Annotated in this window: 56 protein-coding genes, 3 tRNA genes and 3 pseudogenes (2 of these 62 only partly in view); 21 read left to right on the forward strand and 41 right to left on the reverse strand. The window is 42.4% G+C overall.

From position 1 onward, the window contains the following. Window positions 1-101 carry the end of a hypothetical protein gene (locus XBJ1_RS02985; protein WP_012987279.1) on the forward strand. It extends 136 nt beyond the left edge of the window, so 101 of the gene's 237 nt are visible here — the last part of the coding sequence; its start codon lies beyond the left edge, outside the window; its stop codon occupies window positions 99-101. Here XBJ1_RS02985 and XBJ1_RS21710 read toward each other — a convergent pair. The 10 genes from XBJ1_RS21710 to XBJ1_RS03020 all read right to left on the reverse strand — a co-directional run bounded on the left by XBJ1_RS21710 (window position 76) and on the right by XBJ1_RS03020 (window position 5,946). Continuing rightward, window positions 76-234, reverse strand: a complete 159-nt coding sequence (locus XBJ1_RS21710; RefSeq protein ID WP_158304279.1) for a hypothetical protein — start codon at window positions 232-234, stop codon at window positions 76-78. The genes XBJ1_RS02985 and XBJ1_RS21710 overlap by 26 nt on opposite strands. A 134-nt stretch (window positions 235-368) precedes the next feature. Next, window positions 369-632 carry a hypothetical protein gene (locus XBJ1_RS02990; RefSeq protein ID WP_012987282.1) on the reverse strand — a complete coding sequence of 88 codons (264 nt, stop codon included), beginning with the start codon at window positions 630-632 and terminating at the stop codon, window positions 369-371. A 59-nt stretch (window positions 633-691) separates the two neighbouring features. Continuing rightward, window positions 692-767 (reverse strand) — tRNA-Phe (locus XBJ1_RS02995). 474 nt (window positions 768-1,241) lie between these two features. Beyond that, a complete protein-coding gene (locus XBJ1_RS03000; RefSeq protein ID WP_012987283.1) occupies window positions 1,242-2,021 on the reverse strand; it encodes an antitermination protein in 780 nt (259 codons plus the stop codon). Window positions 2,022-2,023: 2 nt separating this feature from the next. Further along, on the reverse strand, window positions 2,024-2,170 hold the full coding sequence (locus XBJ1_RS21715) for a hypothetical protein (protein ID WP_155270674.1): 147 nt from the start codon (window positions 2,168-2,170) through the stop codon (window positions 2,024-2,026). Between the two features lie 181 nt (window positions 2,171-2,351). Next, window positions 2,352-5,048 carry a TOPRIM and DUF927 domain-containing protein gene (locus XBJ1_RS03005; protein ID WP_012987285.1) on the reverse strand — a complete coding sequence of 899 codons (2,697 nt, stop codon included), beginning with the start codon at window positions 5,046-5,048 and terminating at the stop codon, window positions 2,352-2,354. Beyond that, window positions 5,042-5,347, reverse strand: a complete 306-nt coding sequence (locus XBJ1_RS03010) for a hypothetical protein (protein ID WP_012987286.1) — start codon at window positions 5,345-5,347, stop codon at window positions 5,042-5,044. The genes XBJ1_RS03005 and XBJ1_RS03010 overlap by 7 nt, the downstream gene beginning before the upstream one ends. A 2-nt stretch (window positions 5,348-5,349) precedes the next feature. Further along, window positions 5,350-5,520 carry a DUF4222 domain-containing protein gene (locus XBJ1_RS19355; protein WP_012987287.1) on the reverse strand — a complete coding sequence of 57 codons (171 nt, stop codon included), beginning with the start codon at window positions 5,518-5,520 and terminating at the stop codon, window positions 5,350-5,352. Then, the gene (locus tag XBJ1_RS03015) at window positions 5,513-5,761 is read right to left on the reverse strand and encodes a hypothetical protein (RefSeq protein WP_012987288.1); all 249 of its coding nucleotides are present in this window, start codon (window positions 5,759-5,761) and stop codon (window positions 5,513-5,515) included. Before XBJ1_RS03015 ends, XBJ1_RS19355 begins: the two co-directional genes overlap by 8 nt. Then, the gene (locus tag XBJ1_RS03020; RefSeq protein WP_038198345.1) at window positions 5,758-5,946 is read right to left on the reverse strand and encodes a hypothetical protein; all 189 of its coding nucleotides are present in this window, start codon (window positions 5,944-5,946) and stop codon (window positions 5,758-5,760) included. Before XBJ1_RS03020 ends, XBJ1_RS03015 begins: the two co-directional genes overlap by 4 nt. Window positions 5,947-6,136: 190 nt before the next feature. On the opposite strand from XBJ1_RS03020, the gene XBJ1_RS03025 reads away from it, so the two are divergent. Further along, on the forward strand, window positions 6,137-6,319 hold the full coding sequence (locus tag XBJ1_RS03025; protein WP_012987290.1) for a YlcI/YnfO family protein: 183 nt from the start codon (window positions 6,137-6,139) through the stop codon (window positions 6,317-6,319). 529 nt (window positions 6,320-6,848) lie between these two features. On the opposite strand, the gene XBJ1_RS03030 is transcribed toward XBJ1_RS03025, so the two are convergent. The 4 genes and pseudogenes from XBJ1_RS03030 to XBJ1_RS03045 all read right to left on the reverse strand — a co-directional run. After that, entirely contained in the window at window positions 6,849-7,655 is an 807-nt protein-coding gene (locus tag XBJ1_RS03030; protein ID WP_012987291.1) for a phage antirepressor Ant, read from the reverse strand. 17 nt (window positions 7,656-7,672) lie between these two features. After that, the gene (locus XBJ1_RS03035) at window positions 7,673-7,954 is read right to left on the reverse strand and encodes a helix-turn-helix transcriptional regulator (protein ID WP_012987292.1); all 282 of its coding nucleotides are present in this window, start codon (window positions 7,952-7,954) and stop codon (window positions 7,673-7,675) included. 187 nt (window positions 7,955-8,141) lie between these two features. Next, entirely contained in the window at window positions 8,142-8,978 is an 837-nt protein-coding gene (locus XBJ1_RS03040) for a hypothetical protein (RefSeq protein ID WP_012987293.1), read from the reverse strand. Then, a pseudogene (locus XBJ1_RS03045) lies at window positions 8,975-9,229 on the reverse strand (tyrosine-type recombinase/integrase); the annotation flags it as partial. The pseudogene XBJ1_RS03045 and the gene XBJ1_RS03040, both read right to left, overlap by 4 nt. A 59-nt stretch (window positions 9,230-9,288) precedes the next feature. Here XBJ1_RS03045 and XBJ1_RS20485 point away from each other — a divergent pair. Continuing rightward, a protein-coding gene (locus XBJ1_RS20485; protein WP_143827612.1) for an IS1 family transposase occupies window positions 9,289-9,983 on the forward strand; the annotation gives its coding sequence in 2 pieces (ribosomal slippage) (window positions 9,289-9,544 and window positions 9,544-9,983; 696 coding nt in all). Window positions 9,984-10,010: 27 nt separating this feature from the next. On the opposite strand, the pseudogene XBJ1_RS03055 reads toward XBJ1_RS20485, so the two are convergent. Continuing rightward, window positions 10,011-10,985: pseudogene (locus XBJ1_RS03055) on the reverse strand (tyrosine-type recombinase/integrase); the annotation flags it as partial. Between the two features lie 163 nt (window positions 10,986-11,148). Between XBJ1_RS03055 and XBJ1_RS03060 the strand changes: the two are divergent. Then, complete coding sequence (locus XBJ1_RS03060; RefSeq protein WP_012987296.1) at window positions 11,149-11,865, forward strand: LexA family protein; 717 nt, start codon at window positions 11,149-11,151, stop codon at window positions 11,863-11,865. 195 nt (window positions 11,866-12,060) lie between these two features. Further along, on the forward strand, window positions 12,061-12,267 hold the full coding sequence (locus XBJ1_RS21850) for a hypothetical protein (RefSeq protein WP_162467458.1): 207 nt from the start codon (window positions 12,061-12,063) through the stop codon (window positions 12,265-12,267). 25 nt (window positions 12,268-12,292) lie between these two features. Here the strand turns inward: XBJ1_RS21850 and XBJ1_RS03065 are convergent, their stop codons facing one another. Further along, on the reverse strand, window positions 12,293-13,297 hold the full coding sequence (locus XBJ1_RS03065) for an IS110 family transposase (RefSeq protein ID WP_012987226.1): 1,005 nt from the start codon (window positions 13,295-13,297) through the stop codon (window positions 12,293-12,295). Window positions 13,298-13,542: 245 nt separating this feature from the next. Between XBJ1_RS03065 and XBJ1_RS03070 the strand changes: the two genes are divergently transcribed. Continuing rightward, complete coding sequence (locus XBJ1_RS03070; protein WP_012987297.1) at window positions 13,543-14,499, forward strand: IS110 family transposase; 957 nt, start codon at window positions 13,543-13,545, stop codon at window positions 14,497-14,499. 321 nt (window positions 14,500-14,820) lie between these two features. Here XBJ1_RS03070 and cspE read toward each other — a convergent pair whose 3' ends face one another. Beyond that, complete coding sequence (gene cspE / locus XBJ1_RS03075; protein ID WP_012987298.1) at window positions 14,821-15,036, reverse strand: transcription antiterminator/RNA stability regulator CspE; 216 nt, start codon at window positions 15,034-15,036, stop codon at window positions 14,821-14,823. Between the two features lie 1,114 nt (window positions 15,037-16,150). Here cspE and XBJ1_RS03080 point away from each other — a divergent pair. Both XBJ1_RS03080 and XBJ1_RS03085 read left to right on the forward strand, forming a co-directional pair. After that, entirely contained in the window at window positions 16,151-16,744 is a 594-nt protein-coding gene (locus tag XBJ1_RS03080) for a lytic polysaccharide monooxygenase (RefSeq protein WP_012987300.1), read from the forward strand. A 138-nt stretch (window positions 16,745-16,882) separates the two neighbouring features. Beyond that, a complete protein-coding gene (locus XBJ1_RS03085) occupies window positions 16,883-17,278 on the forward strand; it encodes a VOC family protein (protein WP_012987301.1) in 396 nt (131 codons plus the stop codon). A gap of 1,020 nt (window positions 17,279-18,298) precedes the next feature. On the opposite strand, the gene XBJ1_RS03090 is transcribed toward XBJ1_RS03085, so the two are convergent. From XBJ1_RS03090 to ubiG, 5 genes are all read right to left on the reverse strand, one after another. After that, window positions 18,299-18,859 (reverse strand): Ail/Lom family outer membrane beta-barrel protein, encoded by a 561-nt coding sequence (locus tag XBJ1_RS03090; RefSeq protein WP_012987304.1) that lies wholly within the window; start codon window positions 18,857-18,859, stop codon window positions 18,299-18,301. A gap of 654 nt (window positions 18,860-19,513) precedes the next feature. Further along, window positions 19,514-19,780 carry a class I ribonucleotide reductase maintenance protein YfaE gene (yfaE, locus tag XBJ1_RS03095; RefSeq protein ID WP_012987308.1) on the reverse strand — a complete coding sequence of 89 codons (267 nt, stop codon included), beginning with the start codon at window positions 19,778-19,780 and terminating at the stop codon, window positions 19,514-19,516. 1 nt (window position 19,781) lies between these two features. Further along, window positions 19,782-20,912 (reverse strand): class Ia ribonucleoside-diphosphate reductase subunit beta, encoded by a 1,131-nt coding sequence (gene nrdB, locus XBJ1_RS03100; protein ID WP_012987309.1) that lies wholly within the window; start codon window positions 20,910-20,912, stop codon window positions 19,782-19,784. Window positions 20,913-20,924: 12 nt separating this feature from the next. Beyond that, window positions 20,925-23,216 (reverse strand): class 1a ribonucleoside-diphosphate reductase subunit alpha, encoded by a 2,292-nt coding sequence (gene nrdA, locus XBJ1_RS03105; protein WP_012987310.1) that lies wholly within the window; start codon window positions 23,214-23,216, stop codon window positions 20,925-20,927. Window positions 23,217-23,581: 365 nt separating this feature from the next. Next, window positions 23,582-24,316 carry a bifunctional 2-polyprenyl-6-hydroxyphenol methylase/3-demethylubiquinol 3-O-methyltransferase UbiG gene (gene ubiG / locus XBJ1_RS03110; protein ID WP_012987311.1) on the reverse strand — a complete coding sequence of 245 codons (735 nt, stop codon included), beginning with the start codon at window positions 24,314-24,316 and terminating at the stop codon, window positions 23,582-23,584. A 193-nt stretch (window positions 24,317-24,509) separates the two neighbouring features. On the opposite strand from ubiG, the gene gyrA reads away from it, so the two are divergent. Next, window positions 24,510-27,152 (forward strand): DNA topoisomerase (ATP-hydrolyzing) subunit A, encoded by a 2,643-nt coding sequence (gene gyrA, locus XBJ1_RS03115; RefSeq protein ID WP_012987312.1) that lies wholly within the window; start codon window positions 24,510-24,512, stop codon window positions 27,150-27,152. Between the two features lie 182 nt (window positions 27,153-27,334). Continuing rightward, a complete protein-coding gene (gene rcsC / locus XBJ1_RS03120; RefSeq protein WP_071822432.1) occupies window positions 27,335-30,169 on the forward strand; it encodes a two-component system sensor histidine kinase RcsC in 2,835 nt (944 codons plus the stop codon). Window positions 30,170-30,248: 79 nt separating this feature from the next. Here the strand turns inward: rcsC and rcsB are convergent, their stop codons facing one another. Continuing rightward, window positions 30,249-30,899, reverse strand: a complete 651-nt coding sequence (gene rcsB, locus XBJ1_RS03125) for a response regulator transcription factor RcsB (protein WP_012987314.1) — start codon at window positions 30,897-30,899, stop codon at window positions 30,249-30,251. Next, window positions 30,892-33,600 carry a phosphotransferase RcsD gene (rcsD, locus tag XBJ1_RS03130; protein ID WP_012987315.1) on the reverse strand — a complete coding sequence of 903 codons (2,709 nt, stop codon included), beginning with the start codon at window positions 33,598-33,600 and terminating at the stop codon, window positions 30,892-30,894. Before rcsD ends, rcsB begins: the two co-directional genes overlap by 8 nt. A 212-nt stretch (window positions 33,601-33,812) precedes the next feature. Here rcsD and XBJ1_RS03135 point away from each other — a divergent pair. The 3 genes from XBJ1_RS03135 to tyrP all read left to right on the forward strand — a co-directional run bounded on the left by XBJ1_RS03135 (window position 33,813) and on the right by tyrP (window position 35,538). After that, window positions 33,813-33,900: transfer RNA gene (locus XBJ1_RS03135), tRNA-Ser, on the forward strand. A 6-nt stretch (window positions 33,901-33,906) separates the two neighbouring features. Beyond that, window positions 33,907-33,982, forward strand: a tRNA-Thr gene (locus XBJ1_RS03140). Window positions 33,983-34,329: 347 nt separating this feature from the next. After that, window positions 34,330-35,538, forward strand: coding sequence for a tyrosine transporter TyrP (gene tyrP / locus XBJ1_RS03145; protein ID WP_012987316.1), 1,209 nt, complete (start codon window positions 34,330-34,332; stop codon window positions 35,536-35,538). Between the two features lie 112 nt (window positions 35,539-35,650). Here the strand turns inward: tyrP and XBJ1_RS03150 are convergent, their stop codons facing one another. The 12 genes and pseudogenes from XBJ1_RS03150 to XBJ1_RS03205 form a co-directional block, all read right to left on the reverse strand. After that, entirely contained in the window at window positions 35,651-36,193 is a 543-nt protein-coding gene (locus tag XBJ1_RS03150) for a YfaZ family outer membrane protein (RefSeq protein ID WP_012987317.1), read from the reverse strand. Between the two features lie 127 nt (window positions 36,194-36,320). Beyond that, window positions 36,321-37,745: an o-succinylbenzoate--CoA ligase gene (gene menE, locus XBJ1_RS03155; RefSeq protein ID WP_012987318.1), complete on the reverse strand. Its 1,425-nt coding sequence runs from the start codon at window positions 37,743-37,745 to the stop codon at window positions 36,321-36,323. After that, a complete protein-coding gene (gene menC / locus XBJ1_RS03160; protein ID WP_012987319.1) occupies window positions 37,736-38,731 on the reverse strand; it encodes an o-succinylbenzoate synthase in 996 nt (331 codons plus the stop codon). Before menC ends, menE begins: the two co-directional genes overlap by 10 nt. Continuing rightward, on the reverse strand, window positions 38,731-39,588 hold the full coding sequence (menB, locus tag XBJ1_RS03165; protein WP_012987320.1) for a 1,4-dihydroxy-2-naphthoyl-CoA synthase: 858 nt from the start codon (window positions 39,586-39,588) through the stop codon (window positions 38,731-38,733). Before menB ends, menC begins: the two co-directional genes overlap by 1 nt. Window positions 39,589-39,600: 12 nt before the next feature. After that, window positions 39,601-40,407 carry a 2-succinyl-6-hydroxy-2,4-cyclohexadiene-1-carboxylate synthase gene (gene menH, locus XBJ1_RS03170; protein WP_012987321.1) on the reverse strand — a complete coding sequence of 269 codons (807 nt, stop codon included), beginning with the start codon at window positions 40,405-40,407 and terminating at the stop codon, window positions 39,601-39,603. After that, on the reverse strand, window positions 40,368-42,056 hold the full coding sequence (menD, locus tag XBJ1_RS03175; RefSeq protein WP_012987322.1) for a 2-succinyl-5-enolpyruvyl-6-hydroxy-3-cyclohexene-1-carboxylic-acid synthase: 1,689 nt from the start codon (window positions 42,054-42,056) through the stop codon (window positions 40,368-40,370). The genes menH and menD overlap by 40 nt, the downstream gene beginning before the upstream one ends. A 277-nt stretch (window positions 42,057-42,333) precedes the next feature. Continuing rightward, window positions 42,334-43,218, reverse strand: a complete 885-nt coding sequence (locus XBJ1_RS18945) for a fimbrial protein (protein WP_012987323.1) — start codon at window positions 43,216-43,218, stop codon at window positions 42,334-42,336. A gap of 21 nt (window positions 43,219-43,239) precedes the next feature. Then, complete coding sequence (locus XBJ1_RS03185) at window positions 43,240-45,789, reverse strand: fimbria/pilus outer membrane usher protein (protein WP_012987324.1); 2,550 nt, start codon at window positions 45,787-45,789, stop codon at window positions 43,240-43,242. 40 nt (window positions 45,790-45,829) lie between these two features. Beyond that, window positions 45,830-46,513: a fimbrial biogenesis chaperone gene (locus tag XBJ1_RS03190; protein WP_143827620.1), complete on the reverse strand. Its 684-nt coding sequence runs from the start codon at window positions 46,511-46,513 to the stop codon at window positions 45,830-45,832. An 87-nt stretch (window positions 46,514-46,600) separates the two neighbouring features. Further along, on the reverse strand, window positions 46,601-47,122 hold the full coding sequence (locus XBJ1_RS03195) for a fimbrial protein (RefSeq protein WP_012987326.1): 522 nt from the start codon (window positions 47,120-47,122) through the stop codon (window positions 46,601-46,603). Window positions 47,123-47,579: 457 nt separating this feature from the next. Further along, window positions 47,580-48,279, reverse strand: a pseudogene (locus XBJ1_RS20490) (IS1 family transposase). A 141-nt stretch (window positions 48,280-48,420) separates the two neighbouring features. Further along, window positions 48,421-48,795, reverse strand: coding sequence for a LecA/PA-IL family lectin (locus tag XBJ1_RS03205; protein ID WP_012987329.1), 375 nt, complete (start codon window positions 48,793-48,795; stop codon window positions 48,421-48,423). Window positions 48,796-49,110: 315 nt separating this feature from the next. On the opposite strand from XBJ1_RS03205, the gene XBJ1_RS20495 reads away from it, so the two are divergent. From XBJ1_RS20495 to XBJ1_RS03220, 3 genes are all read left to right on the forward strand, one after another. Further along, a protein-coding gene (locus tag XBJ1_RS20495) for an IS1 family transposase (protein WP_143827612.1) occupies window positions 49,111-49,805 on the forward strand; the annotation gives its coding sequence in 2 pieces (ribosomal slippage) (window positions 49,111-49,366 and window positions 49,366-49,805; 696 coding nt in all). A 19-nt stretch (window positions 49,806-49,824) separates the two neighbouring features. Next, window positions 49,825-50,079, forward strand: coding sequence for a DUF6402 family protein (locus tag XBJ1_RS22270; RefSeq protein ID WP_232503317.1), 255 nt, complete (start codon window positions 49,825-49,827; stop codon window positions 50,077-50,079). Between the two features lie 132 nt (window positions 50,080-50,211). Then, window positions 50,212-51,216: an IS110 family transposase gene (locus XBJ1_RS03220; RefSeq protein WP_012987226.1), complete on the forward strand. Its 1,005-nt coding sequence runs from the start codon at window positions 50,212-50,214 to the stop codon at window positions 51,214-51,216. Window positions 51,217-51,241: 25 nt separating this feature from the next. Here XBJ1_RS03220 and XBJ1_RS21855 read toward each other — a convergent pair whose 3' ends face one another. Together XBJ1_RS21855 and XBJ1_RS03225 are read right to left on the reverse strand one after the other, a co-directional pair. Then, entirely contained in the window at window positions 51,242-51,448 is a 207-nt protein-coding gene (locus tag XBJ1_RS21855) for a hypothetical protein (protein WP_162467458.1), read from the reverse strand. Window positions 51,449-51,807: 359 nt separating this feature from the next. Beyond that, window positions 51,808-52,845 (reverse strand): IS630 family transposase, encoded by a 1,038-nt coding sequence (locus tag XBJ1_RS03225; protein ID WP_041573280.1) that lies wholly within the window; start codon window positions 52,843-52,845, stop codon window positions 51,808-51,810. A gap of 284 nt (window positions 52,846-53,129) precedes the next feature. Here XBJ1_RS03225 and XBJ1_RS03230 point away from each other — a divergent pair, with 284 nt between their 5' ends. The 4 genes from XBJ1_RS03230 to XBJ1_RS03235 are packed head-to-tail and all read left to right on the forward strand — an operon-like array spanning window position 53,130 to window position 54,783. After that, a complete protein-coding gene (locus tag XBJ1_RS03230; RefSeq protein WP_430515361.1) occupies window positions 53,130-53,552 on the forward strand; it encodes an Arm DNA-binding domain-containing protein in 423 nt (140 codons plus the stop codon). Window positions 53,553-53,557: 5 nt separating this feature from the next. Further along, window positions 53,558-53,734 (forward strand): hypothetical protein, encoded by a 177-nt coding sequence (locus XBJ1_RS22885; protein ID WP_419184841.1) that lies wholly within the window; start codon window positions 53,558-53,560, stop codon window positions 53,732-53,734. Beyond that, complete coding sequence (locus XBJ1_RS22275) at window positions 53,695-53,904, forward strand: hypothetical protein (RefSeq protein WP_012987332.1); 210 nt, start codon at window positions 53,695-53,697, stop codon at window positions 53,902-53,904. The genes XBJ1_RS22885 and XBJ1_RS22275 overlap by 40 nt, the downstream gene beginning before the upstream one ends. Window positions 53,905-53,946: 42 nt before the next feature. Then, window positions 53,947-54,783, forward strand: coding sequence for a phage tail tip fiber protein (locus tag XBJ1_RS03235; RefSeq protein WP_071822435.1), 837 nt, complete (start codon window positions 53,947-53,949; stop codon window positions 54,781-54,783). 98 nt (window positions 54,784-54,881) lie between these two features. Here XBJ1_RS03235 and XBJ1_RS03240 read toward each other — a convergent pair whose 3' ends face one another. Next, a complete protein-coding gene (locus XBJ1_RS03240) occupies window positions 54,882-55,112 on the reverse strand; it encodes a DUF6201 family protein (RefSeq protein ID WP_041573260.1) in 231 nt (76 codons plus the stop codon). Window positions 55,113-55,136: 24 nt separating this feature from the next. On the opposite strand from XBJ1_RS03240, the gene XBJ1_RS03245 reads away from it, so the two are divergent. Next, entirely contained in the window at window positions 55,137-56,174 is a 1,038-nt protein-coding gene (locus XBJ1_RS03245) for an IS630 family transposase (protein WP_041573280.1), read from the forward strand. On the opposite strand, the gene XBJ1_RS21205 is transcribed toward XBJ1_RS03245, so the two are convergent. After that, window positions 56,119-56,445 (reverse strand): hypothetical protein, encoded by a 327-nt coding sequence (locus tag XBJ1_RS21205; RefSeq protein ID WP_012987335.1) that lies wholly within the window; start codon window positions 56,443-56,445, stop codon window positions 56,119-56,121. The two genes, XBJ1_RS03245 and XBJ1_RS21205, sit on opposite strands and share 56 nt — an antisense overlap. A 143-nt stretch (window positions 56,446-56,588) precedes the next feature. Then, window positions 56,589-57,671 carry the 3' portion of a tyrosine-type recombinase/integrase gene (locus XBJ1_RS03250; protein ID WP_012987336.1) on the reverse strand. The gene runs 132 nt beyond the window's last position, so the window shows 1,083 of its 1,215 coding nt (coding positions 133-1,215); its start codon lies off the right edge, out of view; the stop codon is at window positions 56,589-56,591.

Raw genomic sequence — 57,671 nt, forward strand, 5'->3', positions numbered from 1 at the left:
AATTGTTCGATAAGGTTTTAGAAAACAATGAAGATGGAACAAGTCGAGAGTCAATAGCCTTAGTTGGACAAATAACTAAATTTTCCCTAAGCGAAAAATAATCCTTCCATCACATTTACGCAGAATAGCCATATCATTTTCAATTATACAGCTCGCAGATTTATTTTTTTCAACGAGCTGTTTTTCCAACCCAACAACCTTTCTTTCCAGTTCTTCAATACGATTTTCCATCATTCACCTCACGAGTGAGTTAATAGGATGCCGACCGCAATAGGAGATACGGAGGTACGGAGGTACTGGGAGTGATTGCGGCGGCAAATTAGATAATAAGCAATATCGAGCGCCCAAATATAGACGCTCTGTATTGGTTACTGTATGGAACCAGCTACAAGTCCACTTCGGCCTCGACAGACCGTGCGAACAGTGTCACCCGTCAGAGTGGTAATGTAGGCTTGGTCTGTTTTTTTGATGTCGTGATTAATCAGATTGCCGTTCTGGCTATGCTCGACACGGGCAATAACATTATCAGCGACATCTTTCGGGAAAAACTCCAGACGGTACATGTCTCCCAAGATCCATGACTCTTCTACTGAACGACCGTTTCTTTCTGTGATTAGCTTTAATGCGTACATGGTTAATTTCCTCATTGCGTAGGTAACAAAAAAGGCCACCTAAGTGACCTTCGATAATTTGGTGGAACCTCTCGGAATCGAACCGAGTCCTGATGCTCTTCAGGCATCCGCGCGAACCCTCTACGCCAAAGTTCCAGATATAGAAAAGGCCACGCCATGCGCAGCCTTGAATTTGAACTAGTTGGTTTCACCAACAGGTTGAGTTATCCATGGGGATCAAGGTGCTGCTCATATCACCCGAAATAATATTTAACCAATTGATTTTACAGTGATATAAGGTGCTGTCCGACCCCGATCGAGTTGTGGAGGCAGGTGCTGATCTCCTGCATCGGTTTCTAGATACTCTCAGGGGCTTAGCCTAATCCGCAGAGGCCGCCTCTAGATGGTGTGCGGTACATCCGATAGTCCATACACTGCCAATCAGCCTTGGCATTCTCCACAACGGTAAGATAACTCATTCAAAAGCAACCTTACCGTTGCAGAAAGCAAAAAACCCCGCACTGGGCGAGGTTTAAAATTCGTAGTGAGTATAGTTACAAGTTCCCACTATTTGGAGATATTAAGCCATCTTTATGCAAAATGCAAATACTGTTGATGACATAAAACAGTTTATTTTGTTACCTTGCTAAACATAGCTTCCGCACTGCTTTCTTCGGCGTAACACTTACCTACCAGCTTTTCATAAAAGGGCTTCCAGTTACGAGACCATGATGATTGAGTCAATGCAGGAACAAGCGCCTTGATAGCCGTGTAAGCTACTGATGATGGCACCCGGCTGTAACCCCGGCCTGAGCATCGGGGGCAGATTTTATCAACCGGTACGCCCTGCAAGGCGGTCTTTTCCTCATCAACGACTACACCCCGCCCCTTGCAGCGACAACGACTTGACAGCGTGCCTTTACCATTACACTTCTGGCAAAGTTCACCCACCTGCTCTTTTTCAATCCACGGCGCCATAATCACTTCACCGTCCGCACGAATAATGCCGGGATGTTTTTCAACTTCTTTTATGCCGTAGATAAGCCCTTTCCCGCGACATTCCGAACACTGACAAGTAGACGCCGCTGAACGGGCATAATCTTCAAACGCCATCTTCGATAAGATAACCAGACAGGGCCCCAGTTTATTCCCTGCTGCTTTGGATATCAGCTTAGGAACAGTTCGCCTTGCGTATCGGGTCAGTTCTTCTACCGTGCTGAACCTGTCTTCTTCACTGACCTCGTTCTTGGCGAAAAATGCCGCCATGCCGAACTTGGCTTGTGATCCCGCCATCCCCAAAGCTGCTGCGGTATCCATTCCTTTCATTCTGTCCGGTGCGGTACTGGTTGACGCATCACTGAACGTCGGTGTTTTCGGGTGAAAGTGTTTTAATGCTGATTCGAGTTTCATTATTACGCTGTCTCCCCCACCAGATTCAGGATAATCCTGTCGGTCAGCTCACGATCATGGAACCGCTCCTCGGATTGAGTACAAGATCCCGGCAGAATACCCGCGAAAACATTGATTTTCTGACGGTATAATTTACGTAATTTTCTCATAATGCCTCCAATGGCCTGCCAAAAAGACAATTTTTACCCGTTCGATGTTGTCTCAAAACCCCTGTTTGTTGTCTCATGTTGTCTCAATTTAAAAACTAAAATAATTACAATTCATACAGTTAATAAAAATGAGACAACCGAGACAACTGAGACAACAGATTTTAGCCCTCACATGAGGAGATCAGTCTTCTTCGTCTGATTCAGGCACCAGCACCATGATGTAAGCCCGTTGCTGAATACCCCCCAGATGCTTAAGACGGGGTGTCTTGCCCTGATAGCTCCTGCCACTGGCCGGCTTTTTGAGTATGTCGCTTTTCACTAACGTGTCTGCGAACATATCCACGTTAAAACCCCGGGCGATCTCCTGCTTAAAAGTCGCGGGTAAGGTATAGAAAATCATCGGATCATTATCATGAAGGCCTTTCTTTTCCCGATACCCAGCCAAATCCCGAATCGGTAAGTCCCGTTCATCATAGGGCAGAGGGGCATAGCGGCTCATGCCATGGGCGTTAAGAAAGGAAACGGCCTGCTCGACAATCTGTTCACCTTCTTTGTTGCCGGTCCCAAACTCCGCCACCCAGACATTAAAGATATATTGCAGCACATCGCGGCAATCCTGCGCCTTCCAGCCCGTAATGACCCGCCCCAGCATTAAAGCCGCCTCCAGCACCGCAAAGCGATCACTGACCCGTTGTACCTGCTCACCATAACTTTCCGGTATCAGCTTGCCCCACCGTGATTGCGCCGCGATATACGCCTGTCTGGCCTCCTCATGGTGTGACGATAGATAACCGATCCATTCCCGCCCTGCCGCACCATGATGTTCACGACAGCCCCGCTTTAACGCATCCGCATGCGCCTTGCCATTTTCTGAACCGTGCAAGGTCTTGGCCCTTTCCATCGGAATATTCAGCAATCGGACTAATTGCCCGGCATTAATTTTAATCCCGGCCTCCATCAAGAACGTGGGGATATCTTTCTCACCGGTACTGATCGCCACGGTTCGCCAGCTTGCCAAAGGACGGTTACCGCCTTCTTTCGCCCCCTGTATTTTCCCCTTGCCATTAAACAGGGTATAGGCTGAGGTGTGGACATGCTTAGGGTTCGCACCCTGTCCGACCTCATCGAGTGACAACAGGCCGTCATTGTGTGCCAATGCTTCGTTAGCAATACCCAGCGCAGTGCCATACCACGTCAGCCGTTGCTCATCCGGTTTACCGTATAGGCTGGTTGCAATGTCAGCCGTCGTGGTTTTCCCGGCAGTAGATTGCGCATACAGATGGACACCAAACCCGTCCGCCCCCACAATTCCTATCATCGGGGCCGCTAACGCCGTCGCAATGCCCAGCATCATAAAGGGGTTATTATTCGCCAGCCGTGCCACCTCTTCACGCCAGCTGTCAGTTGTCCCTGAAACGGTATAGGCATTCGCCGCGGCACTGCCCCCGTTAAACAAAACAGGCTGCTGAGGTACGCCAATCACCGAACCGTCCGGCATGATATACGCCCCTTTATGCCAGCCTGATTTTGCCGTCATACTCCAGATTTCTTTTGTGTGGCTTCGTATCAGCCAGTCAGCCAGGATCGCCCTGAGATTACTTTTTGTTGTGACTTGCACACCGCCCGCTTTGAGCATTCGCCAGCCTTCGCGTTCTCCAATGTCGGCCGACGCTACCCCTTTAATGACCGGGTCTTTACTGCCCTTCGCTTTCCAACGGACTATCAGGTATTGCTCGTCATTTTCATCAATGCCCGTGCCGATGACATCAATCGGTGAACACAGCCATTGTTCCGGTTTGATGATTTCCCCGGTTTCTTTGTCTAATTTCGGGGTCACGTAAAAAACCCCGGTGTGGCGCACATCAATAAACGGTATCAGGGGATCACGTTCTTTCTCACGATGGTCATCTAAATTAATCACCACTGACTTTAACACTGACGCTTTCTCCCCTGCCTGATGCAATCCTTGGCTGAATGCCTGCTTTGCCGCTTCGATGCCGTGACACTGGCGGTAATCGTCCCAGTCCGCTTTATCTTCCGTGGGCGGCCATGTGACCCAGCCCCTGACAGATTTGGCCGCTTTTTCTGCTGAAATTTTCCCCACATTCTTATGACCGGACTTCATATCGTTGTCAGCCGCCAGAATGATTTTCGCATCAGGCCACCGTTCCCTGACGTGTCCGGCAACAGCGAATAGATTCCCTTCATCAATCGCAGCCAGCACCACGCCATCATGCAACTGGCTGACGGTTAACGCGGTTGCATAACCCTCAGTAATGATGATCGTGTCCGGTGTTTCGGTTACCCCGGATAAGGGGATAAAACTCCCCTTTTTCTGTGAGCCTGAGACAAGGCGCTTTTCACCGTTTGGCTTGATCGTCTGTGCGCCTGTTACGGTTCCGTCTAACGCTTGCATGACCAGTAACAAAGAGCCGTCTTTCAATAGCTTCTGATGGGGGCATTGCAGCCCCTTGTTAGTCAGATAGTCGGATTGCCCGATCGTGGTTTGAGCCACCAGCTTTTTAATTCTTTCGGCTATCAGGGGAGCTCCTGATTTGGGAGCTTCCTTTCTGGCAGGCTCAGGCAGTGGCAGCGATAACGCCTGAGAAACCTCTTTAGCCGCCTCAATAATCGTGATCCCCTTCGCCCTGACCAGCAAATCCAGCCCATCACCGTGATTCGGCTCATCACACTGGCGACAATGCCAGTCACCGTTCCCATGATCGTCCATGAAGTGAAAACGGTCAGTGCCACCGCATATCGGGCAAGCTCCATGCTTCCCCTTTGCCGGAACATCCACCCCACAGGCAGCCAGCAAACCCTGCCAGTGATCCTTAGCCGCCATTTTCACTGAACGGATATCAATATGACTTACCATTTGGGGAACCTCTCGCGGTGATGAATTTCAAAATCCGCGTGCTGTGCTGTGTCATTCAGGGCTTCGGCAATTCGGGGCAGGTACATCAGGGCTTCACCGATACGGCGTAAATCGTCCCTTGCCTGACAATCTGCATAGTTCTCATTATCGGCAGACCAGAAAGCCAGTTCCCCCATCGCTGACATTGCCGCCATCACTGCGCTATGTGCTCCATCTGAATGCTTACGCAGATCTTTAATTTCCTCAGTGCTCATGGTGCTAAAGTTGTTGCGTACTAAGTGGTTATAGATATCAGACATAATCAGGCTCTCCCTGCGTAGGTGTATTCTTTAGTGAAACGGCTTACTGGCATGATGCACGGGGTGTTATAGCCATCACGGACAAACGTCACGCGGTTAAAGGCGACCGACAGCACCTGAACGGTTTCCCCGTTCTGATGGGTGTAGTAGTCATGGGGTGCGGGGTCACGCATGGCTCCCCCCCTGAACGGTAGACATATCTCTATAGTTGGAAGTGTTATCAATAGCTTCCTCACCTGCGATTACTTCAATCAGAAATACAGCAATATCGCCGGATAGCTTTGCCATCAGAGAAGAAATAACAGATATTTCACTGCCCTGTATTTGGTGAGGGTATGACTCAATAAGCTGATTAATAAATTCGAGTTGCTGGGCCTTTTCAGCGGCTTGATGAATAGTGATAGGCTTGCTCATGCGGCCACCCCTTGACGGGAAACAAATACCAGAGAGGAAATACCGACCAGTAAACGGGCTTCACCTTCACTGTCCGCCAACACAGTAATGAGACGTACAGGGTGAATATCCACCAGACGTTGAGTGCCCGATGCAATTAGGAATGTAAATTTAAGGCGAGTTTGGTTATGCTGTTGTATAGCCATAGCGTTAATCTCCGTAACGTAGTGGTCAGAGGCTCCGCTTGGACTGCAATCCGACGGAGCCTTGTTCTTATTGAATGCTGCAACATTCAACTGGCACCCAGTATAAATACAAACTGGCACCCACATCAATACTTTTTTTATAATTATTTTTGTGTATACTGGCACCCATAAACAAATGTGGAGAGCAGTAATGACACGTGATAATGTTAATAACAAATCACAAAAGATGAGCGCACGAGTGCCACACGAAATAGCCGATAATGTAGAATCATTAAAGGAACCTGGGGAAAGTACGGCACAGTTTATCGTCACCGCATTACAGGGTGAGATCAAACGCCGCCAACGCAAAACCAAAGCATCACCTGAGCAATAACTAACCGAGTGAACATTATTCACTTGGTTAACTCCCCCTCTTAAAGATGGTAAGTTGATTGAGCAATAACTAACCAACCCGATGTTATCGGGGAGCCTAACCAAACCTCTTAAAGAGGTGAGCCTCTTAAGCTGTTGTAATTCGTCGTAAACCAGAATTGGATTACGGATAAATGATTGATTTATCTTGTAAAGAAAATGTGCTTTACGCCAAAGGGTAGCATTCGCCGTGCTATCCTTTTCTGTTTGCACTCCACTTAATGAGGATCGCAAATTAACCGCGTCGCTAAATGATATGCGCATATTATAAGCAAACGCCAAATCTGGCGTTTGAATAGATATCAATGAGTTATCACTAAAATGGGCATTCCCACTTAGATGGGCTTTTAAATCCCAATTGGCGCAATATTTCACTGATGGGTGTCCGAAAATATTCGCATACCCATCGGCCAAAGTGAGGACTTCGACAGTAGGACTCCTCAAACTCAAGGAGTCACCAGAAATAATTGGATAACTTAAAGTTACAGAATTCATTGCTTCGCTTCCATACGCTGCGCTAACCAACGTTGAGCCAGTTCCATTAATTGGGCTTTTCGCTTCTCAGTCGGTGCGTCCAAATCAAGAAATGCACAATTGCGTGATTCCAAATACGTCAGTAGCTGTAATTGCTCTGCGGTCATGTTGTCTCTGACTTCTTTGGATTTAATGCCCTTATTTTTAGCCCATTTGACAGGATCTATACCCAGCACCAATTTATTAATAAATCGAGATTCATTGCTGTAAGCAAAGCCCTTTTGAGTGTCTCCGGTGCGTTCCATATATCCTTTCATCGCATCAGTCATGCTTTTATGATCTTCACAGGCAGCGACACGATTTTTACGCCAGTTCATCAGCGCAGCTTGGTGTTCTTCTGGTGCAACACGGCGCAGACGTTTTTCACAGTCGATAAAGTACTGGCGAGCCTCTTTACCTTCTTCGGTGCGTTCCACCATAGAAAGCTCTTTCGCCATATCAGAGCTAACACGGTATTCAGTTCTCGGACGACCTTTTTTGGAATTTTCCAAATAAGTCTCGTAATCCTCATTTTCAATAAAACCGTATTGATCAATGCGCTGTTTTATCCAGCTAGCAAACAGTTCCTTATTGCCAAGAAACTTATGCAGGTTTCTGGCATCAGTAACCATTGCTGCCTTTCCATTAATAGTTCCCGCTGTTAACGGGATCATTTCGGCATAATTCTTTTTTAGGTTCTCTTTGCGCTGAACTAAAATAGGCTCTTGATTGTTTTCAGCGTGAGCAAGTCCCTGACCAGTTAAGGCCGCATTTTTAGATTTCATATTTTACCCTGTCTTAATTAATTTGATTTTCGGCTGTAGGGGTTATTGACGTTCTCTACTGTTGGCGGGTTGCGTACCCAATGCAGTAAGTCACTGAGTAACCAAGCACAGGAATTGCGGCCTAGTGGTTTGCGGGCAGGGAAGCGGCCTTCGTTCTCCAGTTTCCACGCTGATGTTCTGGAAATAGAAGTGATGTGATGGCGTTCCTTTTCACGGATAAGACGATCGTAAGGTTCGCCATACTCGGAAAGGATAGAGCGGCGTTCTTCTGGTGTAGGAGTGTTATATCGAATGGTCATGTTACCCTCACTGTTTAATTGTTTTTGTGAGGGTATTCTTAATCAAAAATAAAAATAAAAAAATTGGCGTAAAACCTATGAAATTTAGTTAGTTATAGCCATTGGTGTTATACCCATTCATTTATTCTTTTTTAAGCCATTGGCGTAAATCTGGCATTTTAATGTTGTTTTACGCCAATGTGTTATGTTATCTGATCATGGATCTGACTTCCTCTATCGTTATATCTTCATCAAGAAAAACACTACTAATTGTCGCTGTAATATTATGAAGTGGGGTACCAAAATTATCGGAAAAAAATGCTGATATTTTTCTAACAAAAAAAGTTCTTTTTATTTGATTTTTTCTTTTTAAGATGGATTCACATTTAAATGAATTAGCCTGCTCATTTAAATCTTGCAAAAAAGAACTTATTGATGGTGATGTAACACCAACGCTATTCCATGCCCACCCTATAGCACCTTCATGCCCATATTTAGGAAGAAAATGTGAATTTTTATAAAAACAATACTTCTCTAAATGGTGATCAAGCATATTATTTGATTTTTCACTATTGTGCATTCTTTTGAAACGTTGAAAATAAGATTCATGGCTTGCATAGTTCATTATTGAAACATCTAATGGGGTATTGGATATTTCTTTATTTAGCTCAAATGACAATTTTTTTATTTTTTCTGTTTTTTCTTCTTTTTGTTTTTGCGTTAATAGATCCCAATCGCTAGGCCCTTTGATTGCGGAAATAATTTCATCCGTAAGAGATTGATAGAACATATAAGGATTGCGGCACTCATTCGCTCTATTAGATAATGCTGACCAAATGAAAATCATTTTTTCATCAAATATTAATTTATAAGCGACATCTTTCTCCGATAGAGTTGGAGTCCATTCATTAGAATCAATAAAACACCCCACTTTATCAAGTTCTTCTTTTTTTGCATCAGGGATAGGAATTGTAAAATCCAAAATCACTTCTGATTCATACCACTCAATCAAACAATAATCTACATACTCTGGGTATTCTGTCATTGCTGCCCCGCCTTTAATATAACCACATTTTCATAATTACCCGCCAATACATCCAGACGCTCACACCATTTGTTTAAAGCATCTAGCTTCTCTGGTAGGTATTGACTCTTATTGTATATAGCCATAATGCCCGGCAAAGCATGACCCAGAAGCTGTTCAACCACATGTGGCGCCACACCTAATTCATTGAGTTTAGTTGAAAAAGTTCTTCTTAAATCATGCAAACTCCACTCTTCATTGTGCTCTAATTTTGGTCATGTATTAAATGGTTAGTTGCTGTGATATGCTTCCGGCTTTTTAAGGATGAAGTATGGCCAAAGTTGATGTCTATTGCCGTTATTGCCACAAATCAGAACAGGTCAAAGGACATGGGAAAGGAAATGGCGGACATCCTCGTTATCGCTGTTATAGCTGCTGTAAGGTCTTTCAGTTGGCGTATACCTATCAGGCCTGCAAACCCGGCGTTAAAGAACAGATTGTCGATATCGCGATGAATAACGGGGGAATTCGTGACACCGCTCGGATCCTGAAAGTCGCCACCGCCACCGTCATGAAAACATTAAAAACCTCAGACCCCGAAACGTAACGACACTTCCCCTTGCGGAATGTGGCATCCAGATTGTCTGTGAAATCGACGAGCAATGGTCGTTTGTCGGCAATAAGAAAAACCAACGCTGGCTTTGGTATGCTTGGGAACCCCGCCTGAAGCGAATAGTGGCTCATGTTTTTGGCGATCGCAGTCGAAAAACGTTAGACAAGCTGCTTACCCTCTTATCTTCCTTTACTATTCGGTTTTACTGCACGGATGACTATGTTGTTTATGACCCACTTCCCGAGGAAGAGCACTTGACTGGAAAGGCGTTTACTCAGCGTATAGAGAGAACGAATTTAACGCATCGTACCCGAATCAAAAGGCTGAATAGAAAAACCATTGGGTATTCAAAATCGGAAGAAATGCACGATAAAGTGATAGGAACCTTTATTGAACGTGAACATTATTTTTAATACCTAATCTAATCATTTAATACATGACCCTAATTTTTTCCATATATTTCCACCATATTGTGATACTGATCCTGACCTTTTAATTTCCCCCAGAAGATAACCACTTTTATGATTTTGATAAATGAGTTTTTCTAAAAACGGTTTTAAGCATTCAGGTATTGGTCGAATGATTTTCTCACCTGATTTGCTATTTTCTTTTGGAACCGTCCATAACATAGAATCAAAATCCCATTCTGATAATTTAGATAATCTAACTTCTTGCGAGCGACAACCAAATACAATTAAAACTCTCAAAAAATTACTATAGTAAGGTAAATTCACATTTGTATTTAGAGACTGCCACAGTTGTCCGAGCTCATTATCTTTCAAATATCTTTGGCCTTTATTTTGCTTTTTTCCAACATCAAGAATAGTTAAATCATCCAGTGCATTACTTATTGCATACCTTCTTACTCGACAGAATTTGATGGCTTGCCTACATAGCTGGAATATAATTCCAGATGTCATAGGGGCTGCCTGTTTAATTCTATCAAAACATTGGAGCCAATAATGGGTTTCACAATCGGATAATGCCATATTTCCAATATAAGGATATATGTGTTTCTGCAATTGAGAAATGTGTTTATCAATATTTACCCTGTTATCTTTTCCGTAGTTTTCAATCCAGTATTCAATAGCTTTTTTTACTGTGACTGGATTTAGTGATTCCTGCATTGTTAAGTTAAATTGGAGCTTTGGATCTTTACCCGATACGAGCCAATTACGGCACTTGGTTCGTATTTCTCGAGCCTGCTTGAGACTCATATCAGGATAGCGCCCAATGGTAAGTCGGTTTAATTTTTTACCATCAAGTCGATATGTAAAAACCCAGCTAATACCACCAACTTTGGACACCTTAGCGCTCAGGCTTGCTCCATCAGCAAAAAATTCGATCTTGTCATTTTTTCTTCCATGTAAGATCTTAAGTTTTTTGTCACTGAGTTTGTTTAGTTCGGCAGTCATGATTACTCAAAATATTTATACAAATGTTTATACACAGTCTGACGCAAGAGTGGAAAAACGTCAATAAGCACTAGAACAATACACAGCATAACATCATAATATATTTTTGATTTATAATATATTTATAAAATAACAGCAAAACACAGGAACATAAAATAATTTTATGAAAAAGAAACTCACAACAGAACAACTTGCAGATGCCAAACGTTTGAAGCGCATATTTGTGTTAAGGCAAAAGCAGCTCGGTATCTCTTCTCAAGATGCATTCGCGGACGAATTTGGCATGACTCAAAGCGCCGTTTCACACTATCTTAATGGTGTAAACGCCCTTAATTTGGAGAGAGCGGCCGATTTCGCCAATAAATTGGGCGTTAGCATTGCAGATTTCAGTCCATCATTAGATCAACAGGCAAGGAAACTCCTGAAAGCGGTCTATGGTGATGATCCTACTTTTGCCACCCATCAGCATCCTCAAAAACAATATCCACTGCTGAACTGGGCAAATGCAGGTAATTGGTGTGAAGAACCTGCACCGCTATATCCTGAAAACGATATTGAACAATGGCATGAAACTTCTATTGAATGTTCACCCCATGCTTTCTGGCTAGAAGTCAAAGGTGATTCAATGGCATCATCGAATGAATTAAACATACAGCAAGGTATGATCATTTTGATTGACCCTGATGTTAAGCCTATGGCTAATAACTTGGTGGTGGCAAAACTTGAGGGAGAAAAAGAGCTGACTTTTAAGCAATTAATTACCGAAGGGTACGATGCCTATTTAAAACCTCTAAATCCTCAATACAATATGATACCTCTCAATGAAAAAGTGCATATTGTTGGTGTTGTCATAGAGGCCAAGATAGCTAAGTTGCCCTAACAGTGGCAATAAGTTATAGGGATGGGGGTGTTTATAAACAAGGTGATCGCCATTTTATTATATCCAACGCACCTCTGAGCAGGCTTAATATGCAGGCAAACATTGTTCCGTCTTAACCGTTTGTTAATTCAGATTGAGTACATAGGCATAAAAATCTATGGTCCCCACCTTTTTTGCAACACTGATTTTTGATTGATGTTGGCTTGCTTAAATCTATCCGGCGTCACTATGGGCAGGGATGCCCGCGCCTCGATGAGTTCCGCACCTGATAAGCCTAAAAAACCGCACGGCTTCAGAGAGCCATTTTTTATGTCAGGATTCCATCAGGTCGATAAGCCGTTCATGTCATCAATAATCAGTCTTCGCAAAACCAGATTGGGAACTGCTTTAATTAACGATTAACCTGCCAGTCAGACTGGCGTCGTCGTTACCTTTCGAACACAGTTTGCCGTGTTGTGATTGCCCAGGCTATCCGGGCTAATTTGTTGGCCAGCGCACAGGCCACAACATTTGAGTGTTTTCGCTCAAGCTGAGCCTTTACCCATTCAGCCAGCCTTCCTGACTGATAATCGATTCTCTGGATAAAGACTCTGGCGCACTGGACAAGTAACCGTCGCAGATTTTTGTCTCCGCGTTTACTTATCCCTAAAAGCGTATTTTTGCCACCCGTGCTGTACTGGCGTGGTACCAGACCGGTTGAAGCAGCAAAATCCCGGCTACAGCCATACTGCTTACCATCGCCCAGCTGCGATGATAAGACGCTGGCAGTTATCGGACCCACGCCCGGTATTGTCTGAAGACGCTGTCCTGTTTCATCACGTCTCAGCTCCTGCTCCAGTGCCGTCTCAAGCTCGGTGAGCTGTTCGACAAGATAAAGATAATGGGCATGTAAGCGCATCAGCAACTGTGCCAGATAGGGAGGAAGTTCGTTCTCTGCCAAGACGGTTGAAAGTCTTTTTATCACGGCGGTTCCGATCGGCATACTGATGCCAAATTCCAGTAAAAAAGCGTGCATCTGATTAGTGGTTTTAACCCTGTCTCTGACCAGTGATTCTCTGACCCGATGCAGGGCGCGCATAGCTTGTTGCGCCTCTGTTCGTGGTTGCACAAATCGCATGGAGGGACGAGATGCAGCTTCGCATATGGCTTCAGCATCCACAAAATCGTTCTTGTTGCTCTTTACAAAAGGACGAACAAATTGTGGAGAAATCAGCTTCGCTTCGTGACCAAAAGCAGCGATCCGGCGAGCCATAAAGTGAGCACCGGCGCAGGCTTCCATTACAACAGTCGCTGATGGCGATCCCGCTAAAAACTCCATCAGTCTGGCGCGGGTAAATTTTTTACGCAGCAGGGCCTTTCCTGATTTGTCCTGACAGTGAACGTGGAAAGAATGTTTGCCGAGATCAATACCAATAAGCGTAACGTTTTGCATGATGGTCTTCTCCTGAAAGAAACACCCTGCCAGCATACCGCTCACAGGGTGGTGGGGACCATCTTGTATCTTTAATCTGGTTTATTATGGTTAAGTTAGATTGGTAACAATCATGCAGTCAGATAACCATCAAGGGATTAAGCCCGTTAATGAGCTTTCGACGCATGATTGTGACTTTTCTTCGAGAAACCCGAACAGTTGCTTGAAACACAATTCGTATTTGCAAGAATGGGAGCCGAAGAACCATGACTAAAACGATTTGTATCGGTATTGATGTTGCCAAAGCTTCACTTGAAATTGCACTTGGTGCTCAGGGAACCGTAATGACATATCCAAATACCCCTGAAGGTCATGATGAACTAGCGGCTACACTGACCAACTATGAGATTGATTTAGTTGTATTAGAAGCAACAGGGGGTTATGAGGTATCCGTTGCTTGTGTTTTACAGACCATAGGGCTGGCTGTTGCTATCGTCAATCCCCGACAAGCCCGTGACTTTGCTAAGGCAATGGGTAACTTAGCCAAAACCGATAAAATAGATGCTCAGGTGCTGGCACAGTTAGCCCTGGTTTTATCTCAACGAACAGACCGGGATAAAATAGTCAGGATATTGCCCTCTGCTCAGCAACGAGTCTTGCAAGCCATGATCGCACGTCGTCGCCAATTGGTCGTACTTTCCATCTCAGAACGCCAAAGGTTGGGGAATTGCCATCCAGACATTCGAGAAAGCATCACTTTAATGATCAGCTTTATACAGGAACAGCTTAAGGTCATTGAATCTGCCTTGTCTAAACACATTAAAACCTATCATCGTTCCAAACTCGATTTATTATCTACAGTAAAAGGCGTTGGGCCTGCCACAATAGCCACTTTGATCGCTGATGTACCGGAGTTGGGTAAGTTAACACGCCGGGAAATTAGTGCCTTGATTGGTGTTGCACCGTTTAATCGAGATTCTGGATTTTTCCGGGGGAAACGAACAATCTTTGGAGGAAGAGCAATGGTGCGTCGAATGCTATATATGGCCACGTTAACGGCAATTAGATTTAACCCCGTTCTCTGCGCTTTCTACAAGAGATTGACCGAAGCAGGCAAGCCAAACAAAGTCGCCATCGTTGCGTGTATGCGTAAATTACTGGTCATTCTCAATGCAATGATAAAAACAAATAGACCGTGGGACGAATCATTCCACACGGTGTAAAGTGAAAGACAGTTGCTCATTAACCACCCAATGCGTAACTTTCAGCAGGTGTTATCCTATAGAATTTTACTTGAAGAGACAGTTGGCACCCTAAAATAAAAAAGACCACGCCGGAGCGGAGCCTAGAATATTTTCCTGAGTCTTTCAGTATATAGAACTACAGTAAATTTTGCTGGGGTCGAGTTGCAAATTCTCAGTCTACGACTGATAGATACGAAAAAGCCTCGCATTTCTGCGAGGCTTTTATAATAACCTTATGTGCTCTGGTCTACACCTTCATCGCTATCATAAGGCTATCGTCTTATTCTGTTCAGCAGTGATTTAAGATAAAGCAATCACGTTAGTTGCTGATGGGCCTTTAGCGCCACTTTCTACTGAGAAAGAAACTTCCTGGCCTTCATCTAAAGTTTTATAATCATTGCTCTGAATTGCAGAGAAATGAACAAAAACATCTTTGCTTCCATCTTTTGGAGAGATAAAGCCAAAACCTTTATCGCTGTTGAACCATTTAACTGTACCAGTCATTGTATTAGACATGTTGAATTCCTTTAATTTTTTAAGTTGCCATAAGGCGTTGTAAGGTTTGTTTTCTGTTTTACTTATGGGCACTAAGTAGAAGAAATTCGCAATGAAGTGGTATCGAAGATAGCGCTAAAAGGTGAACTACTTTAAACTTGCTTTACATAAATAGGTCTGTACTTCCAAACCGATGACGCTATTAAGCACTACTTTTATTTACTTAGCAAGCTTTAATTTTATTTTTTTACACTACCGCCAATTACTGTACATATAAACAGGCACTTTCGGCCAACAAAAACAGTAAATCATCCATGCCACTCCCTCTACTTTATAGTTATCCCATAGAGCCTCCACCCAGCGCAATTCCTTAGTGATAGACTCCGACCACACAAAACATCGACATTATTATAGCGTCTAGTAAGCCACGACCATCAGATAGCTTGAAATCTTTTCCTGACGTCTCGGCTTGTCGAGCTGTTAGCTCCATATTTCAAACATCTTCTCCGACAGGGATACATTGCAATAATTAGCCGAATCCGCGTTTGATTGTAATAAATTTATGATATCATTTTTTCACGTTTTAACTTATGCCCCCACCAATACAGGGCATACTCAGAACCTATCCCATTAAGCTATTTTATTTGCCATTTTGAACCTGAGCAGTGTTCAAACTGACATCAACAATGAATACCTACTGGGATACGCTCTTGGCTTTAAGATTTGTTTAATGTCTGTTTATTGAATATTTTGCCATTTGAGTCTATTTTATTTGTGTGTACTTAAATGTATTATTTTTTTGTACACCCTCATTTGCTTCTCATTTCGCTCTTGTCCTCCCTATTATAGGGAGGTTTTTTTATATTTAATTATCCTATAAAAATAGGATTTCTCCTATCCAAAAATTTGTTTCAAAGTTATCAGAAACAAACTTCCTGAATATATTAATTAACATATTTTTCTGGCATACCTCTATCATAAATTAAGTATTTATAACTTACTACGTTTGTTATAAACATTTATATGCACCACAATAAGAAGCTAATTAATACTCTTATACGCAAGATTAAGATAATAAATATAGATAAATTTATGTATTTAACAATCAAATACGGAACAACATAGGAAATTCATCATGAACATTAAAAAGTCATTACTTTTGGTGGGATTGACTACTTTTGGTGCAATCCCATTTTATAGTACTGCTGACCCCGTGTCTCGCCATGGATATGTAGATTCTCCACCCAGTAGAGCTTTTTTATGTTATCAGCGTACCAACAAAGACTGCGGCAATATCATGTATGAACCGCAATCTGTAGAAGGGCCTAAAGGTTTCCCGGAATCAGGGCCACCTGATGGTCAAATTGCCAGCGGGGGCGTTGGCCAGTTCAGTCCTCTAAACGAACAAAGCGCTCAGCGCTGGCATCACGTCACAGTCAACAAAGGTCAAAACAACTTTAAGTGGACGCTAACCGCCAGACATAGTACAACCTCATGGCAATTTTTTATTACTAAATCTGGTTGGGACCCTAACAAACCACTCACTCGGGCGCAATTTGATCTAAAACCGTTTTGTGAACGTGATGATCATGGGAAACTTCCGGTTCAAAATGTCTCAATTACATGTGAGGTTCCAGAGCGTTCTGGATACCATGTCATTCTCGGTGTTTGGACAATTTCAGATACTGATAATGCTTTTTATCAAGTCATTGATGCTGATATAAAATAATATTTTAGGTTTAATATTATTTTCTCAATAAAATTAAGTTGATAAAAAATAAGTGCTAGCTGCTTGCTAGCACATTTAGCTAAATCAATTTAAAATATTAACTGATAATATTCAGTTTTAAATAAAACCCTATAAAAAATGAAAACAACGCCTGTCCTTAGAATTGCCAGAGCAACAGACAATTTGTCTGCAATCAAAGATATGTATTGCAAAGGATTGCAATTTACTCTATTAGGTGAATTCAGAGATCATGATAATTTTGATGGTGTAATGTTAGGGCACCCCAATCATTCTTGGCATCTCGAATTTACTCATCACCACAATACATCTGTTGGTAAGGCGCCGACACAAGATAATTTATTGGTTTTTTATATCGAAGATGTGTCTGAATGGCAGAAACAAAGCCAATTGATGCAAGAAGCCGGTTTTTCTCTCGTCCCCTCTTATAATCCTTATTGGGATCGAACTGGAAAAACATTCGAAGATATTGATGGCTATCGTGTCGTATTACAAAATACACCACCACATATTTAATCCATATTTTTTTCAGGCTTATCAAGCCCAAATTTGATGAGTCTTAACATGATAATTATCTTACGTATGAACACCTTTATTCGTGCAACGCAAGTCGTATATAATCGATTGGTTAATAAAGGAAAGGTAAAAATGTTGGCTTTAGGCACTGCGATGCGCAATTGACCATCAAGCCAGTAGTTTATTAGCCAAATCCAGCAATTAATATTTTTTGCATCCCGTAATAAGGTTTTATCAATATCGTGTTATGACATGAACATTTTCTGCTTTAGTTCATCGTTAAGTTAAATTTTTCAATGAGTTACACATAAACATAAAAATATTTTAAATTTTAAAAAATATTTTTATAAATACCTTGACTCTTTTTATTTTGCGCATAAAATCTCCTTCAGAATTTATATTTTCGTGAAATGCGTCACAATTTATAACCCTAAAGGAAATCATCATGAAATCTGTAAAATCTTTCCTCTCAAACGTACATAACGTCGTTATCCGCCTGTCAACAACTCGCTTTATGTAAGTGTTATGCAAGTGCAGAGATTGCCGGTTCAAAAGCAAGAGCTGGCTTTTTTATAAACTATTTTTCATCGCATTATCCATCCCCCTCAGATTGACTACAATTCAACCAAAACACCAGAAAATCCTCCCCATAAATATCACCGTGATAACTACATATCTAAATATAGATATATTCAGTACATAAAAAATGAATAAAGGTTAATTTTGAGCATCATTCAAGTAATAAGAATAAGACAAATCATTAATATTAAATATATTTTCAGAATCACTTCCAATATATTCATGAAAAACAGGATAATTATATGAACTTAATAAATATTTATAATTTAAAGTTAAAATCAGAGTTAAATATATTTTATGGTTGAGAATTATAATAATTACATTAAGATTTGGAGCTTTATATAAAAAATCCTGAACCCTATGATTTAAAGAGTTCAGGCTGCAATCATTTTATTAAATGATATTTAATAAATACAATAACTAATATAAATTAACAATAAGTTAGAAACGATATCCTATACCCAGCACCCATGTTCCAACTTTGATATCACTAAATTTTGAATATTGGTACGATGCATCAACTGCAATGTTTTCAATAGGATTGAATTGTAAACCGGCACCATAAGCGAGTGATGTCTTGCTTATATCAAACTCACTATCATCTTGTATCTTAATTTTATTGTGGGCTGCACCAATCATTCCATATGCGCTAATATAATCATTAAAACGATATGATGGCCCAGCTAATAAGGAGTAACTATCCGACTTAAATTTGGTAACGTTTCCAACGTGATCATTTTCAAACCTATTGAGCGTATAGGTCAATGAGCCAACCACACCAAGGTGGTCATCTAACTCATAACGATATTTTAAATTCAATCCATGTTGTTTTGTATTCCATTCAGTACCTTCACTCTTAAATACTTTAATACCATTGGCACTGTTCTGAGTCTGAGCATACCCCAAAGAAATAGTACTTTTACCACTATTACTGGCATTAGCACCGAAAGCAAAAATAGATAAGCCTGCTGCAATAGCGGCTGTTAATAACGTTTTTTTCATAAATTAAAATTCTCATTCTTCCAAAAAAATAAATCCTGCCAAATATACAAGAGACATATTATAAATTCAACAATAAAATAAAAACATCAACACCCGTCCAAAAAATTAAATTTTCTTTTAAATTCAAATAAATATATGATATCAGCCCTATTAAAACATTCACTGAACTGCCCAATCCATTCGACTATATATAACGAAATTAACTTTAACTTATTGTTTGTAAAGAAAATATCTAATTATTATTTTATTTGTGATTTTAAGAAATATCTTAATATTAAAAAAGTAGATAAGGGACAAATAGGAAAGATTATTATTCTTTCTGTAACACATTATTATATTAATTTTTTATCATTATAAATATAATGATAATTAAAACAAATAAATCAAGTAAGTATCTATATTAATAGCTTAACCTAATCAATAATATTAACTAAACTATCCTATCAAAAATATGAGATCTCGCCCTGTTTAACAATACAATATAATCTTGTTCTCGTTTTTGTAATTCAGGATTTGATAAATCCACTGTTGGAATAAGATAATCAAATTCATCTGCCACAGAATTATCACTACTATTTAATAAAAAAGATAATATCCTATCGGAAAGGTTAACAATTATTCATCGGCTGATAGATACCGCCAATTAAAGGAAGATTACGGTTCGATTTCAATATCAGTGAGTGGATGGCAACTACAAGGTAAGATCTCACCCTCATTAACAAATGCCAGTGGCTTGCAGGAATAGCCTACCTTGCCTTTCACCAAACGAACCCGACAGGAACCACAATATCCCTGACGACATTGGTATTCAAGTTGTACTTTGCCTTGTTCCAGTGCTTCCAGTAGGTTACGGTGGAAACCAGAAGAATAATAGACGGATAAACCCTGCCGTGACGGCAGGGTAATTTTGTAATCAGCCATATCAGAGTTCGAAACCGCTGAGATCCTCAGCATTGACTTCCGAGTCAATCTGACCGACTAAGTAAGAGCTGACTTCAACTTCCTGTGGAGCCACCTGAACATTATCAGAAACCAGCCATGCATTGATCCATGGGATTGGGTTAGAGCGAGCTTCAAATGGTAGCTTCAAACCCACCGCCTGCATGCGAATATTGGTGATGTATTCGACATACTGACACAGAATATCTTTATTCAGGCCAATCATAGAACCATCTTTGAATAAATAATCTGCCCACTCTTTTTCTTGTTCAGCCGCCTGTACAAACAGATCGTAACACTGCTGCTCACATTCTCTGGCAATTTCCGCCATTTCAGGGTCATCCTGACCAGAGCGCAGCAAGTTCAGCATATGCTGGGTTCCCGTTAAATGCAGAGCTTCATCACGCGCGATCAGTTTGATGATTTTGGCATTTCCTTCCATCAATTCGCGTTCTGCGAAAGCGAATGAACACGCAAAACTGACGTAGAAACGAATAGCTTCCAGAGCGTTAACACTCATCAAACACAGGTAAAGCTGTTTTTTCAATGCGCGCAGGCTAACTGTAATGTTTTTACCCGCCACATTGTATGTACCTTCGCCCAGCTGATGATAGTAGTTAGTCATTTCGATCAGAACGTCGTAATACCCCGAAATATCTTTGGCGCGCTTTAAAATCTGCTCGTTGGCTACGATATCATCAAACACAATGGCAGGATCATTGACGATATTACGGATAATATGCGTATAGGAGCGCGAATGAATCGTTTCTGAAAACGACCATGTTTCAATCCAGGTTTCTAATTCTGGAATGGAAATCAGCGGCAGGAATGCCACATTCGGACTACGGCCCTGAATGGAATCCAACAGCGTTTGATATTTCAGATTACTAATGAAAATGTGTTTTTCATGATCCGGCAATGCATTGTAGTCAATGCGATCACGGGAAACATCAACTTCTTCAGGACGCCAGAAGAACGAAAGCTGTTTTTCAATCAGTTTCTCAAAAATAGGATATTTCTGCTGATCATAACGCGCTACGTTCACAGGCTGGCCGAAAAACATCGGTTCCTGTAGTTGATTATTTTTTACTTGTGAAAAAGTGGTATAAGACATAACTTCCTCAAATCAAATTTTACACGCGCCGCCGTCACAATCGGAATCAGCAGACTCAACGACCTCTTCCAGATCACCCTGAACATCTTCCGCTCCATCGCGGGTGTTGTGGTAATACAGTGTTTTCACGCCATATTTGTAAGCGAGCAGTAAATCTTTCAGCAACTGATTCATCGGAACTTTGCCGTTCGGGAAACGAGCAGGATCATAGTTAGTATTGGCAGAAATCGATTGGTCAATGAATTTCTGCATGATCCCCACCAGCTGTAGGTAGCCATCGGTACCCGGCATTTGCCACAGCAACTCATAAGCCCCTTTCAGACGGTTATATTCCGGTACAACCTGACGCAAGATGCCATCTTTTGATGCCTTGATACTGATATAGCCGCGTGGTGGCTCAATACCGTTGGTCGCATTGGAGATCTGCGAAGAAGTCTCTGACGGCATCAATGCTGACAATGTTGAGTTACGCAGGCCATGCTGCCGGATGTCATTACGCAGGGTTTCCCAATCCATATGCAGAGGTTCGCGGGTCAGTGTATCCAGTGTTTTTTTGTAAGTATCAATTGGCAGAATACCCTGTGCATAAGTGGTTTCACCAAACCACGGGCAAGCACCCTTCTCTTTCGCCAGCCCATTCGAGGCTTTCAGCAGGTAATACTGAATGGCTTCAAATGTTTTGTGTGTCAGGTTATTGGCACTACCATCAGAATAACGGACACCGTTTTTCGCCAGATAATAAGCGAAGTTAATCACACCAATGCCCAGCGTACGGCGTCCCATTGACCCCTGTTTAGCCGCGATGATTGGATAATCTTGATAATCCAGCAAAGAATCCAGTGCTCGAACGGCCAATTCTGCTAATTCTTCCAGTTCCGTCAGATTATTAATGGCACCCAGGTTGAAAGCAGACAGTGTACACAGGGCAATCTCACCATTTTCATCATTGATATTATTCATTGGCTTGGTTGGCAGTGCAATTTCCAAACATAAGTTTGACTGACGCACAGGTGCAACCGCCGGATCAAATGGGCTGTGTGTATTACAATGGTCAACGTTCTGGATGTAAATACGGCCGGTTGAAGCACGCTCCTGCATCATCAGTGAGAACAGCTCCACGGCTTTAATGCGCTCTTTACGGATAGTTACGTCACTTTCGTACTGAGTGTACAGACGCTCAAATTCATCTTGATCCGCAAAGAAAGCATCATACAGCCCCGGGACATCAGATGGGCTGAACAGAGTAATGTCTTCCCCTTTGATCAGGCGTTCATACATCAATTTATTGAGCTGCACACCATAATCCATATGGCGCACGCGGTTACCTTCAACACCACGGTTGTTTTTCAGTACCAGCAGGCTTTCTACTTCCAAATGCCACAGCGGGTAGAACAAAGTCGCAGCACCACCACGGACTCCCCCCTGCGAACAGGATTTCACAGCTGTTTGAAAATGTTTATAGAATGGAATACAGCCCGTATGGAAAGCTTCACCATCACGGATAGGGCTACCCAAAGCACGGATGCGGCCTGCATTCACGCCAATGCCTGCTCGCTGGGAAACGTATTTTACAATCGCACTGGATGTTGCATTGATAGAGTCAAGGCTGTCACCACACTCAATCAGAACGCAGGAACTGAACTGGCGAGTTGGTGTGCGAACCCCCGCCATGATTGGCGTTGGCAGCGAAATTTTAAACGTCGAAACTGCATCGTAAAAACGACGGATGTAGCTCAGGCGCGTTTCTTTTGGATAAGTTGAAAATAGGCACGCTGCAACCAGAATGTAGAGAAATTGAGCACTTTCATAAATTTCACCGGTAACACGGTTCTGTACCAGATATTTCCCTTCAAGCTGCTTAACTGCTGCATAGGAGAAGTCCATATCACGCAAATGGTTAATAAAACTGTCCATTTGCTCGAATTCTTCTTTGGAATAGTCTTCCAGCAAATGCTTGTCGTATTTGCCTAAATTCACCATCCGTACAACATGATCATGCAGAGCAGGTGGTTCGAACTGACCGTAAGCCTTTTTGCGCAGATGGAAGATGGCCAAACGAGCCGCCAGATACTGATAATCAGGCGCATCGCCAGAAATCAAATCAGCCGCTGCCTTGATCATGGTTTCATGAATATCGGCTGTTTTGATGCCATCGTAAAATTGAATTTGAGAACGCAGTTCTACTTGTGACACTGAGACATTTTTCAGACCTTCGGCAGCCCAGGCAACGACCCTGTGGATCTTATCCAGATCAATTTGTTCTTTATGTCCATCACGCTTGGTTACTAGCAGACTCTGGTTCATGGGGAAATACACCTTCTCTTTATCGTATCTCGCCTTTATCGCCTTTCTTGACATTGACATATTGACAGCACGATGTACCCGAAATGGCTAAAGGCCAATCGGGAACTAGTAGCAACGGAACGTCGAGAAACACAATATATAGGGGGTAATTAAAACGGTAATAACAAGATAATGTTAAATCCGCATTTTTTCAAGTGCACAAAACAGGGAAGTTTTGTGGATAACTTGAGGATTAATTTTGCCAAAAAGCCGATAACCTGCGTAGTTACTTGATGTTACTTTCACAAAACTATCGGCGAAACGGGGGAAATAAAATCTTAAAAATAATATCTAGTTGCCGTTTTATTAATCCCTAACTGTCACGTTTAAACCGATTGAGTATGAAGCATATAGTTCACGTCTACATTGTGTCCAAGTCGAAATTTATCTGTCAACGGGTTGTAATGTAATCCAATAATATGTTGATCTTTCAGAGGAGTCTTATCTATCCAGCCAATCAGTTCAGAAGGGCGAATAAATTTTTTCGCATCATGCGTCCCTTTCGGCACCATGTTCAAAATATATTCAGCACCAATGACAGCCATTAGCCAGGCTTTACGATTACGATTAATCGTTGAGAAGAAAACATGGCCACCCGGTTTGACTAATTTGGCACAGGCGCGAATCACGGATTCAGGATCTGGAACGTGTTCGAGCATCTCCATGCATGTCACAACATCATAAGAATGCAAATGCTGTTCAGCATGACTTTCTACCGTTTCCTGCACATAAGTGACTGGAGTATCGGATTCCAGTGCATGCAATCGGGCAACCTGCAAAGGTTCAAACCCCATGTCCAGCCCCGTCACATCCGCACCTTCACGCGCCATGCTTTCTGACAGAATCCCACCACCACACCCAACATCCAGCACTTTTTTGCCGAAAAGACCTCCGGCACGTTGCAGGATATAATTCAAACGCAATGGGTTAATCCGGTGCAATGGCTTGAACTCTCCTTCAAGATCCCACCAGCGGGAAGCAACCGCTTCAAATTTTTCGATTTCCTGTTGATCCACATTGGGATGAGACGGGATGTGTGAATCGGGGGTTTTGACGTTCATCAGCGATATCGCTCCTAAGAACTGCTTCACAGAAAGCTGCTCCACAGAAAATGTAACAGTATTATGGGGATGTGTGATAAGAGGGTATTATACATGCCTTAATCTTGAAATACCCGCATCTGGTTTTTATAAAACTGTCAATTTGTGGTATAATTTAAACCTTTGAATTCGGAGTATGAGGGATAGTGGCTCCATGAGCGACATTGCCAGAGAAATCACACCGGTCAATATCGAAGAAGAGCTGAAAAGCTCATATCTGGATTATGCGATGTCCGTTATTGTTGGACGCGCACTGCCGGATGTTCGAGATGGACTGAAGCCAGTACATCGCCGCGTACTTTTTGCGATGAATGTATTAGGAAATGATTGGAATAAATCCTATAAAAAATCAGCCCGTGTTGTTGGGGATGTGATAGGTAAATATCACCCACATGGCGACAGCGCTGTTTATGACACGATTGTACGTCTGGCACAACCCTTCTCCATGCGTTATATGCTGGTTGACGGTCAGGGCAACTTCGGGTCAGTGGACGGCGATTCTGCGGCTGCGATGCGTTATACCGAAGTACGCATGGCGAAAATTGCCCATGAACTGCTGGCAGACTTGGAAAAAGAAACTGTCAATTTTGTGCCTAACTATGATGGTACAGAACAGATCCCCGATGTGATGCCAACCCGTATCCCTAATTTGCTGGTGAATGGCTCATCAGGAATTGCGGTTGGTATGGCAACCAACATTCCACCTCATAACTTATCTGAGGTGGTTGATGGCTGTCTGGCTTATATTGATGATGAAAATATCAGTATAGAAGGCCTGATGGAATACATCCCAGGGCCTGATTTTCCTACAGCGGCTATTATCAATGGACGCCGTGGCATTCAGGAAGCCTATCGTACCGGTCGCGGTAAAATTTATATTCGCGCCCGCGCAAAAATTGAAACTGACGAAAAAAATGGCCGCGAAACCATTATCGTCAATGAAATTCCCTATCAAATAAACAAGGCCCGGCTGATCGAAAAAATTGCCGAGCTGGTGAAAGATAAGCGCATTGAAGGAATCAGTGCACTGCGTGATGAATCCGATAAAGATGGCATGCGTATTGTTATCGAAGTGAAGCGCGATGCCGTGGCTGAGGTTGTCCTGAATAACCTGTATTCACTCACGCAGTTGCAGGTTTCATTCGGTATCAACATGGTTGCTCTGCATCAGGGGCAGCCTAAACTGCTTAACCTGAAAGATATTCTTTCCGCGTTTATCAACCATCGCCGCGAAGTCGTTACACGCCGGACTATCTTTGAACTGCGCAAAGCCCGCGAACGTGCACATATCCTTGAAGCACTGGCTGTCGCACTGGTCAATATCGATTCTGCCATCGAGCTGATTCGTCGGGCATCAACCCCTGCCGAAGCCAAAGCAAACCTGATTGCCCAAGCGTGGGAATTGGGTAATGTTTCAGCAATGCTGGAACAGGCTGGTGATGATGCTGCACGCCCTGAATGGCTGGAGCCGGAATATGGCATTCATGACGGCAAATATTACCTGACCGAACAGCAGGCACAGGCCATTTTGGATCTGCGCTTGCAGAAACTGACTGGTCTGGAACATGAAAAACTGCTCGATGAATATCGTGAACTGCTGAAATTAATCGGTGAACTGCTTTTCATTCTGGAAAACCCAGAACGTTTGAGAGAAGTCATTCGTGAAGAACTACTGGCCATCAAAGATCAATATAACGATGCCCGCCGTACTGAACTCACTGAAAACTCAGCGGATATCAATATTGAAGACCTGATCAATCAGGAAGATGTTGTGGTAACGCTGTCTCATCAGGGATATGTGAAATATCAGCCATTGTCCGATTACGAGGCTCAGCGTCGTGGCGGTAAAGGCAAATCAGCAGCACGTATCAAAGAAGAAGACTTCCTTGAGCGTTTGCTGGTCGCCAATACACACGATACCATCCTCTGTTTTTCAAACAAAGGTAAAATGTACTGGATGAAAGTCTACCAGTTGCCGGAAGCAAGCCGTGGCGCGCGTGGACGTCCGATTGTCAACCTATTGCCACTGGAGCAAGAAGAACGCATTACAGCCATTCTGCCAGTACGTGAATATGAAGATGGGCTGAATATCTTCATGGCAACCGCAAGTGGGACTGTTAAGAAAACTAAACTCAGTGAATTCAGTCGTCCACGTAGTGCCGGTATTATCGCGGTAAAACTAAGTGACGGTGATGAATTGATCGGTGTTGACCTGACTGATGGCAGCAACGAAGTCATGCTGTTCTCTGCGAAGGGTAAAGTCGTTCGTTTCCTCGAAGAAGATGAAGAGACTCTGGAAGACGGTACTATCCGTGTGAAAGGTGTACGTGCAATGGGACGTACAGCGGCGGGGGTTCGTGGTATCAAACTGAGTGCAGGCGATAAAGTCGTCTCCCTGATCATCCCTCGTGGAGAAGGCGAAATTCTGACTGTCACCGAAAATGGCTACGGTAAACGTACTGCTCAGAGCGAATATCCGACTAAATCCCGTGCGACTCAAGGTGTCATTTCTATCAAGGTCAGCGAACGCAACGGTGATGTTATCGGTGCAATTCAGGTTGAAACCACTGATCAGATCATGATGATCACCGATGCGGGGACACTAGTACGTACCCGTGTTTCTGAAGTCAGCGTTGTTGGCCGTAACACACAGGGTGTTACTTTGATCCGTACAACAGAAGATGAAAAGGTCGTTGGTTTGCAACGTGTTGCTGAACCTGACGATGATGAAGACGAAGAAAATAATATAACGTCTCCTTCTGATGAAGGGAATAGCGAATCAGAAGATCAGGTATAACATATACCTTTCCTTGACTATTCTATAAAACTATTAAAAAAGCAGGCATTTTAATGCCTGCTTTTTTTGTGCAATTTTTTTACAAAGAACTTACAGGAACCAAATGCTGCTTTGTATTCCCTGCTACACTAGTATATGCTGTTAATAGTTATTATTAATCATTTTCTTCATCAGGCGATCTTTTGAGATATCTATCTTCTTTTCGAACGTCATTAAAGATATCCCGTTACCTTTTTCGGGTGCTTGGCTTTATGCTGTGGGTATTAGGCGCCTTATTAACCAGTTTTTATCTGGTAAATATTTTTAATGAAGTCAAATCAGACATTCGTCAAGAATATAATACTAACTACGATACAATGTTCTCTTATATTCGGCATACTACCAACACCTTGCGGGATATCCAATATATGACGGAGAAACATTTATCACAAAAGAATGAAAAAGATCTAACTATTACTCTGCCGTATAATAACCCTGCTTTCTCATATACTCCTCTGAATATGAATTCAGATTGTGATCTCTTACGTAAAAGCACACATAGTTATTTGGACTCATTAAATAATCTGATTTTATTTTGGAAAGATAATATTGCCGCTCCGCGAGGCCTGAATCAGATCTTTCTGGTTGGTACACAAAGTATGTGTATGGTGAGCTTTTCAGTTCGCAGTACCATAACAGAACCTGAAACACTGAAGAAAATGGTCTACGAAAATTTCCGTAAACTAATCATTTTGAAAGAACAAGGAAAAGAACGGAATGTCTTTTGGGTCATGCCTAACACAAGAGCTGACAGCGGTACTTTTTATATCCTTGCGCCGATCTATACCAATGGGCAAATGACAGCAGTGATAGGTATTGAACAAGCTATCAGGTTAGACTCATTTCTACCAACAAGAAATCGACCTATTTCTATTACAATGCTAAACCACTATAATCAGCCTGAATTATATTACCCAGTAAAAAATGATAATAAATTTCGTTATGCTGACTATAATATACAGACCCCTTATTTTGGTTATGATGAAGGTTTTTCCAATTTATTATTAAAACGACGCTTAGCACCATCTTCATTCAACGTTGTTTTTTCATTACCATTAAAATATATCTATAGTGAATTAAAGGTAACAATCATTAACAGTATCGTATTGAATCTTATCTTTACGATCCTGATTATTTTTTTTGTCTGGTTATTTGAACGTAAAATATTTTCTCCTGCTGAAGAAAATGCTATTCGTCTTGAAGAGCATGAGCAATTTAACCATAAAATTGTTGCCTCTGCACCAGTTGGCATCAGTATTTTACGGATTAATGATGGTGCCAATATTCTCAGTAATGAACTGGCACATAATTACACCAGAATGCTAACGTATGAAGATCAAAAACGTATCGTCGATATTATCTGTGATAAAACCAGCAGCTATATTGATGTTGTCACCAGTAACAACAATCACCTGCAAATTAGCTTTGTACATTCACGTTATCGAAATGAAGAAGTAGCAATCTGTGTACTAGTAGATATCAGTACACGGGTAAAAATGGAACAATCATTACAGGAAATGGCGTCAGCAGCAGAACAGGCTAATCAGGCAAAATCCATGTTTCTGGCAACAGTCAGCCATGAATTGAGAACACCACTGTATGGCATTATTGGCAATCTGGAACTGCTGCAATCTCATACATTGCCATCAGAATCTGCACGGCTACTATCAGCAATGAATAACGCATCATCATTGTTACTAAAAATCATCAGCGATATTCTCGATTTTTCCAAAATAGAATCTAAGCAGCTCAAAATTGATTCCAAGAAATTCTCTTGTAAAGAAATTGTATTGCATGTGATCTCAAATTATCTTCCCCTCATTGTGAAAAAAGAGTTGGGATTATACTGCTATATTGAACCGGACATTCCCGATATTATCAATAATGATCCCGTAAGGTTGCAGCAAATTATCTCCAATCTGCTGAATAATGCAATTAAATTCACAGAAACTGGCAGTGTTGTCATTACCATTTCTATAAAGCATAGTTACCTGTATATCAGTATCAAAGATACCGGGGTTGGAATCGAAGATAAATTACAAACTCAGTTGTTTGAACCATTTTTTCAAATCAACGCCAATAAACAAACCTTCTCGCAAGGTACTGGATTGGGATTAGCTATTTGCGAAAAATTGATCAATTTGATGGATGGTGATATTGAATTTATTTCACAACAGTATATTGGTAGTATCTTTTCTATCCGCCTTCCATTGTATGGAGCAAAGTATCATACCAAAGCGTATTCCAAAAACCGCACTCAACAAAAAATTGTACTGGCTGTTCGCAATGATTATCTAGAGAAATATCTACAGAATTTTCTTACGAAGAACTATTTTCAGATTGCCTTATATGACAAAAGTAAAATAGATGGCACAGAATTGGTGATCCTTGACCAGCCTGATGTACTAGACATTGCTGTACGTTACTACATAGAGATATCAGAAAAACATATTGGGCCGCCAAAACAAATTCGAGAACATTACTGGTTGCATAACACTTATCAACTCATCGAGCTTGACAGTGTGATCGATAAACTGCTATCAAAAAATAATCATATCTCCCCTGCCACTATATCAATGTCAACATCAATTCGGGCAGATAGCCGCTTGAGTACCATTAAGATCTTGGTTGTTGATGATCATCCTTTAAACCGACACTTATTGATCGAACAATTAAATACAATAGGATTCAGAACAGCCTCGGCGAATGATGGTATTGATGCCATCGAGCACCTGAAAAATAATTCAACGGATATTATTCTGACAGACGTGAATATGCCAAATATGGACGGATATGAGCTCACGAAATACCTGAGGGATAAAGGATATACCAGCCCCATCATTGGCATCACTGCTAATGCCCTGGCAGAAGAAAAACAACGTTGTGCGGATGCAGGAATGGATTATTGTCTATCAAAACCCGTCTCATTGGCAACATTAAGAGATACATTAATAGAATACAGTGATATTCAATCTTAAATTCATTTGCCCATTGGATAATAAAAAAATCGGTAACAACAATTACCGATTTTTTTATTATAAAAAGATAACATATTTATTATCTACCGATATCTTTTTCAATAGTGACAGATGATAAATAATTAAGCAGCGCAATATCGTTATCTACACCCAGTTTCAGCATAGCTGATTTTTTCTGGCTGCTAATGGTCTTAATACTGCGATTAAGTTTTTTAGCGATATCAGTAACAAGAAGACCATCCGCAAATAAACGCAGTACTTCACTCTCTTTCGGAGATAATGGTTTATCTCCATAACCATTAGCATTGACTTTTTCCAGCAATTTAGAAACACTTTCAGGTGTAAATTTTTTACCCTTTTGCAAAGCAGAAAGTGCTCTGGGCAAATCAGTAGGTGCTCCCTGCTTTAATACAATTCCCTCAATATCAAGTTCAAGCACAGCGCTTAAAATAGCTGGGTTATTGTTCATAGTAAGAACAATGATAGCCAGTGTTGGGTAATGCCGTTTAATATATTTTATCAGGGTAATGCCATCACCGTATTTGTCGCCTGGCATTGACAGATCTGTTATGAGAACATCCGCTTCTATGTGCGGTAAATTGTTAATGAGTGTCGTTGAATTTTCAAACTCAGCGACAACATTAATCCACTCAATTTGTTCGAGTGATTTACGGATGCCAAACAAAACAATGGGATGGTCATCGGCAATAATGACATTAAGGTTATTCATATTCTTGGTTACCTTGCTGCAACAGCTTCGTGACAAAAGAATCAATACGGCTGATGCTATTTTCGATTTCTATTTCATTATTGTCTGCTATGTGTTGTTCCAACGCCTCACATGATAATTTGAGCAATTTTAAATCTAACATAGCAAACGCACCCTTAAGGCGGTGTACCGTTTGCGAAAGTAATGTCAAATCATGTCGTTCCATATCAGTATACAGTTTAGTAATATCCATCGGTACTGTCTCTATAAATAATTTCCTATAATCACTATCTGCCAACTGTGTTTGGTAGCCCTTGAGAATATTGTCAACACTACTGACAACATTGCATTCTGATTTAGGGGTTTCAAGAGCATAGCAAGATTCATCTAGACTGAAATTTTCTTCAACCAGTAACGATATTGCATTGATAACCGCATCAACAAAATTATAATTACACTTAACCAGATTAGGTTTTATCTGCTTGAAATCAGCCAAACCATCAACTAATAATATAGTTGGTTTTTCTACTTTGCACTGCATATCCGTAAAGATAATATCGTATTCTTCTGTAACATTCCCTTTGATTTTATCGAAGTATGACGCACCATAATTATTCAAGTAATTGTGGATTATTTTACTGATTTCAGGATTACTGATATCAATTAAGGCTGTCACACCCTGCAAAAGCTGAGGCGTTTCGCCATTGTTATCACTATGCTGCGAAAGAGGCAGGTTAATGACATAATGTGTACCCAAACCCAACTTACTTTTAATTTCAAAATTCCCTCCCATCTTTTTGCACAACTGATTACATAGATAAAAAGTTAGCCCAGAGTTCGTATAATACTTATCTTCTGCTGATTTGTTCAAGAAGGGATAATTCAAACTGATTAAATCTTTTTCGCTAAGACCTGAACCGGTATCAATGAGATCAATTTGAATGCAATTGTCATATTCGCCAGAGCTATTAATGGACAGTGATATTTTTCCATAACTGGTTGTCGTTATTGCGTAATTAAATAACAGCGAGACGATTTTAGTTATTGCCACACCATCACCAATGAACAAAGATTCATGATGAAAATTAAAATGGTAATAAATTTTCAATCCCTTGGCATTTAATGTCGACAGAGAAGCTTTCAGAATATGCTCCAACCGTGAAGACAAAGAAAATATTTCAGTAGCAGACTGCCAGTCACCAGACTCCAGCTCATTGAGTAATGAAATGTTTTCAACCCATTTGGTAATATATTCCGATTTAACCAATAACTTATCCAGCAAGTTCTGCATGTTTTCATCTTGTGATATCTGTTTCAACTGGGCAGCAATCTCATTTAAGCTCTGAATCGGTATTTTTATTTCATTATTAATATTTGATAGCATTGAACGTCTGGCCTGAACAGTTTTATCATATTCTCGATTGGCAAGCTGGAGCCGTCTATTTATCATAACCTCCTGATCTCTATCTTGCAGCAGAAAGAGATATGTTTCGGGTAATAGATTGCTATTATACATCTTGACTTCATAATTCGCGTCATCAATAGATGTTTGAATGACGCCATGATGTTGTTGTGCCATAGCCTTAACTTTATTCAAATCAAGATAAGGTATTAACTGTTCTGCAATTTTATTGCTAGTGATTAACCGATTTGATGAAAAATCGTAGATCAACAAACCGATAGGAATATTGGAGATGATATCATTACCTAAAGAGTCCTTAATTTTCAGCTCATGATCCATCGAAGCATTAGGTGTAATATATCTACGGCGGATATAGAACAAACCACTCAATGAGAACATTGCGAAAAGTAATATTGAGAACAAGAGCCACATATTCCTGATCAGTAAATCTATAACCAGGGCTTTCAGTGGAACTTGATAAACCAATTCATATGGCATGGCATTGAGATTCTGGGAGAACTCTAGCCAAAAACCGTTCAGTGAAACCTCAACTTTATTGGAACCCTCAGCATCATGCAAGTTGGTCAAATTCAAGCGAAAGTTTGCCGGTGACATATCAATCGGCAAAAGGTTATTAATGGGCAGTTCAAAGGCGATAACGGTAGTTAATTGCCCAGGCAAATTGAATGCAGCTTTATAAGTATAGAAATAAATATTCTCCCCACGCAGCACATTGATGGCTGAAATGCTTTCTTTTTCATCCAGCGCTATCGATTGAGCCAACATTTCAGTTCGTTTGGCCTCAGACGTCAGGGTCAGATAACTCTCCTTAAACCTGATTTCTGGTTTTAAAATAGGATGAGTTGTTACCAAAAGTAAATTGTTATCCTTACCATTGAGATAATACATAGATTCGTATTCATTACGGGAACCCCAGAGAATTTCCAGATAGTTAGATAACCGCTGAGCTAGTTGAATACTTGAATGATTGTACTGACCAAAAATAATTGCATCGACTGTCTTATAACGACTTTCCAGCCAATGGACATCGGGACGCAATTTAAACAATGATGTTGCCTCCTGAGAGGAGGCAGAGAGCGGAATATTAGATTGTTCAAAGATATGATTGGCATGATAACGATAATTTTCGATTTGCAATCTCATCTTAACTGTTACACTGCTAATAGCATATTTTTTATCTGTGAGCCAACTATCAAAATAGTTATACCCGAATAAAAATAGAGACGTAAAAAGCAAAATAATAAATAGTGCGTAAAAACGGGGAATAGTAGATGGCTTGATAGATGCTTGTTTATACATTCTTTGAATAATTGCCTTTAGTGTGAATATATTTTTTGGTTGATTCTACATCAACCCGTAATCAAATAAGCCGTTGTATTATGCTAATACTAGCAGGTTAGAGAATAAAAAGACCATTACAGATCGAAGATTGAGCAAACAGTAAAAAAATACGTTTTTTTTCCTTCAGGGACTAGACACATCAGAACGATATAGGCATAATCTCGCGCCATGGAAGGATGGCCGAGCGGTCGAAGGCAGCGGTCTTGAAAACCGCCGATGGGAAACCATCCTAGAGTTCGAATCTCTATCCTTCCGCCAAATTTCGCCGGCTTAGCTCAGTTGGTAGAGCAACTGACTTGTAATCAGTAGGTCACCAGTTCGACTCCGGTAGCCGGCACCATCTAAAAACCCGTTATCTTCCAGATAACGGGTTTTTTTTCGGCATTTACGCTACCTGTACTTTCATACCATAGCCCCTGCTTGTTATGTGTCTCCCAAGTTCCAGCTTCCCTCTTCCACTAAATCCTGAAAAACAGACTGTCCACTCACACTTTTAATAATCAATGCAACGTGTTTTGAGACACCGAATTTGTATCACCTATCACGAGCAGTCTCTTCATCCAACCGCATTTAAGCATGTAATTAATTATTTACACTTGATGTAATCTGAATTTGACAGTTATAAATCAATCCTTTAACCTGCCAATCTTATAACTATTTTTCAACATATTCAGAAGCGAGGATCGCGTGAAAAATCGCACTATTGGTAGTATTTTTATCGTCGCTGGAACGACAATTGGTGCGGGGATGCTGGCAATGCCACTGGCTTCGGCAGGTGTGGGTTTTGGAACAACACTGGTCATGTTAGTCGCCCTGTGGGCATTGATGAGTTATACAGCTCTCCTGCTAGTAGAAGTCTATCAATACAATGAGCCCGATTCTGGGCTGGGAACCATTGCAAAACACTATCTTGGTTTGAAAGGGCAATTATTGACCGGGTTCAGTATGCTGTTTCTGATGTATGCCTTAACATCCGCTTATATTAGTGGCGCGGGTGAATTACTAACCAGTAGCATTAATGAATGGACAGGTTCTTCATTCTCATTATCAACGGGCGTGATTTTATTCACTTTAATTGCCGGAGCCGTTGTCTGCATTGGAACCAGTTCCGTAGATTTTATCAACCGGATCTTTTTCAGCGCCAAACTGATCTTTCTGATACTGATGCTTGGCCTGATGATGCCCCACATTCACCATGTCAATTTGTTATCCCTGCCCGTTGAACAAGGCCTTGTGTTATCTGCGATTCCTGTCATTTTCACCTCATTTGGCTTCCATGGCAGCGTACCCAGCATCGTACGATATATGAAAGGAGATATCCGTAAATTACGCTGGATATTTATCATCGGTAGTGCCATTCCATTAGCAGCTTATATTTTCTGGCAATTGGGTACTTTGGGCAGCATTGCTCCTACCTCATTTATGGGAATATTAGCCGAAAAATCTGGTCTGGATGGTTTATTGAGCGCCATTCGTCATGTTGTAGCCTCTCCCCAGACAGAATTATCTGTCCGGATGTTTGCTAATCTGGCACTCGTGACATCCTTTTTAGGCGTTGCCTTAGGCTTATTTGATTTTCTGGCTGATCTGTTCAAACGTCAGGATAATATAGCAGGAAGGTTTCAGACAGGGTTGCTGACGTTTGTCCCCCCATTGATTTTTGCGTTGTTTTATCCCAAAGGGTTTATCATGGCTTTAGGCTATGCAGCTGCTGCACTGTCAATTTTAGCGCTGTTACTGCCGAGTATTCTGGTATTCAAAGTTCGTCAGCAGCATAAGCGCCAATATCGGGTCTTTGGCGGAACTCCCGCATTAGTTGTGGTTTTCCTCTGTGGTATCATTCTCATTGCCATTCAGATTGGCATTGTCGCTGGAATACTACCTGAGGTAGGGTAATTCATAAAATTATCCGCATTGATGAACGATGCGGATAATCTCGATTATACTTTCCATCTTTCAAGTTACTGCTTTATTGGCTGCAAATTGAAATCTACTCAGTATAGGTTTATTAGAAGCTGAAGCCGGCCCCAATATAAAAACCTTCTGAAACTTTATTGTTACGGTTACCATTTTTGCCTTGCAGATCAATAACACGATAACCTGCATCCACAGTCAGCGGCTTAAATAAAGTATAACGGATCCCCCCTGTTGCCTCTGTATAAGAATCAACGCCTGATGTCAGCCCTGATGGTGCTCCATAAGCTTCACCATATAGTGACAAGGAAGGTAACACCGCCCAGCTAAGGCCGGCACCCGCAGCTAACGCAACACCATCTTTTCCTTCTTTTGGCGACAGATAAAGCACTTTACCACCAACGCTTGCCGTTATTGGGCCTACAGGCAGAGCGAAAGCGGTGCCTAAACTACCAATTTGACCGTTATGATCACTGCGAGTCCAGTTTCCATTCAAAGATAATCCCGCACTTTTATCACCTAGCCCCACAGATGTACTTGTGTAATGCTTTCCAGCCTGTACATTCATGGAAATTGCATTTGCCACGCCAGACACAAAAAACAAACTGGCCATGCTGACAGCAATGAAACTTTTCATACTTCTCTCTTCCCAAGGGGTGAATACCAATACTATCTGAGATATTTTACTGAAATCCAAGTAACACCATAGATAGTGTACATAAGTAAATATCTCAATTTATCAAAATATGTATACCCCTGCATCTTTATACATCATCAGGTTTATAAATTACTTTAGATATAACCCATTTTTCCAGCACCCATTGCTTGACCTGCTGGCGTGAAATTTTTATCCCACCATTTTTCAATTGTACAGGCAGCAGATAACAAACCACAGGGCGTTGAAATGCTGCGAGCTTATCAGTAAGCCAGTCAGCAAGTGTTTCCGTAAGTGCAGGATGTTGGGTTTCAATCACTACAACGGGTCGATGTCCAAATTCACTATCAGGAATAGGTACAACAAAATTTTGCAGAATCTGAGGATGTTGGTTAATAATCCGCTCTATATCTTCAGGCTGAATCCCCTCTCCCCCACTGAAAAATTGATTGTCGAGGCGCCCTAAAATACGCAATTCGCCCTGTTCAAATATTCCTCTGTCACGGGTCGAAAACCAGCCATCGGTATCTGCCAGTGGATTCAATTTTCCATCAAGCCAATACCCCAGAGCGATGCTGTCAGCGCGGATCTGAATATCCTCATCCACCAAGCGAATATCTTTGCCCGGTAGTGGATTTCCCACGCCTGATAAACTATCTGCCCGTTTTGCACAGACCGTTGACGCCATTTCTGTCAGCCCATAGCCACACCAGCAATGAATACCAAGTTGTTCGGCCTGTTGAGTCAATTCCGTTGGTATCATGGCTCCACCCAAGAGCACTGCTTTTAAAGTGAGTGCATGTTCAAACGATTGTTCAAGCAAACGCCAGAGTTGGGTTGGTACAAGTGACGCATGGGTACAACCAGATAATGCACGATCCAATGGATTCAGATCTCGCAACACCAATTCCGCACCTTTCAGCAGCCAACGCCAAAGAATGCCCTGACCGGAAACATGAAACAACGGGAGCGAAAACAGCCAACTGTCATTTGGCTGAAAATCCATGCAGGAGAGAAGCCCCTGCGCACTGGCAAGGTGAGCCCCAATAGAGTGAACCGCTGCCTTGGGCAATCCAGAAGTACCCGAAGTCAAAATCATACTGGCAGGGCGATGGATATCCCACGGCACCCATTGCTCTGGTATCACAGATAATTCAGGTTGCCAATCAAGTTTAATCGCCTGAATAGCAGATGAAGGGGGATCGGTAAAATCGATGACAAATGTCATGTTCAGATGAGGAAGCAATTCTGCCAACAAAGGCTCAGGGAGTTGCGGATTCAGTGGCAATACTCTTGCACCACATTGCAATGCACTGAGATAACACAGCAGGAGATCGGCACTGTTTTTTCCTCTCAGGATCACACTGCTACTTTCCCACAGCCCCTGTTGGTGAAAATGGGCAGCGATGGCGTTGATTTTTTCCGCTAGTTGTCGCCAGGATAACGTCTCTTCATGCAGCCTGACAGCCTGCTTCTCTGGGTAGAGCATCGCCCAATGATGCCACGGCCATTGCGTCCATTCCGCTAATGACATTCATTGCTCCATACGGTGTCCAGATCATCTAGCACCACACAAGGAATGGGACTTTCTGGCCAGCCACGGATAAGTTGTGACTGAATCAGATCCAGCGTATCCAGCCCGGGAAGGGTATCGGGTGTCAGCCAATGTGCGAGACGGGCGAGCTGTGTCAAACCAAAACTGGTTTCGATGCTGGAACTGATTACTGCTTCCAACCCTGCCTGATGAGCGTCTGCAACTAACTGACGACAGCGGACAATACTGCCAACCAGCATCGGTTTGATGACAATGGCCGCAACGCCTTCCTGTGCTTCTACCGTGAAACCCGCTTCACGCACGCTTTCATCCCATGCAATGGCAATTCCTGTATCACGGGCAAATGCCAGGGATTCTTCACAGGTTTTGCAAGGTTCTTCAAGAAAAGCAATTCGTTGCCGGTAATCGGGATTGACATATTTTGCGAAGTCATCGGCTTTTATGCGTGTCCAACTGCGATTCGCATCTAGCCGCAACTGGAGATCAGGCACGGCTTCCAGCAGGACATCCACCACCATACCATCCCGCACCGCTTCATACAGCCCGACTTTCACTTTAGCAATCTTTTGCCCAGTCATATTTCCCAGACGCAAAATCACGTCATCAGGATCTCCCGTACATAATGGTGCTTTGCGATAATCAGCCTCTTCGGGTAATTCACCCTGTAGTTCAGCGAGGGCACAACTGATACCAAACGCCACGGAAGGCGGTTCACTCTCTTCGGGTTCTACCGTTAATCCCTGTTCGTTTTGACACCACTGTTGCAGCCATGTCACGGCAGCATTTTTGGCCTGTTCCAGAGTTTCATGACTGAATTCGGGTAGCGGGGAGATTTCCCCCCAACCGTGCCGTTCATTTTCCTGCAAGTGCACCAGAAAGCCATCACGGGTTTTAAGGCGTTGATAACGCAAAATAATACCTGCCTCCATGGGCAGGCTGAATGAATATAAGGTCGCTTTCCGCATTATGGATTACGCTTGAATCTACTGAAATCAGGGGGGCGTTTTTCGTTGAACGCATTGCGTCCTTCCTGCCCTTCTTCGGTCATATAGAACAACATGGTGGCATTCCCCGCCAGCTCCTGCAAACCCGACTGCCCATCGCAATCCGCATTCAGTGCAGCTTTCAGGCAACGCAATGCCATTGGGCTGTTTTCCAGCATTTCACGACACCAGCGCACGGCCTCTTTTTCCAAATCCGCATAAGGCACAACCGTGTTAACCAGCCCCATATCCAACGCTTGCCGGGCATCATATTGACGACAGAGGAACCAGATTTCACGGGCTTTTTTCTGCCCAACGATACGCGCCATATAAGATGCGCCCCATCCGCCGTCAAATGACCCTACTTTCGGGCCCGTCTGACCAAAAATCGCGTTATCTGCTGCAATGGTCAGATCACACATCAAATGCAACACATGCCCGCCACCAATGGAATAACCCGCTACCATAGCAACAACCGGTTTCGGACAGGTTCGAATTTGACGCTGAAAATCCAGCACATTCAAATGATGCATGCCGTTATCATCTTGATAACCACCATAATCGCCACGGATCTTTTGATCACCCCCTGCACAAAATGCCTTTTCCCCCATTCCCGTCAGGATAATCGTACCAACTTCATCATCGTAACGGGCATCTGCCAGCGCCTGAATCATCTCTTTTACTGTCAGGGGACGGAACGCATTACGCACCTGCGGGCGATTGATAGTAATCTTGGCAATGCCATCTACAGATTTATGGTAGAGAATATCGTTAAACCCTTGGGAGCAATCTTGCCATTCAATGGGCGCGTACAATTTTTCTTCATTGGGATAAAGCATTGCTGAATCTCCTTAACCAAAAAGTGATAAAAAATGGTTCACTTCGGCGGCAAACGCCGCAGGATTGCCATTATGGGCGTTATGCCCAACCTGTGGGATGGTTTTTAACGGCAATGTATATTGCTTCGCAATATTCTGAAATTTCTCATCATTTTCCCCACATAAGTAGGCAAAATGTGTGGTTATGTGTTGCAGAGCAGGAACCAGCCACGGTTGATGCCCCAGTGAAGTACTTTCCAACATATCGGCAATCCGGCTTCCCCTGTTTTGGCTACGGCAATGGATAAGTTGCTCACGCTGCTCCGATGATAAATCGGCAAAAACGGGCTGTTGATACCAATCGGCAAGAACCGTCTCCATTGATTCCTCACGAAAACGCCGCACCCAACACTGATCATGCTGCAATCTCGCATCACGCTCCTGTTGAGAAAACAGCCCGGGATTTCCGCCTTCCACCAGCACGCCCCGTAACCCTTCATGTTTGCCGTAAGTCGCATGGTACATAGCAATACGGCCACCCAGTGAGTAGCCAATCAGCCAATAGTCATGGATCTGATGTTTGAATAAGGTTTCATTCAGGAGATCGTTCATCTCAGCGAATCCCCCTGCCACAGTAATATCGGTCGAGTGACCGTGGCCGGGCAGGTCAATGACCAGCGAGGCATACTGACTACAAGCATTCACCAAGGGTAGCCATTCATCACCACATCCCAACAAGCCATGCAGCCAAACCAACCATGTTCCCGGCTTATCCGAATGAAATACCTGACTGGCGAGTTTCACAATGCAGCCACCTGTTTCCGTAACTCTTGCAAGCATCTCACGCCTTCGCTGTCTGTGACTTTTAATTCAATCAGTGTCGTTGTTTTTTGTTCCCACGCCTGTTTAACACGTTGTTTTAATTCAGACCAACTTTGGGGCGTCACATAATTCAGACCAAACATAGCCGCAGCGTGATCAAAATTGACATGCTGCGGCATACAGTAAAAACGCTGACGCGTTTCTTCTGGTGTAGGCAGTAATGAAAAAATCTGACCGCCATTGTTATTGACGACAATCAATATCATCGGTGCGGAAAGATCACGCAGCAAAGTCAGGCTGTTTAAGTCATAGAGTGCTGAAAGATCGCCGATAATTGCCAGCGTCGGTTTGTTCGTTGCCCTTTGTACTCCTGCGGCTGTTGCGATCAGCCCATCAATACCACTTGCACCACGATTGCTGTAAACCGGATAACCTGCGGGGAGCTGCCCCAATGCATCAATCAGACGGACAATCAAACTATTACCGACAAACAACTGCCCCTGTTCTGGCAGTAATCGATGCAGTTGATACGCCACTGCCGCCTCACCAAATTTTCCATCTAATCTGGCGTTGACACATTCAAGTGCTTGCTCTGACCATGAAGTCAATTCATCTGCCCAACCAAAAGAAGTAGACTCTTGCGTGGAGTCAGCAGAATGTTCCCGAAGCCAATCAGCCACATAACAAGTAAATTTCCGTCCTTGGTGATTAGCTGGGTCAAGCCTGCCGACAATCGGATCAACAATCCAGAATTCTTCCGGCTGACATTCAGCCTGCCATTGCAACAGTCTTTTTCCAGTCAGGCTGGAGCCGAATTGAATCACCAATTGCGCCTGTGCCAGAATTTCCTGAACACGGGGATGATTCAGCCATAAGTCAGCACAAGGCAACGGTTGCCCAGTTTGGGACAGCACATCACTGATCAGTGGCCAGCCCATTTTTCTTGACCACTGTGCAACGAGCGGGCCTTCTTCTGCATTCATCCGGCCAGTCAGTACAACGCCCCGCTTGTTCTGCCACAAACCCCAATCCCGCACTGTAGATGTAACATAAGTTTCTGACTGCCTAAGCCACGGTTGATTACCCTGCCACCATTCTCCCAATGTTTGTTGCCAATCTTGATACGCGATCACATCATTGCCATACAAAGGTTCAGCAAACGGGCAATTAATATGCAGGCTCCCTTGTTTTAAGTTCGACATGCCATTATCAACGACAGAGACCAGCCAACTGGCAGAAATTTCTGTGGTCGGCCGCGGCAGTGAAAGCGCCTGAGTGGGATGGGAGGCAAAAATACCGATCTGGCGAATAGCCTGATTCGCACCACAATCAATTAATTCCGGTGGCCTGTCGGCAGTGAGAAATACCAGCTGCTCACCTGTCAGACCGGCTTCAATCAAGGAGGGATAGAGGTTGGCAACCGCAGTTCCTGACGTCACGATAACGGCAACCGGTTCTTTACTCGCCTTCGCCAGACCCAGCGCCAAATACCCTAATCCCCGCTCATCAAAATGAGTATGGCAGATCAGTTTAGCGTTCCCTGCGGCTGATAATGTCAATGGCGTGGATCGGGAACCAGGGGCAATACAAACATGACGCAATCCATGCCGGGTCAGTGCTTCCAATAGAAGTTCCGCCCAACGGCGGTTAAGTACGCTGTTTGACATATCGATGCCCGAGAACTTCCTTTCAAATCAAAAAATAAGGTTCAAAAAAATAGAGCACATTATATAAGGCTTTCTTTATCGTAATACCCGTAAAAACGATTTCTTTATCTTAGTTCAATAAATTGTCATTTAATTAGCAATATTTCCCCTGCAAACTGGGAGCACATAAGGTCAATCGCCAATAAAATCGGGCGTTTTCGGCCAAAAAAAAGAGAAGGGATGAATAAGAAAGGGTAAAGCCCAGCCATAAAAGGAGATTATGGCTGGTAATACGGACTTAATTATAAATGATGGATACCTTTGCGGTGGCGTTGGCTTGACCTGCGGTGATCATATTTTCTATCTGTATATAGTGAGCTTTGAAAGGAACCGAGTAAATTCCCATCGGGCTGGTGCCAACCTTTAAAACAGAATTTATCATTACCGGTTGATCCTGATACAGAATCTGAAGACCAATTCCTCCGGCCGTAGAGTTACTCCCTCTCTGATCAAGCGCTAAAATACGGTTGTCATTTGACACTGTATTTCCCTCAAATTTTAGCGTAATAGGAATATTGTCGTCACAATCCAGATCAATACTGAAATCTTGTGCTCCCGCAGTGCGCGGATTACCTGACAATTCCCACATCCCGATTGATCCCATAGGGACAATAATATTCTCTTTAGCCAAAATACAGCTTTCAGTTGTGACCAGTGCATCATGAATATGATAAGTATGCACAATAGTAGAACCTACATAAGCTTGAATCATCCCATTTTTAATCGGGCCAGTCCCTGTTTTGGGGTTTGTCTTAATCAGTTCTATATTAGAACCATACATCCGTATGCCTATCCCAGACACGCCTGAATCATAAGTATCATCATTTCTGCTACTGGTTGGTGTATAGCCAATAAATTTCCATGATATTTTCTCTGGTTTATCGCAATGAATCCCCAATATATCTTGTGGGTTTGAAATAACCGGATGTCGATAAATCACAGCTCCAGGCATATCGTTTCTGGAAATAAACACCTTCGGTTGAAACACGGCAGATAAATCCTGTTGTTTCCTTTCATCTTTAATCCGGCAACTTCCCTCACTGCCATAAACATCAGCAGCTAAACTCACCAGCAGGATAAATATTGCCAGTAAAAATCGATAATTTTGACGGAAAATCAGCATAAGCCTGATCCTGATACGGTGTTATTCACAATTCACCTTCATTGTATTAATGCCAGATAGAGGATGGCCTGATAATGTTTGCTTTTCCGGCAAGGTATAATTGGCTAGACACGTTTTGGTATTCTGAGAGCCCCATTTAACCTGTAACTTTCCACGGGTCGGCATTCCCGTGAAATAGGCTTGCCCTTCACTACTGACAATTGTGCTGCTGGGCTTGTCGAGATCATGCTGTTTCTCCAACGTAGCAATGGCACCAAAAGGCACTGACTGACCTTGGTATGAAAGAAACATCAATACCCTGCTGCCAATTCGTGTCTGAAAATTAGCCAGAGTAAGCGCACCTTTTGTCGGAACAACAAATTGCGTATTGATATCAATATCAACATCATCAGCAAAAGAATGAGGATCAAGTGCGACCCGGTTTTTTCGGTAACTGCTGGCATAAGGTACAACGGCGTAGCCGTTCCCGTCAGTAGTAACGCCCGTATTATTGGCTACCTTGACGCCTTTTGCGCCTTCGGCTCGAACCAATACCGCCGTTTCGCCCAGTTCCTGGGAGAAAGTCAGACCGTAAGGGTGTGCAATAATTCCCCCACTGACACCGTAATTCATCTGCCTGCCGTGGTGTTGATAGTTATAACCGGCATTGAGCCGACCATAGGCTCCCTTATACCCGGCATAAATATTTCCACTGACGCCATCCCCTTGATTGGTATAACTCTGTTGCAGGCTGTAGTGCAGGTTATTATCCTCCAGTACCGTACCATTCAGGCTGACCTGTTGCGAAGCGGGGCTGTTTTTACCTGAAGTCAGGCTGTAACTGGCCCAACTATTTTTCAGCCAGCGGTCGAGAGGCACATGAACACTGAATGAGAATAATTGGTCATGATTGCCAGAGTCGGGAGTGCGGCTATAGGTATAATTCAAGCCGTAATTGATACCACGGTGACTCATGTTATAACCCGCACCGAGACCACGTTCATGACTACTCTGCCCCCAGTAATCCTGCTGGAATGCCGTGACATACAATCCGCCGAAATCCCCCAATATTTGATTAACTTGCACTTGTAGTTTGCTTTTCTTATTGATACGGCCAAACAACCGATGGTTGCTATTGAGGTTATCAGCATGATTGGCATCATCGAAATCGTAAAAACCTTTAGTCGAATAGCGATACCCTGCCACAGTTAAATTCGTTCCTGTCAGTGAAAGCGCTTTCAAATACTGTAGTCGGTAAGCCTGCCCTTGGGATTTTTTGTCTGATGGCAATTGGGTATTAGCATGGGTAGCATCAAAAGAAAGCGAGCCGACATTGCCCAAATCGATTCCTGAACCTAACACCATAGATTGATAATCACGGGATAACATGACACCACCATATGCGGTGAGATTATTGTGAAGCCCGTAGATCAAAGTACCTTGAAAGAAATAAGGTTTGCGACTGCGGCTGTAGGGTGAGCGATAATGTCCCATTGTCAGCGAATATTTCAGGCTATCTTTCCTCAGCATAATGGGTGCAGCAGAAAACGGTTGTATAAAACGACGTTCCCGGCCATCCGCTTCTTTGATAATGATTTCTAAATTCCCACTGGTGGTGGTTGGATAAAGATCGGTTAATACAAATGGCCCCTGTGCAACATAGGTCTGATAAATCACATAGCCATTCTGCTTGATTGTGACCTGAGCATGACTTTGAGCAATCCCGCTTACAACCGGTGCAAAACCTTTCATACTGTCCGGCAGCATATTTTCGTCAGAAGCAAGCTGAATCCCGCGAAATTCTATCCCATCAAAAAGATAAGAAGGCGTGAAACTATCACCGACGATCAACTGTCCTTTGAGAGCATGAATATCACGTTGAAGATAAGATTTAATACTCCGCCAATTTTTGTGCTGGCTGGTATAAGTGGAATAATTTCGCAAACGCCATGCCTGCCAATTAACGCCGGTTTGCAGATTTAAATAATTGTTCTGATTGGTTCTCCGATTATCCTGCCAGTTTGTTGACCCACTATAATGGTAGTTAACCAATAAAGCCGTCATTCCCTGATCCCATGACTCAGGCGAAATATAACCTCTCACCTGATGATTCAGCGCAATTTGAGGAATGCTGATATCCAGCCGTTGTCGATTAAAATCAAACTTCGTGCTGGCTGAAGGAATATACTCGCTGATATTAGTAATCACCTCTTCTGACGGTAAATTCATCAACACCGGAAAAGCATTGATTTTCACCCCTAAATCCTGCAATTTTTGCACAGTGAGTTTTGGCCGCAGTTCACCATCATTTAAAATAAATTCAACATTACCCGTATCAATACTTTCTTTATTCAAATAGGTATCGACCCAATATTTACCAGGAGGTTGCGTGGAAGTATTAAAAATAGAAAGATCAATATCATCAGGAAAATTATCTCCTATTCTCAGCGCATGGATGTTGAAATTATTTTCAGCATAAGATTTAAAATGATAAGAAAAACTCCCTATCATAATAAATATAGACAGCCATAATCGATAATACTTGCCTTCGCATAATCTCTTGGCAATATTATGCTTTATATTTTTTGACATATTCAATATTCTGACAATCTAATGAAAATTAATAAATAGCCTAAAGACCTGCGAATTCTTCCTGTGTGACTCCACCGTAATCATTGATTGCTTTCCAGCTGACACTTTTCGCATTTTTGACAGGCAATGGCCAATTTGCTTGGCTGAAGGGGTTAACCATTCCCGCCCCTTCGACTTCTTTTCCGTCCACTTTTAGATGTGAAAAAGAAATAAAATAAGGTGTCGAATTCTCTGCAATTAATACACCATTTTCTTTCCTGAACTTGATACGCTTATAAGCCTCCCCCGAATTTTCTTCCAGTTGTGTAGGGCGGTAAAATAGTTTTAATCGCGAGTTAACAACAATCTGTAACTGATTGACATCTGCATTTGATTTTACAGTTTCAGGAATAGATGTCACATTCAGCCAGAATATAGACTCCCTATCCATTGGCAATCCATCACTCACTTTAATAATCCGCAAAATATTTTCGTTATTTGCGGGTAACTTAAATAAAGGAGGTGTCACGATAAATGGAGTTTTTGTTTTCTCATTTTCATCCTGAATCCAGCTCTGAATAAGGTAAACAGATTCTTTCTCTAAGTTATTGACAGATACAGAAACCTCTTTCTTATCACTTAAGTAAACAACACGAGTTCCTCCAATAACCACACCACCCGCCATTGCAAAATGACTACTGAAAAAATATAAAAACATCATTATCAACAAACGATGACACTGCACAGTCGTTTCTCCAATCAATCATGATTAATGTATTTAATTAAATAAGGCATCCCTGCCTTATATTTAAGTGTGGAATACCGTGATTTATTAGTTATACACTACAGTAAAACGCGCTACCGCATTAGCCGAACCTGCGGAAACATTGTCACTCGTCGCTACGTATTTAGCAATAAATGGCAACTCTGCTGCCCCTTTTTCAATTGCATATGATTTAGAATCTTTATATAAACCAACCAGATTGTCTGAGTTATCTTCATAAATACCGATAGCAACGCCCTTGGCATTTTTGCTGTCTGTTGTCAGAGCTAAAAGTTTGCCTTTGCTTTCATGAGAAGAACCATCAAATTTAACAAGCGCATTTTTAATTTCGGTTGGGCATTCAGTTAATTTAATACTGAATTTTGTTGCTGCCGCAACTTTATTTTCACCAGAAAATTCTTTAACACTAACTTTACCCATATTCACCGTTTGATTTGCAGAAGCGGCATCAATTTCACACGTTTTATCCGTTATTTCACCTTTAAAGTTAACCGTACCAATAGTTGCATTTGCAGTTGTAGCAAATAAAGAAGATACAAATAAAGAAGAAATAATCAGCTTGAATTTCATTAAATTAAACCTCATTAATCAATACACAAAAACAATTCCCCCGACTGATACAATACGATAGGGAAGTTAGTTCATTAACTTAATAGATACTCATGCAGCATGTAGAGTACCTATAATCATTATCTTTTATCCAGTCACCCTCTTACGTGGCCAGTTCAAGGGTTTGTTTGGCAAATCACAGATAAGACAAGACAATAGTAGCCTTAATGTCATATAGATCAACATAATAAATCGATAAATATTAATATTTAGAATATTACACCAAAATATTGAGAAATATTTACTGAATGTCATTATATATAGATGAAATTAATGAATATAATTCTAAATATTTAAATATTTAAACATAATATATAATTATCAAACTAATGATTATCATCACTTACTAAATATTAACGATAGTTTTCTTATCATTATAAAATGATCAGTTTAGTTATATTTGCAATAAGTTACCGGGTCATGACTCCAAAGGGTTGTAATAATGTTTTTCAATATATGCGCCAATGAGTTTTTTGTGGATTTCCATTGAACGTGAGTAACAAATGGTTCTTTTTGCCAACCTTTTGATATGAATTCGCAGACTGAGATTATGCCACTCTATACGTTGGGTAAAAATTTTGCCTACCAGATATTTTTTCCGGCATAACTTCCCCAGTTATCGGTCGTGATGAAACGAATATTAAAAGGCACCAATAAGTTGAGCAATTTTCGGCAGGTTGCATCCGTTCGGGGGCCAAAGACATGGGCGATGACTTGTTTCCTTTTCGTATCAAAAGCATACCAAAGCCAATGACGTTACTTTTTATTGCCTATAAAAGACCACTGCTCATCCAATTCACAGATAAGTGTGACATCGTCATAAGCGATCTATCGCGATGTTACTTGTTTTGGCGAGAGTTTTTTAATGTCCGCATCACCGTATTGATACCGAGACCTAATACACGGCCTGTGTCTCTCACGCCAGAGCCATTCATTGCCATATCCACAATTTTTTCTTTCATATCCGGTTTATGGCCGTTGTAACGATAGTTGAGTTGAAAGGTTCTTTGGCAACCTTTGCAATAGTAGCGAGGGAAGCCGGCCTTACCTGTTCCGTGTTTGCGTACAGGTTCTGCTTGGTCGCAATATCGACAAGTCACTTCTATCGTAACAGTCATGATGATATCCCATTAAAAAGTACAAGAATATCAAATTAACGCTTTGAAGTCATGACCGAAACAGTATCGTTAGTTATATTATCGATGTGTGATTTGCATGATTGATATGAACCCGCAGAAAGTTGCGGGTTAGAATTTTAGTTATTTTTTTATTTCTTCGAGAGGAGAATAGCGTGACTCTATTTTTACATTAACAAGGAATTCACGAGAATTATCACCGTAATTACCTGGGGAGTCAAAGAACACAAATATTAACTCCCCATCCTCAGGAACCGTTTTATGAAGCACACCATTCCCTATTCCGTAGGTTTTATTACCGATTTTAGCAATGAGTGTGTCGTGTAGCGTCGGTTTTTTAGGTAAAGTACCCTGAGGTGCTGCCCAGTAGTTGTCTGGATGGCCATACTTCACCCATCCCTTAGCAACAATAGATATAACATCTCCCGCCTTGAGGATAAGCCCTGTGGGTTGGCCTTTTTCAAGTTTAGCAGGAACAGCTCCAGACCAATCGTACATAGTATTACCTCCAATCATTATGTTTTGAAAGCGACTTTATCAGTTTATGAAGGCGGGCTACTTCTCCGCCTGTGAACATCCATAAAATAGGTTCATCAATACTGGAGAGAACTTCTGATTAGGATGGCATGGAATGGCTGTTTGGAAATTAATAAAATCCATATCCCCCTGATAAAACTATGAGTTTAAAGGGGACAATCCTCCCCTTTAACTTAACTCATTGATATTGCTTATTTCTGCCAGAGAGCCAGAATTCCGGTCATGTATTAAATGGTTAGTTGCTGTGATATGCTTCCGGCTTTTTAAGGATGAAGTATGGCCAAAGTTGATGTCTATTGCCGTTATTGCCACAAATCAGAACAGGTCAAAGGACATGGGAAAGGAAATGGCGGACATCCTCGTTATCGCTGTTATAGCTGCTGTAAGGTCTTTCAGTTGGCGTATACCTATCAGGCCTGCAAACCCGGCGTTAAAGAACAGATTGTCGATATCGCGATGAATAACGGGGGAATTCGTGACACCGCTCGGATCCTAAAAGTCGCCACCGCCACCGTCATGAAAACATTAAAAACCTCAGACCCCGAAACGTAACGACACTTCCCCTTGCGGAATGTGGCATCCAGATTGTCTGTGAAATCGACGAGCAATGGTCGTTTGTCGGCAATAAGAAAAACCAACGCTGGCTTTGGTATGCTTGGGAACCCCGCCTGAAGCGAATAGTGGCTCATGTTTTTGGCGATCGCAGTCGAAAAACGTTAGACAAGCTGCTTACCCTCTTATCTTCCTTTACTATTCGGTTTTACTGCACGGATGACTATGTTGTTTATGACCCACTTCCCGAGGAAGAGCACTTGACTGGAAAGGCGTTTACTCAGCGTATAGAGAGAACGAATTTAACGCATCGTACCCGAATCAAAAGGCTGAATAGAAAAACCATTGGGTATTCAAAATCGGAAGAAATGCACGATAAAGTGATAGGAACCTTTATTGAACGTGAACATTATTTTTAATACCTAATCTAATCATTTAATACATGACCAATTCCTTGGGGTCTGGAGCAGGGATGGGGTTTTAAGTAAAGTAAAAACAGCTGTATACATGGGTTTTTATAACGATAATATGTGGAGGGAGTTAGCGACAGGGGAATATTCAGAGCACGTCCCTGTATATAATAGAAATTTCAGAGAATGGCAAAAGAAACACAATAAAGGAGGGGATTTTATTGTTTTTTCAGATGTTTTATGGATTTCTCCGCTGCCAAAGGATAGAGTGATTTATTTATGATTGTAAAAAAAACAGCAAAGTATATTTTATATTTTATGCTGATCATACTTTTCTTATGGTGGTTAATGAGATGGTCCCCACCACCCTGTGAGCGGTATGCTGGCAGGGTGTTTCTTTCAGGAGAAGACCATCATGCAAAACGTTACGCTTATTGGTATTGATCTCGGCAAACATTCTTTCCACGTTCACTGTCAGGACAAATCAGGAAAGGCCCTGCTGCGTAAAAAATTTACCCGCGCCAGACTGATGGAGTTTTTAGCGGGATCGCCATCAGCGACTGTTGTAATGGAAGCCTGCGCCGGTGCTCACTTTATGGCTCGCCGGATCGCTGCTTTTGGTCACGAAGCGAAGCTGATTTCTCCACAATTTGTTCGTCCTTTTGTAAAGAGCAACAAGAACGATTTTGTGGATGCTGAAGCCATATGCGAAGCTGCATCTCGTCCCTCCATGCGATTTGTGCAACCACGAACAGAGGCGCAACAAGCTATGCGCGCCCTGCATCGGGTCAGAGAATCACTGGTCAGAGACAGGGTTAAAACCACTAATCAGATGCACGCTTTTTTACTGGAATTTGGCATCAGTATGCCGATCGGAACCGCCGTGATAAAAAGACTTTCAACCGTCTTGGCAGAGAACGAACTTCCTCCCTATCTGGCACAGTTGCTGATGCGCTTACATGCCCATTATCTTTATCTTGTCGAACAGCTCACCGAGCTTGAGACGGCACTGGAGCAGGAGCTGAGACGTGATGAAACAGGACAGCGTCTTCAGACAATACCGGGCGTGGGTCCGATAACTGCCAGCGTCTTATCATCGCAGCTGGGCGATGGTAAGCAGTATGGCTGTAGCCGGGATTTTGCTGCTTCAACCGGTCTGGTACCACGCCAGTACAGCACGGGTGGCAAAAATACGCTTTTAGGGATAAGTAAACGCGGAGACAAAAATCTGCGACGGTTACTTGTCCAGTGCGCCAGAGTCTTTATCCAGAGAATCGATTATCAGTCAGGAAGGCTGGCTGAATGGGTAAAGGCTCAGCTTGAGCGAAAACACTCAAATGTTGTGGCCTGTGCGCTGGCCAACAAATTAGCCCGGATAGCCTGGGCAATCACAACACGGCAAACTGTGTTCGAAAGGTAACGACGACGCCAGTCTGACTGGCAGGTTAATCGTTAATTAAAGCAGTTCCCAATCTGGTTTTGCGAAGACTGATTATTGATGACATGAACGGCTTATCGACCTGATGGAATCCTGACATAAAAAATGGCTCTCTGAAGCCGTGCGGTTTTTTAGGCTTATCAGGTGCGGAACTCATCGAGGCGCGGGCATCCCTGCCCATAGTGACGCCGGATAGATTTAAGCAAGCCAACATCAATCAAAAATCAGTGTTGCAAAAAAGGTGGGGACCATAGATTTTTAGGCTTATCAGGTGCGGAACTCATCGAGGCGCGGGCATCCCTGCCCATAGTGACGCCGGATAGATTTAAGCAAGCCAACATCAATCAAAAATCAGTGTTGCAAAAAAGGTGGGGACCATAGATTTTTTATCACATGTTACTTTTTTTAAAGAAAGTGACACGCTGAGCGAAGTTAACTCTGGTGAAAGTGACTATTACGCCAAATATTACAAGCCGGAACCTATTAATTTATTTGGGATTTATCTAACCATAATGGAGAAAGAGCCTATTTTTGTGGTTTTATATGATAAAGAGGATAAATATATATACGCAATTAACTTGAAGATGCGGGTTTTAAAATCTGGAAGTTATCAGTCAACCGAGTGGTGAGTTCTTTCGCTTTTTCTGGCAATGTGACATGAAAAAAGTGGCGCAGCGTTTCACGGAATGTTTTGGTATCCGGAAAATAGACATTGTTTCGTACCTGCTCATTCACATACTTCCATAATCGCTCAATCGGGTTGAGATTAGGGCTGTAAGGCGGCAGGTAGTGCAACTCAATATTCAAAACCTCGGCAAAAAATTGGACGACTCCGGAACGGTGATAACCCGCACCATCCAGAATAATGTGGATTTTTTGCGAAAGTGGATAGGTTTCCCGGATTGAGCCGAAAAAAAGGACGACATTTTTCGCGTTAATCGTCGGATATTCACGAACAATAGTCTCTTCAATCCGTTGTAAATTAAGGGCACCCATGATGTTGAGTCGAGTACGACTGCCTGTGGTTTCAACCACTTTGACGTGCTTCCGCCCGCTCTTCATCCAGCCATAACTTAATTTTGTGGACAGGGTCGGGTGAACCGCATCAATAAATAAAATAGGCGCATTCTGGCCACATTCTTCTTTCAGCGCGTTGTAGGTTTCAATAAACTGTTGCTGTTTATCCGCATCAAATTTATGCGGAGCACCCATTGGCTTCTTGTAGCTGAAACCTTGACGGTGAAGCCATTTCGTCATTCCTGCGACAGTGAAAGTCACCTGCCATCGTGCCCGAACATAGGCCACAATTTGTGCGGTAGTGTGCATCAAATTTGCCATCAGATACTCAACTAATTCTGTTGTTTGTTCGGCAGACAAACGGCTTTCAGAGCCCCCATTTTCAGGGGCGAGTTTTTCCTCAGAGAAGTAATCTTTCAGATGGCGGCTCACCGTACTTTCATGGATCCGCAAAGCCTGAGCAATCATCTGGGCAGTCCAGCCTTCTGAGGCCAAAAGCACGGCCTTGATGCGGTCACGTACTCGTCCATCGCGAGTCGTATCATGCATCAATTCGAGGGCGTCTTTTTGGGCATCTGTTAGATTAATTTTCATGGGCGCAATCATGATCTGATACAAATGAAAAATCAAGCATCTTCAATGACGACGGGTATAGAATGAAAATTAGAATTTAATTAGTTATTATTTATCATTATAATAGGTGTTGTGTATTGTTCTCTCCTCCCTCTCGCAACGTCTCCTAAAGTCTTCTTTTCATAGAAAAATCAATAGATAACGATAACTCCAAGTCTCCTAACATCTCCTGAAAGCGACATGAAATTGTGCATAGTTTTGTGTATAGTTTTTCCTATACACATCTTCCTATACACACGGGTGAAATGATGAAGCTAACAGACGTGGCAATCAAGAGAGCCAAGCCAGAAGCAAAATCTTATACGCTATCTGATGGAAATGGGCTTTGGTTATTGATAGAACCGAACGGATCTAGAGGCTGGCGATTCCGTTATCGCTTTGAAGGTAAGCAGAAGATGTTATCTTTAGGCACTTATCCTGAAGTACCTTTAGCAGAGGCAAGGAAAAGGACAGCAGGGTGCCGTTCTATGATTGCTGATGGCATTAATCCTTCTGAAAATAGAAAGCAGAAGAAGAGGGAGAGTGTCATCATGTCTGAAAATACTTTTGAAAAAATTACTCGTGAATGGTACGAAAAACGTAAGGATAGGTGGTCAGCAGGGTATCGCGCTGACATGATGAGTGCTTTGAAAATGACGTCTTTCCTTATATTGGTAATAGGCCAATAGCAGATATAAAACCCCTCGAACTGCTGGATGTCCTAATCAATCCCCGTGGACGGCGTTCACTCGTGGGGAGTCGTCTTCGGATGCGAACTGGATCATTGATGCGGCTGGTAATGAGTTCCTTTCCAACACAGCAGGCCAGCAGTTGCAGGAGCAGATTGATACCAACATTGAAGGAATGTTGATTAATTCCGCCGCCGCGAATGGCAACAGTCAATACTTTATGCGCCAGAACGGGGAAATGAAATCGGAAATTGTCAAGGTTCGGAACTTCACTGTGACTGAGACAAAATCGTTGGCTGAAAAGATTGATACGGTCAAGGCAACGGCCGATAAGAGCTGGGCAGCGGTATAGTATACCATACAGACGGTTTTTGACCTGAAAGAAGTCACCGCATTGGCAACATGGGACATTAAAGTGGGTATCAAAGATGCCAGCGGAAATTATCACGGAGCGGGGATGGTTATTGGTGCTCAGATGGTGAATGGTCAAGTGAGAACGGATATTGGTTTTAATGCCAATAATTTTACCTTCGTCAATCCCGCAAATAACAAATTCGAACCCTTTGTGGCAGCTAAAAATGGTCAGTTGTTTATTCGGGATGGATTTATAGAAGATGGCAGTATTACCAATGCCAAAATTGGCAATTACATCCAATCCAGAAATTATATCACGGGTCGGGCAGGGTGGAAAATTGACAAAGGCGGCTCGGCAGAATTCAACCATGTTATTGTTCGCGGGGAGATACATGCAACCAGTGGCACGTTCACCGGAACAATAAAGGGCGCTGATGGCTATTTTTCCGGCGCAGTATATGCGACCAAAATTGTGGGTGACGTTGTGTCTGTTACGTTGGGGAATGTATCATTAGGCAACCGTGACAGCATTTTTTTTCATAAAAGACTAACGGAATCTATGCCGTTTGATCGGGTTTTTATTTATGGATCGATAATGACTCAGCGTTACGTCGGATCTTTGGGTGGTTCGGGGGAGGCATCCGTTTCGGTATACGTTAATAATGCGCATGTGGCTGGGCAAAACTTTTTCATGGAGTCTTCTGATAGCGTCCCGCAGTGTATTTCCGGCACGTTGTTTACACCCCCTATAACCATCCCCGCCAATACAACGCCGACCATTAAAGTCGTTCTCACAACCCACGGCACGGGCATTACATACCCTACTACCGGTATTGGTATGCTGTTTAAGGCCAGTAGTCAGTGGTCTAACATGTAAATATTAATTTCATTAGCTAAAGTATACCGCAGTAGCGCAGCATTTTAGATTCAAGGAAGGTAAATACATAAGAATGGCGATATAAATCGCCATTCTTTTTAATGGAAATATTGCAGTACTTTGCTCCACCATTTTTTATGGTTTATATCTATGTCATAAGCACTTTCAAAATCTCCAACGACTACAATATAAAAGTGTGTGTCCAATATATCTTGTGGGTTTTTTTCTGGTAATGTAGGATTTCCTTCAAAAAATGAGTACATATTCATCATCTTGAAAGGTGACGTTTGGCCTATACCCGTCGTCATTGAAGATGCTTGATTTTTCATTTGTATCAGATCATGATTGCGCCCATGAAAATTAATCTAACAGATGCCCAAAAAGACGCCCTCGAATTGATGCATGATACGACTCGCGATGGACGAGTACGTGACCGCATCAAGGCCGTGCTTTTGGCCTCAGAAGGCTGGACTGCCCAGATGATTGCTCAGGCTTTGCGGATCCATGAAAGTACGGTGAGCCGCCATCTGAAAGATTACTTCTCTGAGGAAAAACTCGCCCCTGAAAATGGGGGCTCTGAAAGCCGTTTGTCTGCCGAACAAACAACAGAATTAGTTGAGTATCTGATGGCAAATTTGATGCACACTACCGCACAAATTGTGGCCTATGTTCGGGCACGATGGCAGGTGACTTTCACTGTCGCAGGAATGACGAAATGGCTTCACCGTCAAGGTTTCAGCTACAAGAAGCCAATGGGTGCTCCGCATAAATTTGATGCGGATAAACAGCAACAGTTTATTGAAACCTACAACGCGCTGAAAGAAGAATGTGGCCAGAATGCGCCTATTTTATTTATTGATGCGGTTCACCCGACCCTGTCCACAAAATTAAGTTATGGCTGGATGAAGAGCGGGCGGAAGCACGTCAAAGTGGTTGAAACCACAGGCAGTCGTACTCGACTCAACATCATGGGTGCCCTTAATTTACAACGGATTGAAGAGACTATTGTTCGTGAATATCCGACGATTAACGCGAAAAATGTCGTCCTTTTTTTCGGCTCAATCCGGGAAACCTATCCACTTTCGCAAAAAATCCACATTATTCTGGATGGTGCGGGTTATCACCGTTCCGGAGTCGTCCAATTTTTTGCCGAGGTTTTGAATATTGAGTTGCACTACCTGCCGCCTTACAGCCCTAATCTCAACCCGATTGAGCGATTATGGAAGTATGTGAATGAGCAGGTACGAAACAATGTCTATTTTCCGGATACCAAAACATTCCGTGAAACGCTGCGCCACTTTTTTCATGTCACATTGCCAGAAAAAGCGAAAGAACTCACCACTCGGTTGACTGATAACTTCCAGATTTTAAAACCCGCATCTTCAAGTTAATTGCGTATATGCCAAGCAATTCAAGTGCTCTATTAATAGATATTGTGGATATGAAATCATTAATAATCTTATGTGACTCATTAATTTTCATATCAAATGCAAACTTTTCTAAAATCTTCTCACATTTTTTTGCCGATTCCATTTTATCCTCAATGGAATCGCTGCTTACTGTGCGAGAAGCTAACATGCACAACCTTATATCCCAGTAAAACTGAAGAGTTTCTCCTGCATGATAATTGATTAAATCAAAATCAATCGATGTAACATCCATACGTCACCTCTCGCCCTCTTTTAGTAGGAGCTATGCCAGCTAGTAGAGGTGTACTAGTTTTCGGAGATCAGCCTAGGCATAGCTTTATTCTTTAATGTCTTGGATAGTCTACTAAAGACAATTATAACTGTCTATTTGTCCAGTTAAATACTCTTCCCAAATTTGCCATGTATCACATTTTCACCTCGTTCGAGTGTTTCCATGTAGTCGGCATACCACTGCAGCATTTCCCTACGACCATCTAAATACTGGGCGTGATTGTAGGTTCCTCGAATGCTGTTCTTATCAACATGAGCAAGCTGTGCTTCAATCCATGCGGTGTTGTAGCCTTGTTCGTGCAATATAGTGCTCATGGTGTGCCTAAAACCGTGACCTGTGGCTCTACCGCTATAACCCATACGCCTAATCATCGTATTTAATGCCATATCAGATATATGCTTTCTATAATCAGTACGGCTAGGAAAAATATATTGATAACTACCGCTGATTGGGTGTATCTGTTTCAGTAACTCAATAACCTGTTCAGACAATGGCACTATATGAGGGCGGCGCATTTTCATTTTTTCGGCCGGAATTTCCCATATACCAATATCAAAATTAATTTCTGACCACTCAGCCTTTCTTAATTCACCTGGTCGAACTCCGGTTAATATAAGAATCCGTAAAGCCACTCTAACAATCTGGCTTCCCATATATTTATCTATAGAAGAAAGGAATTCTGGTAACTCGCTTACTGAAAGATGTGCGTAGTGTTCACGCTTATGAGGAACAAAGGCACTAGCTAAATCTGGCGCTGGATTATACTCCGCCCTGCCCGTAATAATGGCGTACTTCCAAACTTCACCGCAACGCTGACGGACTTTCTTCAATTTCTCAGTTGTGCCGCGCTTTTCCATAACAGAAAGCACTTCGAGTAGTTCCATTGGTTTAATGTCAGCAATCGGGCGATCACCTATATAAGGAAACACATCTTTTTCGAATGCGTCCATCATGTCGTCACGATAACCGACAGACCATCTATCTTTTCTACCTTCGTACCATTCGAGAGCGATATTTTTAAATGTATTCTCAGACTGGCTAATTGATGCGACTTTCTCCGCTTTTCTGGCCTCACTCGGATTGATGCCGTTAGCTACCTGTTTTCTAGCCTCATCTCTTTTAGCTCTTGCCTCAGTGAGAGTTACAACTGGGTAGATACCTAACGATATCATTTTAGTTTTACCTGT

The organism is Xenorhabdus bovienii SS-2004 (assembly GCF_000027225.1).
Lineage (GTDB): Bacteria > Pseudomonadota > Gammaproteobacteria > Enterobacterales > Enterobacteriaceae > Xenorhabdus > Xenorhabdus bovienii_C.

Bases quoted from the DNA above. Each gene is read 5' to 3' on its own strand.
- XBJ1_RS21710 (WP_158304279.1), bottom strand. From the start codon at position 234: ATGATGGAAAATCGTATTGAAGAACTGGAAAGAAAGGTTGTTGGGTTG.
- XBJ1_RS02990 (WP_012987282.1), bottom strand. From the start codon at position 632: ATGTACGCATTAAAGCTAATCACAGAAAGAAACGGTCGTTCAGTAGAA.
- XBJ1_RS03000 (WP_012987283.1), bottom strand. From the start codon at position 2,021: ATGAAACTCGAATCAGCATTAAAACACTTTCACCCGAAAACACCGACG.
- XBJ1_RS21715 (WP_155270674.1), bottom strand. From the start codon at position 2,170: ATGAGAAAATTACGTAAATTATACCGTCAGAAAATCAATGTTTTCGCG.
- XBJ1_RS03005 (WP_012987285.1), bottom strand. From the start codon at position 5,048: ATGGTAAGTCATATTGATATCCGTTCAGTGAAAATGGCGGCTAAGGAT.
- XBJ1_RS03010 (WP_012987286.1), bottom strand. From the start codon at position 5,347: ATGTCTGATATCTATAACCACTTAGTACGCAACAACTTTAGCACCATG.
- XBJ1_RS19355 (WP_012987287.1), bottom strand. From the start codon at position 5,520: ATGCGTGACCCCGCACCCCATGACTACTACACCCATCAGAACGGGGAA.
- XBJ1_RS03015 (WP_012987288.1), bottom strand. From the start codon at position 5,761: ATGAGCAAGCCTATCACTATTCATCAAGCCGCTGAAAAGGCCCAGCAA.
- XBJ1_RS03020 (WP_038198345.1), bottom strand. From the start codon at position 5,946: ATGGCTATACAACAGCATAACCAAACTCGCCTTAAATTTACATTCCTA.
- XBJ1_RS03025 (WP_012987290.1), top strand. From the start codon at position 6,137: ATGACACGTGATAATGTTAATAACAAATCACAAAAGATGAGCGCACGA.
- XBJ1_RS03030 (WP_012987291.1), bottom strand. From the start codon at position 7,655: ATGAAATCTAAAAATGCGGCCTTAACTGGTCAGGGACTTGCTCACGCT.
- XBJ1_RS03035 (WP_012987292.1), bottom strand. From the start codon at position 7,954: ATGACCATTCGATATAACACTCCTACACCAGAAGAACGCCGCTCTATC.
- XBJ1_RS03040 (WP_012987293.1), bottom strand. From the start codon at position 8,978: ATGACAGAATACCCAGAGTATGTAGATTATTGTTTGATTGAGTGGTAT.
- XBJ1_RS03060 (WP_012987296.1), top strand. From the start codon at position 11,149: ATGAAAAAGAAACTCACAACAGAACAACTTGCAGATGCCAAACGTTTG.
- XBJ1_RS21850 (WP_162467458.1), top strand. From the start codon at position 12,061: ATGTTGGCTTGCTTAAATCTATCCGGCGTCACTATGGGCAGGGATGCC.
- XBJ1_RS03065 (WP_012987226.1), bottom strand. From the start codon at position 13,297: ATGCAAAACGTTACGCTTATTGGTATTGATCTCGGCAAACATTCTTTC.
- XBJ1_RS03070 (WP_012987297.1), top strand. From the start codon at position 13,543: ATGACTAAAACGATTTGTATCGGTATTGATGTTGCCAAAGCTTCACTT.
- cspE (WP_012987298.1), bottom strand. From the start codon at position 15,036: ATGTCTAATACAATGACTGGTACAGTTAAATGGTTCAACAGCGATAAA.
- XBJ1_RS03080 (WP_012987300.1), top strand. From the start codon at position 16,151: ATGAACATTAAAAAGTCATTACTTTTGGTGGGATTGACTACTTTTGGT.
- XBJ1_RS03085 (WP_012987301.1), top strand. From the start codon at position 16,883: ATGAAAACAACGCCTGTCCTTAGAATTGCCAGAGCAACAGACAATTTG.
- XBJ1_RS03090 (WP_012987304.1), bottom strand. From the start codon at position 18,859: ATGAAAAAAACGTTATTAACAGCCGCTATTGCAGCAGGCTTATCTATT.
- yfaE (WP_012987308.1), bottom strand. From the start codon at position 19,780: ATGGCTGATTACAAAATTACCCTGCCGTCACGGCAGGGTTTATCCGTC.
- nrdB (WP_012987309.1), bottom strand. From the start codon at position 20,912: ATGTCTTATACCACTTTTTCACAAGTAAAAAATAATCAACTACAGGAA.
- nrdA (WP_012987310.1), bottom strand. From the start codon at position 23,216: ATGAACCAGAGTCTGCTAGTAACCAAGCGTGATGGACATAAAGAACAA.
- ubiG (WP_012987311.1), bottom strand. From the start codon at position 24,316: ATGAACGTCAAAACCCCCGATTCACACATCCCGTCTCATCCCAATGTG.
- gyrA (WP_012987312.1), top strand. From the start codon at position 24,510: ATGAGCGACATTGCCAGAGAAATCACACCGGTCAATATCGAAGAAGAG.
- rcsB (WP_012987314.1), bottom strand. From the start codon at position 30,899: ATGAATAACCTTAATGTCATTATTGCCGATGACCATCCCATTGTTTTG.
- rcsD (WP_012987315.1), bottom strand. From the start codon at position 33,600: ATGTATAAACAAGCATCTATCAAGCCATCTACTATTCCCCGTTTTTAC.
- XBJ1_RS03150 (WP_012987317.1), bottom strand. From the start codon at position 36,193: ATGAAAAGTTTCATTGCTGTCAGCATGGCCAGTTTGTTTTTTGTGTCT.
- menE (WP_012987318.1), bottom strand. From the start codon at position 37,745: ATGTCATTAGCGGAATGGACGCAATGGCCGTGGCATCATTGGGCGATG.
- menC (WP_012987319.1), bottom strand. From the start codon at position 38,731: ATGCGGAAAGCGACCTTATATTCATTCAGCCTGCCCATGGAGGCAGGT.
- menB (WP_012987320.1), bottom strand. From the start codon at position 39,588: ATGCTTTATCCCAATGAAGAAAAATTGTACGCGCCCATTGAATGGCAA.
- menH (WP_012987321.1), bottom strand. From the start codon at position 40,407: ATGCTTGCAAGAGTTACGGAAACAGGTGGCTGCATTGTGAAACTCGCC.
- menD (WP_012987322.1), bottom strand. From the start codon at position 42,056: ATGTCAAACAGCGTACTTAACCGCCGTTGGGCGGAACTTCTATTGGAA.
- XBJ1_RS18945 (WP_012987323.1), bottom strand. From the start codon at position 43,218: ATGCTGATTTTCCGTCAAAATTATCGATTTTTACTGGCAATATTTATC.
- XBJ1_RS03185 (WP_012987324.1), bottom strand. From the start codon at position 45,789: ATGTCAAAAAATATAAAGCATAATATTGCCAAGAGATTATGCGAAGGC.
- XBJ1_RS03195 (WP_012987326.1), bottom strand. From the start codon at position 47,122: ATGAAATTCAAGCTGATTATTTCTTCTTTATTTGTATCTTCTTTATTT.
- XBJ1_RS03205 (WP_012987329.1), bottom strand. From the start codon at position 48,795: ATGTACGATTGGTCTGGAGCTGTTCCTGCTAAACTTGAAAAAGGCCAA.
- XBJ1_RS03220 (WP_012987226.1), top strand. From the start codon at position 50,212: ATGCAAAACGTTACGCTTATTGGTATTGATCTCGGCAAACATTCTTTC.
- XBJ1_RS21855 (WP_162467458.1), bottom strand. From the start codon at position 51,448: ATGTTGGCTTGCTTAAATCTATCCGGCGTCACTATGGGCAGGGATGCC.
- XBJ1_RS03225 (WP_041573280.1), bottom strand. From the start codon at position 52,845: ATGAAAATTAATCTAACAGATGCCCAAAAAGACGCCCTCGAATTGATG.
- XBJ1_RS03230 (WP_430515361.1), top strand. From the start codon at position 53,130: ATGATGAAGCTAACAGACGTGGCAATCAAGAGAGCCAAGCCAGAAGCA.
- XBJ1_RS03240 (WP_041573260.1), bottom strand. From the start codon at position 55,112: ATGAAAAATCAAGCATCTTCAATGACGACGGGTATAGGCCAAACGTCA.
- XBJ1_RS03245 (WP_041573280.1), top strand. From the start codon at position 55,137: ATGAAAATTAATCTAACAGATGCCCAAAAAGACGCCCTCGAATTGATG.
- XBJ1_RS21205 (WP_012987335.1), bottom strand. From the start codon at position 56,445: ATGGATGTTACATCGATTGATTTTGATTTAATCAATTATCATGCAGGA.